Origin of the sequence: Agrococcus terreus, assembly GCF_014645235.1 — a bacterium.
Taxonomy (GTDB): Bacteria; Actinomycetota; Actinomycetes; order Actinomycetales; family Microbacteriaceae; genus Agrococcus; species Agrococcus terreus.
In genome coordinates, this window is record NZ_BMLM01000001.1 from 1955952 (window position 1) to 2010230 (window position 54279).

Genomic DNA, 54279 nt, shown 5'->3' on the forward strand with positions numbered 1-54279 from the left:
CGTGCCCGACGAGCTGCGGATGCCGCTCGACGCCGCCGACGCCCGGGTCGCGGCGCTCCTCGCCGTGCTCGCCGAGGAGCGCGGCCCGGCCGACGTCCTCGACCTCGTGGAGGGCGTGACGCTGCACGTCGCCTCCGCCCGCGCGGCCGACGCGTGGCGGCTCGAGGCGGAGGGCCGCGCCGAGGCCGCTGCCGCTGCGGCGGTCGCCGCGCAGCGCGCCCGCGACGCCGTCCGACAGGCTGCGCCGCGACCGATCACCGACCCCTCGCCGCTGCCGCCCGCCGGCCTCCTGCCGGCCCTCCCGCCCGAGGCGCCGTCGCTGCCGGGGACGACGGATCCCGGCCCGCCCGGGGAGTCCGGACAGGGGCCCGGCGACCCGCTGCCGGCGCCGCCCGAGGAGCCGGGCCAGGAGCCCGGCGACCCGCTGCCGGCGCCGCCCGAGGATCCCGACCCCACCGACCCCGGCACGACGGACCCCTCGCCGAGCGACCCCCCGCCCTCGCCGGAGCCGAGCCTCGAGCCGGCGCCTGCGCCGACGCCCACGCCCGATCCCTCGGCGCCGCCGGCGCCCACGCCGCTCCCGACGCCCTGAGGGCCGACCCGGCCGCGCCCTGAGGGCCGACCCGGCCGCCGCGCAGGGACGGCATCGCCCCTGCCGTAGCGTGGGGGCATGAGCGACACCACGATCCGCATGTACGGCGCCGACTGGTGCGGCGACTGCCGCCGCACCAAGCACCAGCTCGACGGCCTCGGCGTCGCGTACGAGTACATCGACGTCGCGGCGGACGAAGCCGCGGCGCAGGAGGCCCAGCGCATCGCGGGCCGCCAGAACATCCCGGTCGTCGTCTACCCCGACGGCTCGCACCACGTCGAGCCCTCGAACCCCGAGCTGCAGGCGAAGCTCGAGGAGCTCGCGCTCGTGTGAGCCCGCTCCCCCGACGACCACGGCGGCCCCGCGCGATGCGGGGCCGCCGTCGTTGTGCGTGGCCGGAGCCCGATGCGGGTCCCGGTCAGTGCGCCGGGTGCCGCCGCTCGAGCTTGGCGCCCTCGACGTCGACGTCGGGGATGATCCGGTCGAGCCATCGCGGCAGCCACCAGGCGCCGCGCCCCACGAGGTGCATGATCGCCGGCACGAGCAGCATCCGCACCAGGAAGGCGTCGAAGAGCACGCCGAGCGAGAGGCCGAGGCCCATCGCCTTGATGATGACGGAGTCCGAGGCGATGAAGCCGGCGAAGACGGCGATCATGATGAGCGCCGCGGCGATGACGACCGAGCGGCCCGCGCGGAAGCCCTGCGCGACCGCGAGCCGTGCCGGCGCCCCGTGCACGTACGCCTCGCGCATGCCGGTGGCGAGGAAGAGCTGGTAGTCCATCGCGAGTCCGAAGAGGATGCCCACGAGGAGCACCGGCAGGAAGCTGAGGATCGGGCCCGGCTGCGGCACGCCGAGCAGGTCGCCGAGCCATCCCCACTGGAACACGGCCGTGACGGCGCCGTAGGTGGCGAACAGCGAGAGCACGAAGCCCGCGGTCGCGATGAGCGGCACGAGCAACGAGCGGAACACCATCACCATGATGAGGAACGACAGGCCCACGACGACCGCGAGGTAGGTCGGGAGGACGTCGGCGAGGCCCTCCGAGATGTCGATGTTCGACGCGGCCTGGCCGGCGACGCCGAGCGTGACGTCGCCGTCGATGGGCGGCAGCGACCGCAGCTCGCGCACGAGCGCCTCGGTCGACTCGCTGTTCGGCCCCTCGGCGGGCACGACCTGGAACGCGGCGAGGCGGTGGTCGTCCGAGACCGCGACGGGCGCGACCGCGACGACGTCGTCCTGGGCGGCGAGCTCGCGCGCGACGGCGAGCTGCTGCTCGACCACCGCGTCGTCGTCGAGCCCGTCGGGCAGGTCGGCCGTGACGAGCAGCGGGCCGTTGGCGCCCGCGCCGAACGACTGCTCGGTGAGCGTGAACGCGCGGTAGGCGGTGGAGTCGGCGGCCTCGGAGCCGCCGTCGGGCAGGCCCAGGCGCATCGAGAGCGACGGGATCGCGATCGTGCCGAGCACGGCGACCGCGAGCAGCACCGAGACGACCGCGCGCGGCGTCGACATCGGGCGCACCGCCGTCGCGGCGCGCGTCGCGCCCTCCGACGCGGCGGCCGCCGCATCCGCCTTCGCCTGCGCGCGGCGGCCGATGATCCGGCGGCCCGCGAGGCCCAGCAGCGCCGGGGTCGCGGTGGTCGCGATGAGCACGGCGACGGCGACGCTCACCGCGCCCGCCACGCCCATGAGGGCGAGGAACGGGATGCCGGTGATCGCGAGCGCCAGCAGCGCGACGACGACGGTCGTGCCGGCGAAGACGACCGCGTTGCCGGCCGTGCCGTTGGCGAGGCCGATCGACTCGACGACGTCCATGCCGCGCAGCAGCTGCTTGCGGTGGCGGTAGATGATGAAGAGCGCGTAGTCGATGCCGACGGCGAGGCCGAGCATGACGCCGAGGATGGGCGTGACCGACGCCATCTGCACGAGCCCAGAGAACGAGAGCACCGCCATCGCGCCGATGCCGACGCCGAGCAGCGCCGTGACGATCGGGAACGCGGCGGCGAGCAGCGAGCCGAGCACGACGACGAGCACCACGGCGGCGAGCGCGACGCCCACCGCCTCGCCGACGCCGAGGATCTCCGGCACGCCCTGCGCGATGTCGGTCGAGAACGACGCCTCGATGCCGTCGATGGGCGACGCGAGCACGTGCTCCATCACCGCGTCCTTCGACTCCTGCGGGAGCTCGAGGCGGGTGAGGTCGAACGAGATGGTGGCGAGAGCGGTGGCGCCGTCCTCGGAGACGAGCCGGACGCCGTCGGCGAGCTCGAGCAGCTCGGCGCCCTGCTCGAGCTGCGCCTCGCCGTCCTCGAGCTCGGCGCGGCTCTCGTCGAGCTGCTGCTGGCCCGCCTCGAGCTGCTCGCGGCCCTCGTCGAGCTGCGCCTGCTGCGCGTCGAGCTGCGCCTGCTGCGCGTCGAGCTGCGCGGTGGGGAGGCCCGCGGCCTCGAGCTGCGCGCGGCCGGCGTCGAGCTGCTGCTGGCCCGCGTCGAGCTGCGCCTGGCCCGCCTCGAGCTGCTCGCGCTGGGCGTCGAGCTGCGCCTGGCCGGCCTCGAGCTGCGCCCGCCCGTCCTCGAGCTCGGTCCGCCCGTCCTCGATCTGCTGGGCCTGGTCCGCGCGCTCCGCCTCCGTGGCGAAGGGGTCGTTCGTGCCCGAGACGTCGGGGAGGCCCTCGGCGCCCGCGACGACCTCGGCGATCGCGGCCTGCTGCGCGCCGTCGATCGGCTGGCCGTCGGTGCGGTGGAACACGACCGTGCCGGTCGCGCCGGCGAAGTCGGGCAGCTCCTGCTCGAGCTCGGCGATCACCTCGCCGGAGGCGGTGCCCGGGATGTCGAAGCTCGACGAGAGGCCCTTGAAGCCGATGAGGAAGCCGCCGGCTGCGAGGCCGAGCACGACCATCCAGGCGACGAGCACCGTCCACGCCCGCCGCGCGGCGAACGTCCCGATGCGGTGCAGCAGCTCAGCCAATGTCGTCCCTCCGCTGTGGGCGCACCGCCGGACGGGCGCTCCCGTCCTCGACAAGCGCGACCAAGATAACACGCACCGTCTCGTCTAGGCTATGAGCATCCGCCCGCTCCTCCCCCACCCCGGAGGCACCATGCCGCTCCCCCGCACCGGCCCCGTGCGCAGCGAGGCCGCGCGCGCCGCGATCCTCGCCGCGACCGCCGAGCTCTTCGCCGAGCGCGGCTACGAGCACCTCACCATCGAGGGCGTCGCGCAGCGCGCCGGGGTCGGCAAGCAGACGATCTACCGCTGGTGGCGCTCGAAGGGCGCGCTCGTGGCGGAGTGCCTCATGGAGGGCCGGCTCTTCGGCGACCGACTCGCGGTGCCCGACACGGGCGACGTGCGCGCCGACCTCGAGGCGTGGCTGCGCACGGTGCTCACCCTCGTCGACGCCGAGCGGGGGCTCGTGCTCTCGCTCCTGGGCGCCGCGGCCGAGCACGCGGAGGTCGCCGAGCGGCTCGACGCGAGCCTCACGTTCTCGGCCTCGATCGCCGACCGCCTCGAGGCCGGCACCGGCACGACCGCCAACCTGCGGCCCGGGGTGGCGGCGCGCCTCGCCGACGCGCTCATCGGCGCGGTCGTGCTGCGGGCGCTCAGCCGACAGCCGTCGGCCGACGACGACGCGGCCGCCATGCTCGACGCGCTGCTCGGTCCCGCGACGCGCTGAGCCGCGTCAGCGCTCGCCGAGCGCCGCCGGCACCGCGGAGGCGAGCCGCAGCACCGCCGTCAGCCCGCCGTCGGCGTTGGCGCGGAGCGTCGCCGTGCCGGCGTTGCGCCGCACGAGCTCCGCGACGATCGCGAGGCCGAGGCCCGTGCCCGGCACGCTGTCGCGCTCGGCCTCGGGCGCGCGGTAGAAGCGCTCGAAGGCGTGCGCCATCGACGCCTCCGACATCCCCGGCCCCGTGTCGGCGACCGCGATGGCGACCTCGGCGCCCTCGTCGTGCGCCGACAGCGCGACGCGGCCGCCCGCGGGCGTGAACTTGAGGGCGTTCGCGAGCACGTTGCCGACCGCGCGCGCGAGGTCGGCGCGCACCGCGAGCACCGCCTCGTCGTCGGCGACGACCTCGATGCGGACGCCCTTGCCGCGGGCCAGGGCGGCGTGCGCGGCGACGGCCTCGTCGAGCACCTCGCGGCAGCGCACGGGCTCCCGTCGGCGCGTGCCGCCGGGCTCCGCGGAGGCGCTGCTGAGGGTCAGGAGGTCCTCGACGAGCTGCGAGAGGCGCGCGGCGTTGCGGTCGATCGCCTCGACCCATTCGCGCTCGCGGCCCGGCAGCTCGCCCGCGTCGGCGAGCAGCTCGGTGTAGCCGACGATGCTCGTGATGGGCGTTCGGAGCTCGTGGCTCGTGGTCGCCAGGAAGTCGTCGCGCTGCCGCTCGAGGTCGGCGCGGATGGAGCGGGCGGCGTCGTGCTCGATCTCGGCCTCGAGCCGCGCCTGCTGCGCGGCGAGCACCTCGGTGAGGTCGATCATCTGGATCGCGAAGCGCTCGGCCTCGCCGTCGATCCGGTTGGCGGCGAGCGTGATGGTGCGGCCGGCCGCGCGCACCGTGATCGGCTCGCCCGAGGCGAGCGCCGCCCGGGCGGCGCGCAGCACGGGACCGTCCCAGACGTCGGCGTCGTCGAGCTCGTCGGCGAGCAGCGATCGGGCGGAGGGGTTCGACCACGCGATCCGCGCCTCCCCCTCGACGCGCTGGACGATCGCGAGGCCGACCTGCGCGTCGACGAGGCTGCCGGTGAGCAGGCGCGTGGAGGCGTCGAGGCGGCGCGAGAGCGCGCGCAGCTCGTACTGGGCGGAGACGAGCACGATCGCGACCGACGAGAACGTGACGAGGAAGAGCTCGACGAGCGCCGCCCCCGTGAGCAGGTCGATGCCGTCGGCGGCGAAGGGGCCGCCGCCGCGGAGCGTCAGCACGAGGATGGCGAGCCCGCCGACGACCGACTCCGCGAGCACGACGCGGATCGGGAACCGGAAGGCCGCCCACGCGAGCGCGATGTAGGGCGCGAACGCGAGCGGCAGCGTCTGGCCCGGCCAGAACACGGCGAGCACCACGGCCGCCAGCACGACGACCTGCACGACCATCTCGACCGGCCCGGCGCGCACCGGCAGCGGCTTCGGCAGCAGCGCGACGGGCGCGAGCATGCTCACCGCGGCGGCATGCGAGGCGGCGACGAAGGCCGCCGTCGGCCACCAGGCCCCGCCCTCGAGCAGCGCGACGACGGCGGCCGCGAGCACGCCCGCCGCGACCGCCGCGGCCATGACCGCGACGGTGAACCGCACCGCGGGCCGGAGGCCGGAGAGCCGGAACGCGCGCACGGCCGTGCCGAGCACGGCGACGACGATCGCGACCTCGGCCGCGTTGATGAGGCCGAACAGGCCCGACACGGCGATCGAGCGCCCGGCCACGGCGTTGGCGGCGAACGTGGCCACGAGCACGAGCAGCAGCGCCCACGGCAGTCGGCGGCGGCCGTGCAGCACGCCCCACAGCACCGCGAGGCCCGCGGCCGGCCACCAGAGCGCCACGGGGCTCCCGACGGGCGCGAAGAGCACGCCGGAGAGCCCGGCCGCGAAGATCGACGCGAGCGCCACGACCCAGGCCCACCACGGAGGCTCCCACCGCGGCGGCGCGGCGGACGCGGCGTCGAGGATCGGCCCGTCAGGGATGGCGCTCACGTGAGAACGGTACGGCCTCCGGCGGCGCACCGCGCGCACTGCGAGCGCAGGGTCCGCCCAGCGCGACTACTGTCGGCTCGTGCGACTCGCGCTCGTCGGCCTCGGCCTCCTGCTCGTCGGCGGCGCGGCGGCGCTGACCGGCCTCCTGCCCGCGGCCGACGCCGAGGCGCTCGGCGAGCGGGTCTGGCCGATCCTGGCGTACGTGACCGCGGTGACGGTGGTGGCCGAGCTCGCGGCGGAGGCCGGCCTGTTCCGGGCGATCGCGGGCCGACTGAGCGGGCTCGCGCGCGGCCGCGCGCTCGTGCTGTGGCTGCTCGTCGCGGCCCTCGCGGTCGTCGCGACCGCGTTCCTGTCGCTCGACACCACCGCGGTGCTGCTCACGCCCGTCGTGGTGCTGCTCGCCGCCCACGCGGGCCTGCGGCCGCATCCGTTCGCGCTCGCGACCGTCTGGCTCGCGAACGCCGCGTCGCTCTGGCTACCCGTCTCGAACCTCACGAACCTGCTGGCGGCGCACCGGCTCGGGGTCGAGGGGCCGTGGGCGTTCCTCGCCCTGCTGTGGGCGCCGGCGCTCGTGGCGACGCTCGTGCCGATCGGCGTCATGCTCGTCGTGTTCCGCCGCGAGCTCGCGGCCCGGTTCGTGCCGGACGCGCCCGAGCCGGTGGAGGATCCGGTGCTGCTGCGGCTCTCGGCGGTCGTCGTCGCCGCGCTGCTGCCGCTGCTGGTCTCGGGGATCGACCCGTGGATCCCCGCCACGGGCGCCGCCGCGGTGCTCGTGGCGGCGTTCGCGGCGCGCCGGCGCGAGGCGCTCGGCATCGGCCTCGTGCCGCTGCCGCTGCTCGTGTTCGCCGCCGGCCTCTTCCTCGTCGTCGAGGCGGCCCATGCGATGGGGCTCACGGCCGCGCTCGCCGCGGTCGCGGGCGGCGGCGACGACCTCGGCTCGCTGCTGCGGCTGTCGATGGGCGGGGCCGTCGCGGCCAACGCCGTCGACAACCTGCCGGCCTACCTCGCGCTCGAGCCGCTCGCCGACTCCCCCGTCCGGATCGCCGCCCTGCTCGTGGGCGTGAACGCCGGTCCGCTCGTCACGCCGTGGGCATCGCTCGCGACGCTCCTGTGGCACGCCCGGCTCGTGCGGCTCGGCGTCGAGATCTCGTGGCGCCGGTACGCGCTGCTCGGCCTCGTCGCGGCGCCGCTGACCGTCGTGGCCGCGACCGTGGCGCTCTGGGCCGCGCACGGCGCCTAGGACGGCCTACGACCCCTTCGGCCAGTCGTCGGGCACCGGTGCGCCGTGCGGGGTCGCGGGATCGGCTCCGACGTCCGACCACGAGTCCTGCGGGCGGTAGCCGAGGTCGAGCATCGTGTTCGTGAGGTCCCAGCGCCGGTTGGGGTTGTCGGAGATCGCGTAGTACAGGCCGAAGCGCACGTCGGCCTCGATCGCGCAGCGGAACACCCGCTCCGCGTCGTCCTCGCTCAGCCACATCGCGTGCAGCAGGTCGAGGTCGGCCGAGGCGGGGTCGTCGGTCATCCAGCCGATCCGGAGCGCGACCACCGACAGCCCGTGCTCGTCGGCGTAGAAGCGCCCGAGGATCTCGCCGAACGCCTTCGAGACGCCGTAGAGCGAGTCGGGGCGCTGCAGGTGGTGCGGGTAGACGGGCCATTCCTCGAGCCGGTCGTACATGCCCATCGCGTGGTTCGACGAGGCGTACACGACGCGCTCGACGCCTGCCTCGCGCGCCGCCTCGAGCACGTTCCGCGCGCCGACGATGTTCGCGCCGAGCACATCCTCCCAGGTCGACTCGGGGCTCGCGCTGCCCGCGAGGTGCACGACGACGTCGACGCCCTCCATGAGCGCGCGGACGGCGTCGTAGTCGGTGAGGTCCGCCTCGCGGAGCTCGCGCTCCTGCTCGGGCGTCCGGGGCGTCCGGCCGTGCATGACGACGTCGTAGTCCTCGCGCAGCCGATCCGACAGCAGCAGGCCGATCCCGCCCGTCGCGCCGGTGATGAGCACGCGGCGGGCCACTACAGCTCCTCGTAGCGCGCCGGGTCCTGGTCGGCGAGCCGGCCGTCGGGGCGGCCGAGGGCGGTGATGGCGGCGAGCTCGTCGCCCGAGAGCAGCAGGTCGACGGCGCCGAGGTTCTCGGCCTGTCGCTCGGGCGAGGCGGCCTTGGGCAGCGGCACCGCGCCCCGGCCGATCGCCCAGGCGAGCACGACCTGCGCGGGCGTGGCGCCGCGCTCCTGCGCGATGCGCACGACCTCGGGGTGCTCGAGCAGGTCGTTGCCGCGCCCGATCGGGCTCCACGCCTGCGTGATGATGCCGTGCTCGCGGTCGTAGGCGAGCTGCTCCTCCTGCGGGAAGTACGGGTGCAGCTCGACCTGGTTGACCTCCGGCAGCACGCCGGTGGCCTCCCGGAGCCGGTCGAGGTGCTCCGGCAGGAAGTTGCAGACGCCGATCGCGCCGACGAGGCCGCGCTCCTTGGCCTCGATGAGCGCCTCCCACGCCTCGACGTACTGCCCGCGGCCGGGGTTCGGCCAGTGGATGAGGTAGAGGTCGAGCCGCTCGAGGCCCGTGCGGGCGACGCTCTCCTCGATCGTCGCGATCGCGGCGTCGTGGGCGTGGTGGCGGCCGGGCAGCTTCGACGTGACGACGAGCTCCTCGCGCGGCGTGCCCGCGGCGACGGCGGCGCGCACGGCGGCGCCGACGGTCCCCTCGTTCTCGTAGTTGAAGGCGGAGTCGATGAGGCGGTAGCCGCCCCGGATCGCCCCCTCGATCGCCTCGGCGCCCCCGGCGCCCTTGAGGCGGTAGGTGCCGAAGCCGACGACGGGGAGGCTGAGGCCGGCGTGGGCGGTGGTGGTGGGGATCATGGTGCTCCTTCCGCCCGCGACGCTACGCCCGCCGTCTGATCGGCTCGTGGACGCCGCCGTCCGCGCGCACGTGCTCGAGCAGGGCGCGCAGCGGCGCGGGCGCGCGCTCCGCGCCGAGCGCCTCGACGAGCAGCGGCGCGTAGCGCGCCTTGCGGCGGGCGCCGGCGCCGAAGAAGCGCCGCAGCACGCGCTCGCGCGTCCAGCCGCGCTGCGCGGGCATCTGCGCGAGCCGCGCGAGCGAGGCGCCGTCGCCCTCGGCGTCGACCACCGCCTCCCCGCCGTCGGCGCCGAGCGCGCGGACGAGCTCGTCCTCGAGGTCCGCGTCGCAGCCGAAGAACCCGATCCGCTCGAGGCCGTCGGGCGCGAGCGCGAGCGCCGCCTCGAGCCCCGCATCCGCGAGGCCGCGGCGCACGCGGGATGCCGCCGGTGCGTCGTACAGCCCCGCGAGCGCCAGCCCGCGACCGCGCGGGCCGAGGCGGAGGGCGTGGGTGCGCGTGTTCGTCACGCCCGCCATCGCCACGACCTCGACGCCCTCCGCCGCGAGGTCGCGCCCCTGCAGCCGCGCGAGCGCGAGGACCGCGAGCCGATCGCTCTCGCCTTCGACGAGCACGGCGACGCGCGGGTCCATGCCTCCATCACGCCGCATCCGCGCGCTGCGGTCAAGGCCACGGCTTGCGGATCGCGACCGCCTCTGGCAGTGTGTGGAAAGGTTTCCACATGGAAACGTTTCCACGGATGTGATGCACATGGAGGTGCTGGCGATGGCCACGATCAAGGACGTCGCCGCCCGAGCGGGCGTCTCGCTCGGCACCGCCTCCCGCGTGCTCTCCGGCAGCAGCCAGACCTCGCCCGACTCGCGCTCCCGCGTGCTCGCCGCCGCGGCCGAGCTGCAGTACGTCGCCAACGGTCCCGCCCGCGCGCTCCGCCGCGCCCGCACCGACGTGCTCGGCCTGCTGCTGCCCGACATCCGCAACCCGTTCTTCTCCGAGCTCGCGCACGCCGCCGAGCAGGAGGCGCGCCGCCTCGGCTACACGGTGCTGCTCGCGAACGCCGACGAGGACCGCGACCAGGAGGCCGCGTACCTGCGCACCTTCGCCTCGCAGCGGATCGACGGGCTGCTGCTCGCGCCGCAGCAGGGCGGCTCGCCCGAGCTCGAGTCGCTGCACGCCTCCGGGCTGCCGCTCGTGCTCGTCGACCGCGCCGTGCGCGGGCTCGACGCCCCGCTGCTGAGCACCGACAACGCGCAGGGCGTCGCGCAGGCGCTCGCCTGGCTGCAGGCCGGCGGCCACCGAGACGTCGCCTTCGTCGGCGGCCCCGCGGCCATCTCGACCGGCGTCGAGCGGCGCGACGCGTACCTCGCGGGGCGCGCCGCCCACGGCATCTCGACCGACGACGCGCTCGTCGACGCGGGCGACTTCCAGCTCGGCTCCGGCACCGACGCGATGCTGCGCATCCTCGACCGCGGCGTGCGGCCCACCGCCGTCTTCGGCGCCGACGGCCTCATGACCGCGGGCGCCATGCGCGCGCTGCGGCAGCGGCTCGGCGACGAGGCGCGCGCGGTGGAGGTGGTCTCGTTCGACGACCTCGACTGGTTCGACCTCCGCTCCCCCGGCATCAGCGCCGTCGTGAACGACGCCGCCGAGATCGGCCGGCTCGGCGTCGCCGCGCTCGCCGACGTCATCGCCGGCCGGCCCGTCGCGTCGCAGCGCATCGCCACGACCTTCGTCGACCGTCGACCCGCGGGAGGCACCGCATGAGCCGCATCCTCGTGGTCGGCTCGATCAACGCCGACGACGCGCTCCGCGTCGAGCGCCTGCCCGGCCCGGGCGAGACCGTCAGCGCCCGCTCTGCCGAGACGGCGCTCGGCGGCAAGGGCGCGAACCAGGCGATCGCCGCCGCGCGCGCCGGCGCCGAGGTGCGGATGGTCGGCGCGGTCGGCGCGGCCGACGGCGCCTGGCTCGTCGGCGCGCTCGCCGCCGACGGCGTCGACGCGAGCGGCGTCGTCGCGCTGCCCGGCGAGCGCTCGGGCCGCGCGACCGTGCTCATCGACGACGCGGGCGAGAACTCGATCGTCATCGCCGCCGGCGCCAACGCGCACGTGCCGCTCGACGCCGTCGATGCCGCGTGCGCGGCCCTCCGGCCCGGCGATGCGCTCCTGCTGCAGCACGAGGTGCCCGCCGCCGTCAGCCGGCGCGCCGCATCCGCCGCCCGCGCCGCCGGCGCCGCGGTCGTCTGGAACGCGGCCCCGGCGCCGACGCGCCGCGACGAGCTCGTGCCGGACGTCGACCTGCTCGTCGTGAACGAGCACGAGCTCGCCGCGGTCGCAGTGCTGCTCGGCGTCGGCGGCGCGGAGACTGCGGGCGCGAAGGCGATGGATGCGGAGGCGCCGGATGCGGTCGACCTCGCCTGCATCGACGGGCTCGTCGCCGCCGTCGCGAGCGCCGCGGACGCCGACGTCGTCTGCACCCTCGGCGCCGCCGGCGCCGCCTACCGCATCGGCGGCACCGCCGGCCGCGCACCGACGCGCGCCGTCCCGGCCGTCGACACCACGGCCGCCGGCGACACGTTCGTCGGCTACCTCGCGGCGCTCGGCGACCGCCCCTTCGACGAGCGGCTCCGCGCCGCGCTGGCTGCGGGCACGCTCGCGGTCACGCGCCCCGGCGCCGCCGCATCCATCCCCCACCTGGCGGAGGTCGAGCGCTCGCTCGAGCCCGCGACGCTCGGAAGGAGCACCCCATGAAGGTAGCGCTCGGCGCAGACCACGCCGGATTCCCGCTCAAGGACGCCGTCCGGGCCGCCATCGAGGCGCTCGGCCACGAGGTCATCGACCGCGGCACCCACAGCTCGGAGCCGGTCGACTTCCCCGACATCACGCAGGAGACCTGCGCGCCGATCCTCAGCGGCGACGCCGACCGCGCGATCCTCGTGTGCGGCACCGGCCAGGGCGCCATCATGGCCGCCAACAAGCTGCCCGGCATCCGCTGCGGCCTCGCCCACGAGCCCTACTCGGCGCACCAGGCCGTCGAGCACGACGACGCCAACGTCATCGCGATGGGCGCCTGGCTCGTGCCCCACGCCCTCGTGCCGGACATCGTGCGCGAGTTCCTCGGCGCGGCGTTCGACGACGACGAGGACACCCGTCGCCGGGTCGAGAAGCTCAACGCCCTCGACGACCTCACCCCCTAGCCCCCATCACGACACAGCACGCCGGCAGGCCTCCCGCCCGGCACCGATCGAAGGAGATCACCATGACCACGACGACCGAGAGCACGCGGCGCAGCCCGCTCGGCTCCAAGGATCGCGTCAAGACCGCCATCGCGGCCGCGGTCGGCACGAGCGTCGAGAACTACGACTTCATCGCCTACGGCACGGCGGCGGCGCTGTACTTCGGCACCGTGTTCTTCCCGTCGGACGACCCGCTGGTCTCGACCCTGCTCGCGTTCGCCACGCTCGCGGTCGGCTTCGTCATGCGTCCGCTGGGCGGCGCGATCGGCGGCTACCTGGGCGACCGCTTCGGCCGCAAGCCCGTGCTCGTCGGCGCGATGATCGTCATGGGAGCCGCGACGTTCGTTATCGGCCTGCTGCCGACGTACGACCAGATAGGCCTCGCCGCGCCCATCATCCTCACGGCCATCCGCATGATCCAAGGCCTCGCGTTCGGCGCCGAGTGGGGCGGCGCGATCACGATGGCCTACGAGCACGCCCCGTGGCACCGCCGTGGCATGTTCGCCGCGATCCCGCAGTCGGGCAACCCGCTCGGCATCGCCCTCGCGAGCGCCATGTTCGCCTTCTCGGCGACGCTCGACGGCGACTGGAAGTGGCGGCTGCCGTTCCTCGTGAGCGCCATCCTGGTGATCGCGGCGCTCATCGTGCGCTCGAAGCTGTCGGAGTCGCCCGAGTTCCAGGAGGCCGTGGCGACCGGCAAGACGGAGAAGAACCCGTTCCTCGCGACGCTCCGCGACGACTGGCGCGGCATCCTGCGGGTGATCGCGCTGCGCGTCGTCGAGTCGTTCACCTACTACTCGACCGCGACGTACCTGCTGAACTACCTCGCGGGGCGCGACGAGTCGCTCCGGCCGATCGCGCTCGGCGCGATCACGGCGGCGTCGATCATCGCCATCGGCATGACGTTCCTCGCAGGGTCGCTCACCGACCGCATCGGCCGCCGCCCGATCTACATCGGCGCGTGCATCGCCGCGATCGTCTTCGCCTTCCCGATGTACCTGCTGACGAACGACGGCGTCCCGGCGCTCGTCGTGGCCGTCTTCATCATCGCGATCGGCTTCATCCACGCGTCGCTCACGGGCGTGCAGGGCTCGCTGCTCACCGAGCAGTTCCGCACCGCCACGCGCACCTCGGGCGCCTCGCTCGGGTACCAGCTCGCCGCCGCGATCGGCGGCTTCGCGCCGCTGCTCGCCGCCGCGCTCGTCGGCGCGATCGGCTGGCCGGGCGCCTCGCTGCTGCTCGTGCTCGCCGGCACGATCGGCCTCGTCGGCATCCTCGTCACCAAGGAGACGTACGGTCCGGCCAAGCGCGCCGAGGTCGAGGCGCAGGTCGCCGAGGCGAAGGCCGCGCAGCAGCGCTGACGCCTGCACGCACGACGGAAGGCCGGATGCATCGCGCATCCGGCCCTCCGTCGTGCTGCGGCTACGGGCGCAGCTGCACCTTGCCGACCCGGCCGGGCGTCAGGCTCGCGCGCACCGCCTCCGCCACGTCCTCGAACGCGTGCGTGCTCGAGACGGGCAGCGTCAGGACGCCCTCGCCGATGCGCTGCGCGAGCTCGCCGAAGAGGCGCCGGCGGGTGTCGGCGTCGAGCGTGCGGCTGACCTTCGACCCCCAGAAGCCGCGCACGGTGGCCTGCTTGAAGATGAGGTCGCCGGACGAGAGCTCGAGCGTCGGCTGCGCCATCGCGCCGAAGACGACGAGCTCGCCGCCCTCGCCGAGCACCGAGAGCACGTCGCCTGCGGCCGAGCCGCCGACCGAGTCGACGCCCGCGACGATGGGCGCGTCGCCCGCGAGCTCGCGCACGCGGTCGGCCCAGCCCTCCTGGTCCGTGGCGACGATGTCGCCGATGCCCGCCTCCGCGAGCTCGTCGACCGCGGCGGCGCGCCGCACCAGACCGATGACGCGGATGCCGCGTGCCGGGGCGAGCTGCGCGACCATGCGCCCGACGGCGCCGTTCGCGGCGTTCTGCACGAGCACCCGACCGGGCTCGAGGCCGAGCTGGTCGATGAGGCTGATGGCGCTGAACGGCATCGCGACCAGCTGCGCGGCCGCCTCGTCGGGGAGCCCCTGGGGCGCGGGCGTGAGGGTCGCGGCGTCGGCGACGAACGCCTCCGCCCAGACCCCGAACACGCCGCCCGCGACGACGCGGTCGCCCACGGCGAAGCGGTCGACGCCCTCGCCGAGCGCGTCGACGACGCCCACGGCCTCGGTGCCGGATGCGGCGGGCAGCTCGGGCTTGAACCCGTAGGTGCCGCGCACCGTCCAGAGGTCGTGGTTGTGGATGGTGGCGAGCGTCGTGCGCACCCGGACCTGGCCGGGGCCGGGCTCGGGCGTGGGTCGCTCGGCGACGTGGAGGACGTCCTCGGGCTCGCCGAACTGGTCGTGGACGATGGCGCGCATGGTGCGCTCCCTTCGATCGGGGTCTGGTGGGTGTGTGCGTGGCGGCCGCGCTCAGCGGCGGCGGTCGCGGAGGCGGCGGCGGATGGCCGCCCATCCGCCCGTCGACCACAGCGCGACGACGACGAGCAGGGGCTGGAACAGGAGCCGGATGGCGCGGGCGGCGTCGGAGTCGAGGCCGAAGCCGTCGCGGCCCTCCGCCCACTGCGCGATGTTGCCGGGAAGGATCGCGACGAAGAACGCCGCGACGACGATGCCGACGATCGGCCGGACCCGCCGCGGCGCGAGCAGCAGGGCGAGGCCGAGCGCGAGCTCGACGATGCCGGAGGCGACCACCACGACGTCGGGGTCGAGCGGCAGCCACGGCGGCACCTGCGCCTGGAACTCCTCGCGGGCGAACGTCAGGTGGCCGATGCCGGCGAGCAGCAGGAACGCGCCGAGCAGCACGCGCACCGCGGTGCGCGCGGCGCCGGCCGCGCGCGAGCGCGGAGCGGCGGCGCCGCCGGGCGCGGCCACGTCAGTCGTCCGAGACGGCGACGGTGACCTCGATGTTGCCGCGCGTGGCGTTCGAGTACGGGCACACCTGGTGCGCCGCGTCCGCCAGCTCCTGCGCGAGGCCCTCCTCGACGCCGGGCAGCACGACCTCGAGGTGCACGCCGAGCTGGAAGCCGCCGTCGCCGTCGGGCATGATCTGCACGCGGCTGCCGACGCTCGAGCCGTCGAGCTTCGTCTTCTTCGAGCGGGCGACGGCCTGGAGCGCGGAGTGGAAGCAGGCGGCGTAGCCGGCCGCGAAGAGCAGCTCGGGGTTGGCGCCCTCGCCGGAGCCGCCCATCTCCTGCGGCACGGCCATGGCGAGGTCGAGCCGGCCGTCGCCGGTGATGACGCGGCCGTCGCGGCCGCCTCCGGTCGACAGGGCCTCTGCGGTGTAGAGCACGTCCATGGTCGTTCCTCTCCTCGTGGGGTCGGTGGTCGGATGGCCGGCTCGGTCGAGCGCGGCGGGTCGGCGCGGTGGCGCCGTCAGGCGGTGGGGGCGGATGCCGGGTCGGTCGTGCCCGAGCCCGTCGGAGCGGTGTCGGCGACCGCGTGCAGCGATGCGGCGACGCCGTGCAGGGAGGCGAGCAGCGCCTCCACGTCCGCGGCGCTGCCGAGGCCCATCGCCGCCGCGATGGCTGCCGGGATGTGGCGCAGCTCGCCGCGGAGCTCGAGCGCGCGGTCGGTGGGATGCACGGTGACGACCCGAGCATCCGCGCCGCCGCGCTCGCGGCGCACGAGGCCGGCGGCCTCCATGCGGGCGAGGAGCGGCGAGAGCGTGCCGCTGTCGAGCTGCATGCCCTCACCGAGGTCGCGCACGGTGCGCGGGCCCTCGACCCAGAGGGTCGCGAGCACGAGGTACTGCGGGTAGGTCAGGCCCCACGGCTCGAGCAGCGCGCGGTACGCCTGCGACGTGGCGCGCGAGGCCGAGTAGAGCGCGAAGCACACCATCTGGTCGGTGACGCGCACGGCGGGGTCGGCGGTGGGCATGCATCGATGGTTGCACACAACTCAGTTGTGCACAACTGAGATGGTCGACGCACCAGATCGCGCGCACGCGTCGAGCGCCCCGCGCACGCATGCGCGGGGCGCTCGACGGTAGCGTCAGCTCAGCCGCTCGACGGTGCAGGAGATGATGTGGCTGAGGTCCTTGCCCGTGGAGTGGGTGTACGCGACACCCGAGTCCGGCCACATGATGACGTCGCGCGCGCCGTCGCCGGAGCCGGCCTTGAGCACGAGCAGCGAGTAGTCGTTCGGCCACGTCAGCTCGGGCAGCGTGTAGCTGCTGACGCCGTCGGGCAGCTCCACCTTGGAGCAGTCGCCGTAGCCGAGCGCCTCCCAGTAGGCCTCCTGGTTCATGGCAGCCTTCTCCGGCGGCGCCGCCTGGGCTGGCGCGGCGACCGCGAGCACCGCGAACGCGGCGACGGCCGCGGCCGCGAGGACCTTCTTGTGCATGATCACTCCTTGCTGGTGGTGCGCGGCGCGATCGTGCCGCGCGACCGGCCGTCCACCTCGTCGTGGCGCCCGATCGGCGCAAGCGTAACGTCGTTCTGAAACTGCTGGCGCAGGGCGGGCGCAGGGTTGCCGCAAGGGCGGCGCACACGAGAGCGGCCCGGGCTCCCCGGGGCCGCTCGGTGTGCCGGCGATGCCGGCGGTGCGTCGGTCAGCGCGCGGTGCCGACGTACCGGTCGTCGATCCCCGTCGCCGTCGGCGTGCCGACGAGGGAACCGCTGCCGTGGACGCCGTCGTAGGCGCCCCACGCATCCACGATCCGCCAGGTCCCGGTGGAGTCGAGCTCCCCGAACCGAGCCGTCAGCCGCACGGCGAACCCGCCCCTCGGTCGCCGGCCAGAGGCGCAGGCTGGATCCTCCGCCGGGCCCGGCCGCTCGTGTGGGTGGTGCGAGGGATGGTGGCAGCACGGAACGCGAGGAGGACGACGATGACCCATATGCACGGACTCACGACCATGGTGCTGACCGCCGACGACGTCGACGCGGCCGCCGCCTGGTACGCCGAGGCGCTCGGCACGGCGCCGTACTTCCGGCGCCCCGAGGACGGGCCGGCCGCGTACGTCGAGTTCCGCCTCGGTCCCGACGAGGACGAGCTCGGCATCATGGACCGCTCGTACGCGCCTGGCGCGGGCGGCGCGGGGCCCTCGACCACCTACTGGCAGGTGGACGACGTCGCGGCCGCGGTCGACGAGCTGCTGTCGCGCGGCGCGACGCCGCACGAGCCGGTGACCGAGCGCGAAGCGGGCTTCAGCACGGGTTCCGTGGTCGATCCCTTCGGCAACGTGCTCGGGCTCATGCGCAGCCCGCACTGGGCCGAACGGCACTGACCGGGACGCACCCGGCGCCCGGGCGGCGCGCCGCGTCGGTCGCAGGGACCCGTCAGGCAGGCTCCCGGCGCGACCGCATCTGCGCGAGCGGGCGGGCGAGCCGGTGGTTGCCCTCGAGCACGGCCTCGTGGCGCTGTAGGAAGTCCCAGTAGCCGTCGGTCAACGCCGACTCCTTCGCCGCCTTCGGGCCCGACCACCAGCGGCCCATCCGCTGCAGGTAGGCGCCGCCCGAGACGTACGGCTTCGTCGCGACGATGCCGCCGTCGGCGTACTGGCTCATGCCGAAGACGTTCGGCACCATCACCCATTCGTACGCGTCGACGAAGAGCGAGAGGAACCAGCGGTTGACGCTCGCGGGCGCGTAGCCCTGCTGCAGGAACCAGTTGCCGAGCACCATGAGCCGCTCGATGTGGTGCGCGTAGCCGTGCTGGACGACCCGCTCGAGCACGACGCGGACAGGGATCGGCAGATCATCGGGCACGCCCTCCCCGGTGTACCACCAGGCCTCGAGCTCGCGCGTGAGCCCGAGCGCGTTCGCGTCCTGCAGCTCGGGATGCGCGCGGTACATGCCGCGCATGTACTCGCGCCAGCCGATCACCTGCCGCAGGAACCCCTCGAGCGACGGCAGCGGCACATCGCCGGTCGCCTCGAGCACCGCGTCGACGACGTCCCACGGCGTCAGGAGGCCCGTGTTGAGCGCGGGCGTCAGCACGGAGTGGAACAGGAACGGCTCCTCGGCCGCCATCGCGTCCTCGTAGCGGCCGAAGTCGTGGAGGCGCTCGTCGACGAACGCCGCGAGCCAGCCCCGCGCATCCGCGTGCGTGACCGGCAGCCAGAAGTCGCGCGCGTCGCCCGGGTGATCGGGCCACCGCTCGCGCACCTCGTCGATCACCTCGCGCGTGATCTCGTCCGGCTCGATCGTCGGCAGGGGTGGGATGGCGATGCCGCCCTTCGGCAGCGGCTCGCGGTTGTCGTGGTCGTAGTTCCACTGCCCGCCCGCGGGGCCCTCCCCCTCCATGAGGATGCCGGTGCGCTGCCGCTGCCAGCGGTAGAAGTCCTCCATGCGGGCCTTCGGGTGGTCGCGGAACCAGGCGTCGAGCTCGGGCTCGGGCGTGACGAACGCGCGGTCGGCGTACTGCTTCGTCTGCACGTCGGCGCGCCCGGCGATCCGGTCGATGCGGCGGTCGACGCCGCGATCGGCGGCGCGCATCCACGCGAGGCCCTCGGCGCCGTGCGCGTCGAGCAGGTGCGCGACGCCGTCGGCGAAGGAGCGGCCCTCGGTGTGCCGCACGTACCTGACCGTGCGGCCCTCGGCCTCGCGCGCGGCCGCCCAGTGCCGCATGGCCGAGAGCACGAGCACGACCTTGTGCTGGTGGTACGGCAGCCGGTCGAAGAGCGCCGCCGACTCCACGAGCAGCAGCTCGTCGATGTCGCCGTCGGCGAGCGCGGGATGCCGCTCGAGCAGCTGGGTGCCGAGGACGAGCGCGGCCCTCACGACGCCCGCCGCTCGCGCCGTCGCTGCGCGGCGGCTGCCGAGCGGCACGCGCGCGAGCAGTAGCGCACCTCGTCCCACTGGTCGCGGCCCGCCCAGCGCTTGCGGTCCTGGAACGGACGCCCGCAGTGCTCGCAGGGCTTCTGCTCGCGTGTGGCCTGATGCTCGGTGCCGCGCGCCATGCGCTCCAGTGTGCGCGGGGCGGCTGACAGCGCGTTGGGCGGGGCCTTCGTGGACCCCATCCTGCGCCGTAGACCCGAACCTTCGGGTCCACGGATCAGGATCGGGTCCACGAGCGGCGCGGATGTCGCGCCGTGCAGGGCCGCGGCTCAGGCGGCGCGCTCGGCGCGGATGCGCCCGAGGCGCGCGACGCCGACCGCCAGCAGGACGACACCGACCGCCAGCATCGCGAAGTACGGGATCGATGAGCCCGTGGCGCCCTGCTCGTCCGCCGCGATGCCGGCGAGCGTGCCGCCGACCACCGCGGCCGCGCCGAGCAGCAGGCCGCCGACGACCAGCGCGATGCCGGCCTTCATCGGCCCGCGTCCGCGAGCGCCAGCCGCTCGGCCACCGCGGCGCGCAGCAGCTCGAACGGCACCGAGCGGCGGTCGTCCCCGGCATCCGCGGATGCCGGCCGCGCGACCTCTGGGTGCCACTGCACGCCCAGCAGCCAACTGCCCTCGGTGGCGCGCACGGCCTCCACGAGCCCGTCGTCGCTGGTCGCGACGACCTCGAGCCCGCGGCCGAGGTCGCGCAGCCCCTGGTGGTGGGCGGAGGCGACCACGGGCCGGTCGGTGCCGTAGGCGTCGGCGAGCGGGTCGCCCGGCGCGACCGCCACCTCGTGCCACGCGAACAGGCCCTCCTCCCCCGCGCCGTCGCCCGCGGCGATGCGGTGGGCGTCGTCGGTCGCGGCGAGGTCCTCGTGCAGCGTGCCGCCGAGCGCGACGTTCACCACCTGCAGGCCGCGGCAGACCGCGAGCACGGGCGCCTCGGCGGCGCGGGCGTGCTCGAGCACACGGAGGTCGAAGGCGTCCTGCTCGGGGTTCACGTCGTAGACGGGCGCGTCCTGGTCGCCGCCGTAGAGCGCCGGGTCGACGTCGCCGCCGCCGGGCAGCACGAAGCCGTCGAACCGGGCGAGGTCGGCGTCGTCGGGCCCGATCACCTCGACGGCCACGCCGTCGGCCTCGGTGAGCGCGACGATCGCCTGCAGCAGCCCGTCCGCGAGCGCCACGCGCGGGTCGGCGCCCTCGAGCGCGGAGAGGCGGGCGGGGATGCCGATGCGGGCGACAGCGGTCACGGGACTCCTCGGGTGCTGGCGGACGGATGCTCCTGGATGCAACCTATGCGACGCGGGCGCCCCTCATCGCATCCGGCCACGCCGATGCCTCGCAAGCTCGATTCCGGGTACCGATCTGCGGGTGCGCGGCCCGCCCGCCCGCAGATCGGTACCTGCTTCGCAGGGCCGCGCGCCGCGACCTCAGCGGTCGGTGACCGGCGCCATCGTGTGGCCGAGCTCGCCGAGCCGGCTCCCGCGCGCCCGCCGCGCATCCGCGGCGTCGATCGCGCCCGTCTGCTCGAGCAGGTCGATCGCTGCCGCGCGGTCGGCGAGCATGGCCGCGCGCCGCGGCTCGGGCAGGCGCTCGACGCGGGCGAGCAGCGCAGCCCGGTGCTCGTCGACGTGCGCCGGCCGCGTGGCGCGCCGGTACGTCAGCGCGAGCACCCCGCCGCTCACCAGCAGATCGGCGACCATCGCCCAGCCCCAGACGCCCGATCCGTCCTCCGGCGGCGCGAGCCAGAGCACGATCACCAGGCCGAGGACGCCGAGCACCGTCGGCACGAACCGCACGAGCTGGGCGACGCGATCCTTCGAGCCGGCGCGCTCGCCGCGCAGCTCCGTGAGCAGCCACCAGAGCCCGAGCACGGCCGAGACCGCGGCGACGACGCCGAAGAGCTCCAGCGTGTCGAGCTCGTCGCGCCGCACGAGCGCGCCGAACAGGAGCGGCAGCCCCCAGACGATCGGCAGCGTCAACGATCCGATGATCGCCGCGAGCCGCGGGACGACGAGGATGCGGTCCACGACGGGGCTCGCCTCCCGCCGCTCGCTGCGCAGCCGCAGGGCGATCGCGCGAGGCGCGGCGCGCACCAGGTGGTCGCGGAGCCCGTGGTCGTCGCGGAACGACGCGGCTTCGATGCGCCACCAGTCGTGCGGCTCGAAGTCGACGATGCGGGCCGTGTACTCGGCCGCGCCCATGCTCGAGGGGATCAGGTCGCGCTGCTCCATCAGGGCCGATCCTGCCACCGGCAGCCCGCGGACGTCCCGAGCACGGCTCAGATCGCGCGGCCGGGCGTCAGGATCCCCCGCGGGTCCAGCGCCGCCTTGATCGCGCGCTGCACGTCGAGCGCGGCCTCGTCGAGCTGCCAGGGCAGCTCGTGCCGCTTCACCGAGCCGATGCCGTGCTCGCCGCTGATGGTGCCGCCGAGCGAGAGCGCGAGCCGCGTGATGTCGTCGATGACGCGCTCGGCGGCGGCGATCTCGTCGGCCGACTCCCCCGCCTCGACCGTCGGATGCAGGTTGCCGTCGCCCGCGTGCGCGACGACCGCGACCCGGCGGCCGTGGGCGGCACCGATATCGTCGATGCCGCGGAACACGGCGGCGAGCTGCGAGATCGGGACGCCCACGTCGCACGAGACGCGGAGCCCCTTGGCGGTGAGCGCCGGGTTCGCGAGCCGCCGCGCCTCGAGCAGGTCGTCGCCCTCGGAGACGTGCCCGTCGGTGGCGCCGAGCGCGCGGCACAGCTCGAGGATCGACTCCGCCCGCTCGATCGCGCCCGGCCCTGCGGTCTGGCCGACGAGCAGCGCCGCGCCTTCGGCCGGCAGGCCGGTGGGCTGGAACGACTGGATGATCTCGACGCTGAGCGCGTCGAGCAGCTCGAGGACCTCGGGCTGCTCCGGCCCCGCGACGATCGCGGCCACGGCATCCGCCGCCTGCTCGATCGTGGGGAAGCTCGCGCGGAAGGTCGGTTGCGGCCCCTCGGGCACGGGCTTGAGCCGCACCGTGGCCTCGGTGATGACGCCGAGCGTGCCCTCCGAGCCGACGAAGAGGCTCGTGAGGTCGAGTCCGACCACGTCCTTGCGGGTGAGCGAGCCGGTGCGCATGACGCGCCCGTCGGCGAGCACGACCTCCAGGGCCATGACGGCGTCGGCGGTGACCCCGTGGGCGACGCAGCGCAGGCCTCCGGCGTTCGTGGCGATGTTGCCGCCGACTGTCGACCAGCGCGCGCTCGCCGGGTCCGGCGGGAAGAACAGCCCGTGCTCGCGGGCGGCGGCGTCGAGGTCGGCGGTGACGACGCCCGGCTCGACGACCGCGGTGCGGTTCGCGACGTCGATGTCCCGGATGCGGCGCATCGCATCGAGCGCGACGACGAGCCCGCCCTCGTAGGCGACCGCGCCGCCGGAGAGCCCGCTGCCGGCGCCGCGCACCGAGACGGGCACGCCGTGCTCGTGCGCCCACGCGAGCGCGGCGGACACGTGCGAGGTGCCGGTGGCACGCACGAGCCCCGCCGGCATGCCCTCGCTCGGCGCGCGGGAGCTGTCGTGGGCGTGCGCCGCCAGGACGGCGGGATCGGTGACGAGCGCGTCACCGACGCGGACGCGGAGGTCCTGAAGGAGGGCGGGGTCGACGGGTGCCATGGGGCGACCTTCCTGAGCTGACGACATCGGCAGTCTCGGTCTCACCCGCGCGGGCTTCGCGTCCCTTTTCCGAACGCCAGCGGGCCGTGCCCGCCTGACGATCGCCACGATAGCCCAGGATGGGCGCCATCGGGATGGTCGATGGGCGTTGCTGTCCTGCGCCGCATCGGTGAGGATGACTCCATGACGAGTGCCGCTCAGCCCCGGCCCGCCGCGCGCGCACGGCGACCGCGGCCGCGCGCGGCCCAGCGCTCGTCCCGCCTCGGCCTCCTCGTCGGCGGCCTGCTCGCCTGCTGGCTGCTCAGCGGCCCGAAGGGCAGCTCCGGCCGCGGCTTCGGCGAGGAGGGTGCCGAGGGCGGCTTCCATGCCGTCATCGTCGTGATGCCGGAGGTGCGGACCGCGGTGCTCCTGCTCGTGCTGCTCGGCTGGGCGACGGCGGTGTGGCACCACGACCGGTTCATGGGTGACCGGCTGTCGTCGGTCGTGCTGTCGGTGGCGTGGTGCACCGTCATCGCGTCGTTCGTCATCGCGCACGCGTCGCTCGGCATCGGCCTCTTCGCGTTCTCGGGCGACGATCTGCGCGACACGCCCCCGCAGGTGTTCTTCCCGCTGGAGCTGCAGGTCACGGAGTGGTGATGGCCGTCGCCGGCCGTCCGCGCCTCAACGACGCCGCAGCGTGCGCCTCACCAGGCACGCCGGGACGCGCCTGTCGCACGAGCGCGTTGAGGCGCGCGACGAGGTGCTCCACCGGGCGGCGGAGGCCGGTGATCTGCGTGAACGCGACGCTCTCGCCGCTCGCCAGGTCGAGGCGGAGGTGGTGCAGGTCAGGGAGGCCCAGCGGACGAAGGTGGAACGCCTCCGAGACGTGGTCGCCTCCGAGCTCCCGCCCGATGCGGTCGATCTCGCGCAGCGGGATCGCCGTGCGGCGCCACAGCCCGATGAAGACGAGCTCGTCCGCGCGAGCCTCCACCCGAACGCACGCGGAGCGCACGAGGAACGTCGCCGCCGCGAGCAGCAGCGCGCCGCCCAGCGCTGCGACGGCGACCCCGAGGATGCTCTGGAGCGAGGTGCCGAAGCCCACTGCGACCGTGGCGATCGCACCCCACGTCAGCATCGCGATCGGGGCGAACCAGTTGCGCAGCCCCAGCCTTGATCCGCGGACGACGCTCGACGGCGCTACGCAGCTCGCGGATACCGGCGACGCGCTCACTGCTCGAGCATGGCGCGGCTGCAGCCCGTCGCGCAACGAGAAGACGGCCCCCGCCCGCACCATGTGCGGAGCGGAGACCATCTCGTGGTCGACCTTGAGTACCTCTTGTCAAACAATTCAGCGACCCCCGTTACAGCGGACAAGGCTAGGCAGATCCTGGCAGCGGCGGAGGCCGGTGAAGCGCCGCCAGTAGCGCAGACCAGCCGGACCAGGCCGTGGACCCGCGTATCGCCAGACGCCCGGTAGAGGTCGTCCGCCGCTACTCCAGCGGCGAGACGTCGACGGCCCTGGCCGAAGACTTCAAAGTAGCGAAGTCAACCATCGTCCGGATCTTGCGAGAGAACAGCGTGGTCGTGCGTCGTCAACCACTGACCGGCAAGCAGGTGACCATGGCGAAGCGTCTCTGCGAATCCGGCCTGTCGCTCTCGGAGGTCGCGGACCAGATGTTCGTGAACCAGGAGACGATGCGCGTCGCCATCATCGGCGCCGATGTCGAACTGCGGCCGCCGAGCGGTGGGCGAACGGAGCCGAATGGAGAGCCCAAGTGACTATCGCAACGGGCTGGTCGACTTCAGGATCGTCACACTGCTGTAGCCATTCGCATCCAGGAGACCGCGGAGCCGAGCGTCCTCGGTCGGGAAGTCGTTCCGTGGCCCGACGCGGATCGAAACGATCGGGAGGTTGCTTGGCGCTCCTTGGTAGTACTCCGGATCGTGCGCGTCCCAGTCTGTCGAGAACGGATTGACAGCCGCTCCAGTGATCCGAACGTGAGTATGACCGCCGGACGGATTGGGATGGATCGCAGTCGGATTCTCCGGGCGGGTAACCGCATATCGAACCTCACGCTCGCGTCGGAAGTCCTTGTGCTTGATCGAGGCAACGGCATCTACGTAGCTACTACTCCCCTGGTCCCGGAAGATCGAGCCGAAGTTGTCGCCGACGTCATGGCGAGAGTCGATGCGGGCCCCTTCGACCTGGCCCTCCTTGATGTGCCAGATCGCGCGCGTCGCCAGGTCACGCTGCGTCGACTTGTCATAGGCGAGGTCGAGCCAGCGAAACGGAAACTCCTCGATGTAGGGAGCGCGAGATAGCCCGCCGGAGTGGGTTCCTATGACCGGCAGGTAGACACCTCGCGGGATCGCAACTGCGAAGCCATCCGCGAGTGCGTACTTCTGCCACTGCTCGGTGTCGTCTGGTTCCGGGCTGAAGCAGGTGACAAACGCGCTGCCATGGAAGAGGTCACCGCCTGCTCCCTCGAGCGACTCCTTTAACTCGTCGAAGTCGATTTCGGGCGCGGTGTCGTCGTGGTAATCCCACTCGCGCTTCAGCTTCTTGAAGGCCTGGCGAACCCTCTTGTTGCCGAGCTTCAGCTCCGTCGCATCGTTGAGCCCTGCGAAGTCTGCAGCCCACAGCTCGTGGTTCGTGATGATCTTCTCGACCACGTCGTGCTTCGTGTAATGCCAGACGAGATCCGAGGTGCTCATAAGTATCAGGATATCGAGCGCACCTCCGCCAATTGAAGAGCCCGCACATCCGGTAACGATTGGCTCTACGACGGAACTTCCCGTCGAGGCTCTTCCGTACCGCGATGACGCGGGCTAGTTCGGCGCGGGGTAGCTGATCTTGTCTGGATCGGCGCTGGTCGTTCAACGAGGTGCGCCAGGAGGCGGTCTACTGCTGTCTGCGCCTCTGCGACAGCTTCCCGAGCGCGACCGGCGTATCCGGGTTGCACGATCCTGCCCTCGGCGACCTCGTAGATCGCAATACGGATCAGTTCCGCGATGGGCTTCTTCGACGAATGAGATCATGCGGAGCACACTCAGGTCTCGATACCTCACCCTCACCGAGGTGAGCAACTCGAGCTCGTCATCGTCAGCGCGGTCAGTCACCGAGGGGTCGGTGGGCACGTCGTCGCGCATGCCTGGATTGTCCTTCATGAGCGTTCCTCTCAGGACTCCATTCCGGGAGCAAGCGCGACCACCTCATGCAGTTCAGGTAGCCGCTGCGCGCTCAATCGCATGCAGTGGGTGAGCGCGCAGCGGCTTCCTGGACAACCAACGACGCCGTTTCCGCCGACGTCGTCAGCTGCACATACTGATGCGCTCATCGGCGTGAAATTGCAAGCATGAGCGCAGCGCGCGGCGCACATGTGCCTGCTCGGAGGCGGCGGGCGCAGCGAGCTGCTCACTGAGTTGACCCGCGAGTGGATGTCGGATCACCCGAAGCAGCCTTGGTTACTGTTCCTCGCCGACCGAGCCGACGATTTCCTATCTCTCTGTTGCCTCGAACACGAGCGCACCTGGATCGAGCGCATGTTCGCGAGCCTTAGCGATCACGCCATCTACAACGCGCTCCTGGCGGAGTGCGCCGCAGAGGGAGCCATTCTCGACGCCCGTCGACGTCGGGCGCGTATCGCGCTCGTTCACGGCAAGCCGGTCGCCGTCGCGGTAGTGGAGTCGGTTCAGGGATACGCCGAGTTCACCAGCGGTACTGCGCTCTACATCGCGCTGGAGGCGTTCGTCGATGGCACCGACCCGAAAGCTGCTCTCGCGGAACGGATCGATGAGTTCAACGCTCTGCAGGCTGGGAAGGACGCCGCGACGTATTGGCGTGAGCGCATCGCAGCCGAGGGTTGGCCACTGCCGTAGCCGGTCGGTGCCGGTGCGATGTCAGAACCCACTGTCAATCTGAGAGGGTGACTGAGCTTGCTTACATGGTGCGCGAAGACTGGGGACAGCACGGCACCGCGATGATTCCGCAGAGCGCCGTAATCCGAGACTGGATCGGCGATCCGCCGTACCTCTTTGCGGTCACGGATGTGAAGAAGTTCGATCACGACGACCGCGGCGCAGACGTCGAAGCCGCGCAGTTCATCGCACCCGAGGAGCCCGATCGGATCGTCTTCAACATCCGAGAACTCGGCGGCCTAGAACGCGACGATAAGGTCGTCGACCACGCGGTCGTCGTCCTGCATCCGTTCGGGCAGCACGAGCTTGAGACGATTCGCCGTGCGGTCGAGGCCGATTCAATCGGCAAGCTCTTCGTCCTGATCTGGTCCCCCTACGACACGGTGCGCACCTGGCTCGACGGCCTCGGGGCGCTCAACCTCCACACCCGAGAAGCCGTCCCGGCCAGCGACCCGCTTCTGCTCGCAGCCGCCGAAATGATTCAAAACGAGGACTACAACGGTCTGGGCTCGGGACGCGGTAAAGACGCCGTGGTGCAGCTCGTCCGCGCATTCGCCGCCGAGGGGTATCCCGTCGCGCCGGATACCTGGCTGCGCGCCTACTTCGCGGTCGGCGGCAGCTTTCACCACGCCGAGTCGATCGAGAAGCTGGTCAAGGAGATGAAGGCGGGGACGCGCCACCGCGTGAAGCCGCGTTACCGCGACAACATCGTCGAGATCATGCGCGAGCAGCTCGCCGCGAAAAACTAGACGAGCCTGACCACGAGTGCGCGCGAAAGACGGCACGATCGACTCCTGGCTCTGACTCTCGGCCCGCTCCTCATCGACGCCGGTATCGACCCCACACAGGCGCTCGTCATCCGCCACGCCTTCGTGACCGAGCCGGAAGAGAGCGGGCTGCAGGGACTGCACGCGGACTCCACCGACGCCGAGATCATGTCCTATACGGCGACACAATCCTCGGACACGAGACGGTTCCCTGCGGCGCCGCCGCGATTCTGGGTGGTGTTCATCAAGGAGGGCGGAGACCAGGCGCGGTTCTGGTCTGTGGTGGAGAACCGCGGCCAGATCGCTTACGACGACATCCGGCGTGCCTTCGACGTCGTCGAGTCCGATCACATGGCCGACCTTCGCAAGCAGCTCGTGATTGGGTGGAAGTCGCCACGAACCTGGCGGATGAACGCCAGCACGGCGGCGAGCTATCCGGTGATCGGCATTGCAGACGCCGAGCCGATTGCGTTCCCCGGCTTCGATCGCCTCGTCCTAAGCCATGTCCAGCTACAGGCGGTGATGCGCGAGCATCGCTACGCCTCGTGGCGTACCGCGCTCTCCTCGGTGGTCGGGATCTGCCTAATCACCGACACATCCGACGGCAGGCACTATGTCGGCAAGGCCGACGGCGCCGAGAGTGTTCGACAGCGCTGGAACGCCTACGCGACCAACGGGCACGGCGGCAACGTCGAGCTTCGTCGCGTCGACCCCAAGAACTTCCGGTTCTCGCTACTCCAAGTCTTCGATCCATCCACGCCGACGCGAGACCTCGACGCGGCCGAGGGCCACTTCAAGGACGCGCTCGACAGCCGCCGTGACGGGCTGAATCGGAATTGAGCCCGGATTCGCCTCTCTCTACTATGCGGTGTTGCCGGGCTCGTCCTCGGTGGCCAGACCTTCCGGAATCATCTCGGCATACTGCTCCCGAATGAAGGCCAAGCCCTCGGCGAGTGACGGGTCGAACTCGAGCGAGTTCGTCACGAACTCCAAGCGACGCTTGTTCTCGTCGATGATGTCCCGCCAACGTCGCACGTAGGCGCGAACCGCTGGACGCCCCGGCTTCTTGTCGGGCTCAAACACCAACCCAAGTTCTCGGTCGGATCCGATGATCGAGTTGTCCATGACCCCGTCGTAGTCCGTGACGACAAGGATGAATTCCCACACGGAGCGATCGCTCGCAAACGCTGCGTTGTCGACGACGACATTGATGTAGTCCTCGATCTGGTTGCGCTCAACGCGGCCTGCGGTGATGTCAGGTGCCTTCAGCTCGACCACGAGGTGGCGGATCCGGTCGTGCTCCTTCGCCTTCACTGCGAGATGGAGATCGATGCGGCCCGTCTTGCCGTCCCAGCGCTTGACCGGCTCAACCTTGCCGTCCGGGAGCCCTTCGAGCTTGAGGTGGGTACGCAGCATCTGCGTCAGCCCTCGCTCGCTGTTCATGAAGTGGTACTCCTCGCCAAAGATCCAGAGCTCGTGCTCCAGGAACTTGTGGAGGTGGTCGCGTTCGCCGACCTTCTTCGAGTCCTCGGGATCGAACAGCAAGTGCTCAAGGCCGGCGAGGAACTTGCTGCGGCTAGTGACGAGGTTGGCGCTTCGGATCACACCCGCGAGCGACGTCTCGCTCAGCAGCTTGGTAAGCGCCTTTCGGTCCTGCTCGCTGAGGGCCACGAACTCGCTGACGAGGACCGCCAGGTTCTCGGGATCGGTCTTCAACGCATCGCGCAACAGGTTGAGGGTGAGTTGCGCCCCGTCCTTGCGCTTCGGAATCTGGGGTACCAGCGCACTCGACACGATGTCGAAGACGGCGCGCTCCGCCTTGTCGGCCTCGGTCGCAGGCTCATCCTTGTAGGGATAGATGCCCTTGTTCTTCCACTCGTCGATCTGGTCTCGTCGACGAGCGCGACGACGCGCGGCGAAGTGGTCTTTCACCGCCGTTCGAGTCGCGCGCCAGACCGCACCGGCCGGGTCGGGAGCCATGTCGCCAAGACCGAGGTCGGCGAGCGATTCCGTGTCGAAACCGGGCCAGGTGACATAAGCCGAGTACGCCGCCTGCGCTTCGATCTCCGATCCGGAGGCCTCCACCACGAACCTCTCGGCGTCCTCGCCGAAGTAGATCGCTCGGTGCTTGCCGGTGCGCCATTCAATGATGCGGATCGACACGACAGCATCACTGTCGCTGTCGAGCACCGCGGTCACGGTCGTGTCGTCGAGGATCTCGTCGGCGGGGTCCAGCTTGGCGCCATCGACGATGACGGTGAGGGAGTCATCGTTGAGCAGGACAGGCGCGAAGTGCGAGGTGAGCACCGTCAGCGTCGAGTCGCTGATGAGCGAATTCAGGCTGCGGTCCTGCTCGTTCAGCGCGGTGACGATCGTGCCCGTAGTGGTGGCGGCTGACGGCTGGGCGTCCCAGCTGAATGGCTCTGCGCGTTCCTTCGCACCCTCGATGACCACGCGCTCACGTTCGCCCGCGGTGTTGACGCTTTCGCTCGCCCACGTCACGCGGGATCCAAGCGCGAACGCACGAAGACGGCCTTCACCGAGCTTGCCGTGGAGTCCGCGCTTATCGTTCTTCGACCGTGCAGCGAGTGCCTTCCATGAGCCACCGATACGACCGAATGTCGCCTGCACTTCGTCGGAGGTAATGCCATGGCCGTCGTCCTCAACCGTCACGCTCTCGATGGCGTCCATGTTGGAGCGGGCCAGCGCGACACGGACGGTATTCGCCTCGGCATCAATCGCATTCCAGACGAGCTCGACGACAGCGCGAACGGGGTCGCGCTCGCGCGCCAGACGAGTGACGAGGTCACCGCCGGCGGAAAGTGGAAGGTCCCTCACCAGACTCACTGTAGGGCCCGTGTTCATCTCGAGCCCATCGACTCAGTCCGGAAACGGGGGCTCGTCGCCCCACATGCCGGAGGCGCCGCGGTTGCCTGCACCGCTCCCTCCACGGTTCACCGAGACAGAAGGACTAGAGATTCGAGCGGAGTGCGTCGAACGGTAGACGACCCGCTCCCCCACGATGGTGCCGGCGTAGCGACCCGACGGATCGAAGACGTAGTCGCCCTTGATCTTGCCCACGTACGTTCCCGAGCGCGCAAACAACTTGTCACCGCTGCGCCGAAGCGGGCGGCCATTCTTCGTGTAGAGGTCTGCCACGTCATCAGTGTGAGGGGGGCCTCCGACATCGAGAGGAGCGCCGGATGCCGAAGCTGACGAACGAGCAGAAGGCAGCGACAACCTCGGCAACTGGCCAGGCACGATGTACCTCACGCCGGAGCAGAAGGTCGAGTACGAGGCCGACCAGGCGAAGTACAAGGAGATGCATCCGAACTGCGACGCCCACCGCTGGAGCAAGTCGCGATCTCGCGCCACCCACTGCGGCTACTGCTGTCCGCCCATCCCGATGTCGCCGGAGCAGTACGAGAAGATCAGCAAGTTCCTCCTGGGCAGCCCCCGCCGTGAGGAAGAGCTCGACATCTGGGAGCACCCTCACCTGCGGGCACACCGTGGAGCAGAGCGTCCACCGCACAAATCAGCACCCGAGCTTCTCGACCGCCTGGTGTCCGGAGTGTGAGCTGAACCGTGGTGTCGTCAGTTCCGCGAAGACCGTCGAGGCCGCAGCGCGCAGCCGAGGCGAAACGCAAGCTCGAGGACCAGGTCGCTCGTGCCGAGCGCGAGCTCCGGGCAGAGAAGGCTGCTACGAACGCGCGAAAGAAGCTCAACGAACTGTGCGGGCGGGCCAGTAACGTCGAGAGCGGACGAACGCAGACCGCCAGATGGAGAACGATGACGCTCGACAACGAAAACGCAGTCGCGAAGGCGATCGGCGCGGAGACGCTCGACAACCTCACTGACGCGCAGGTGGTCGCGCTGGCTGAGCATCTGAGCGAGGCCACTCCCGAACTCCAGCTCCACCTGATCAAGACCAATCCGCAGCTCCAGGCATACGCCCTGCGGGCAGTGACCGCGGTCGAGGATGATCTCCGCACCACGCTCTCGGCGATAAACGAGAACAGTAAGCAGGCGTTCGAGGCGCTCGGCGAGACCCGCGACATCATTGCAGGGGAGCTAAACAAGCCCGACCTCAGTGACGACCGTTGGCGCTATCTCATCGACAAGCTGACGGACAACGAGGACAAGGCAAAAGCAGTCGCGGAGGAGACCAACCAACTGATCGCTGAGCAGTCCAACGCCGCACGCGGCGCGAAGCTGGCGATCGCGGCGATGCCTTACGTCGAGGTCGTGCTCCAGGTAGGCATCCGTCTCCTGATCAGCCGAGGCCGACTCTAGAGCGGTCGATCAGGACGTGACGAAGTGACCCCGACGCCGCCTGAGCTGCTCACTGACGGGTCGTTTCGCCCGGCCAGCGCTATTGACGAGGAAGTGCCGAATGAGTTCGGCATCTACGCGATTCGCCTTCGCGTGGGATCGTCGTTGTCCGAGCCGTTCGAGTCGCACCTGGCGTCGCGCCAATCCCGGCTCATCTACATCGGGAAGGCGACGTCGCTGTCGAAGCGAATGCTCGGCAACGAGCTTCGCGGCCGTGGCCACGGGACCTTCTTCCGCAGCATCGGCGCCGTGCTTGGCTACCGACCAGCAGGGGGATCTCTCGTCGGCAAGGCGAACCCGTACAACTTCAGCTTCGTGGCTGAGGACCGCGCGCGGATCGTGGCCTGGATCAACGAGCATCTCGAAGTGAGCTGGGCCGCACTCCCCCAGGCCGATGTTCGCGCGACGGAGAAGGCGCTCATCCTCGAGCACACGCCCTTGCTCAACCTGGAGAGCAACCCCGCAGCGCTCACCGAGCTCGACGCCCTCCGTGTCGAATGCCGCGCCATCGCCACAGGGTTGTCCACTCCCGCGTTGTGATTTCTACGTCGGCGAGCGTCTTGTCAGCATCGCGCTCATGGTTCATAGTCATGCGCAGATATGGCGCGAAAGGCATCACGCACCAGTTATGAACTATCGACCAACTCCTTCGACGAGTTGGAACTGACGTCGAAGCGCCGCGTCCTCCATCGTTGAGTTGCTCATCGTGATTGGGGTGATCGCGATCCTGGCGGCGATCACTGCGGTGGCCTACACGGGCATCCGTGATCGTGCTGCGCTCGCAGCGCTGCAGTCCGAGCTCTCCGGCCAAGCTCGTCAGCTCGCTGCTTACCGCACCCAGAACAACGACCAGTACCCTGCAACGCTTGCTGCCGCACGAACCGCTGGCACTGCGACGCGACCTACTCCTCGCGTTCTTCAGCAAGCTTCGGTCTACGACGACATCGAAGGAGTTCGGATCGATAGCGAGCGCACCGAGTTCAGCCGAACCCTCCACGAGTGGATTGCACAGCGCCGCCTCGCTGAAGCCGGCCACATCACCGGCAAAAAGAAGAGAGCCTCCCGCATTTCTGCGGAAGGCTCCCTTCCTTCGACCTCCATTGGCCTCAACGAGTCCAATGGTTTGAGCAACTCAATTTCGGTCGGGCTGACAGGATTTGAACCTGCGACCCCTTGACCCCCAGTCAAGTGCGCTACCAAGCTGCGCCACAGCCCGTCGACCTCGCGGCCCTGCTGCCCGGAGGCAACTAGAAGAGACTAGCGCATCCTGTGAGGGGTTCGGGCCGTGGCGGGGTGGTCTCGAGACGCGTGCCGACTGCGTCGGCGCGCTCCTCGACCAGCGAAGGGCGGGGTGGTCTCGAGACGCAGGTCGCCTGCGGCGGCCTGCTCATCGACCAGCGGAGAAGTCAGGACCGCCGGCGCACGAAGTCGGCCAGGTCGGCCGACTGCGCCACGCGCGAGGCTTCGTGCACGTACATCATGTGGCCGGCCTCGTAGTAGCGGTGCTCGAGGTTCGAGCGCAGCGACTCCGGGATCTGCAGGTGCGCCACAGAGTCCTCCGCGGCCGAGAACGGCGTCGCGCCGTCGAACCATCCGTAGGCCAGGTGCACCGCGAGGTGCGGGTTCTGCCGCATCGCGCGCGAGAGCCGGTCGATGACGTAGACGGGCGCGTTCTCGAACTCCTTGTAGCTCCAGTGCTCGATGACGCCCTTGCCGAACACGTGGTACGGCCCGGTGTCGCGCACGCCGAGGTCGTGGTGCAGGTAGTGCTGGTACGCCGCCGAGTACGGGCCGAGGATGGCGTCCATGGACGGGTCGGCGTCCATGTGCTCGGCGATGCCGCTCGCCGCGGGCCCCGTGAAGCGCGAGTCGAGGCGGCCGACGGTGAGTCCTTGGTCGCGCAGCAGCTCGCCGAAGTAGCGCCAGTGCTCGATGCGGAGGTCGGCGCGCGAGACGTAGTCCTCCGACAGGCCCGTCAGGCGCGCGACCGTCGCCACCGCCTCCGACCGCTCCTCGGCCGTCAAGCGTGCGCCGCGGGTCAGCGCGTAGGCGTAGTCGCGGGCGGCGTAGTCGCGCGCCTCGTCGACGACCTCCTCGAGCGAGCGCCCCTCGTGGAAGCCGTGCCGCCACGCGGTCGCCGCGTAGAACGGCAGGTACATCGCGTGCGCGCGGTCGCCGCTGCGCTCGAAGTTCGCGGTCGAGAAGTCGAGCACGCTCGAGATGAGCAGCAGCCCGTTGAGGTACATGCCCAGCTCCTCCTGCAGGTGCTGGGCGAGGCCGGCCGCGCGCGTCGTGCCGTATGACTCCCCCGCCAGGAACTTCGGGCTGAGCCACCGCCCCTCGGTGGTCGTCCACTGGCGGATGATCTCGGCGACCGACTCGATATCGGCGGTGAAGCCGTGGAAGTCCTTCGCCTTGCGGCCCTCGACGGGGCGCGAGCGGCCGGTCGAGACCGGGTCGATGAAGACGAGGTCCGAGACCGCGAGCAGCGACTCCGGGTTGTCCTCGACGCCGTACGGCGGCGGCAGCAGCTCGCCCGCGTCGCCCATGATGACGCGCTTCGGCCCGAGCGCGCCCATGTGCAGCCAGACGGATGCGGATCCGGGGCCGCCGTTGAAGGCGAAGGTCACGGGCCGCTCGCGCGGGTCGGCGCCGTCGAGCGTGTACGCCGTGAGCGCCACCTGCGCCCGAGCCTTCCGGCCGCGGTAGACGTGGTCCTCGACCTGCTCCTCCCACAGCACCACGCGGCCCGAGCGGGCCGTGTAGACGAGCTCGCCGTCGGGCGTCGCGAGCGTGTGGTGGGTCGTCACGAGCTCGTCGGCGACGTGCACCTCCTTCGCGGGCTCGGTGCTGTCGGGCTTCGGGCTGTCGTCGCTGCGCTGCGTCTCGGTCACCCGACCGACCCTAGCGATCCGGAACAGCGGATGGGTCCGGATGCTCCCTGAGCGTCAGACCCGCTCGAGCACCATCGCCGATGCCATGCCGCCGCCGACGCACAGCGTGACGAGCGCGTAGCGGCCGCCGCGCTCCTCGAGCGCGTCGAGCGCGGTGCCGACGAGCATGGCACCGGTCGCGCCGAGCGGGTGCCCGAGCGCGATGGCGCCGCCGTGCACGTTCGTGCGCGCAGGGTCCGCGCCCGTCTCGCGCAGCCAGTGGAGCACCACGGCGGCGAAGGCCTCGTTCACCTCGAAGACCTCGATGTCCGAGAGCGCGAGGCCCGCGCGCAGCAGTACGCGCTGCGTCGCGGCGACGGGCCCCGTGAGCATGAGCGCCGGGTCGGAGCCGACGGAGGTGGCGGCGACGATGCGGGCGCGCGGCGCGAGGCCGAGCGAGCGTGCCGCCGCGCCGGAGCCGACGACCACGAGTCCGGCGCCGTCGACGATGCCCGACGAGTTGCCGGCCGTGTGCACGTGCTCGATGCGGCCGATGCCCTGATGCCGGCGCAGCACCTCGGCGTCGAAGCCGGCCTCCCCGAACGCCGCGAAGGCCGGCTTCAGGCCCGCGAGCGCCTCGAGCGTCGTACCGGGCCGCAGGTGCTCGTCGCGCTCGAGCAGCACCGCCTCGTCGGCCCCGACGACCGGCACGATCGAGCGCGTGAACGCACCGGCCTCCCACGCCGCGGCCGCCCGCGCCTGCGACTCGACGGCGTACGCGTCGACGTCTCGGCCCGTCAGCCCGTGCATCGACGCGATCGCGTCGGCGCTCACGCCCTGCGGGATGAGGCTCCACGGCTCGAGCGCTGTCGGGTCGGTGGCGTACGGCCCGCCGTCCGAGCCGAGCGGCACGCGCGACATCGACTCCACGCCGCCCGCGACCACGAGGTCGTCGAAGCCGGCCGCGACGCGCGCCGCGGCCGTCGTCACGGCCTCGAGCCCGGAGGCGCAGTACCGGTTCACCTGCATGCCCGGCACCGCATCCGGCACCCCCGCCGCCTGCGCCGCGGCGCGCGCGAGCACGCCGCCCTGCTCCCCCACGGCCGAGACGGTGCCGAGCACGACGTCGTCGACGCGGCCGGGATCGACGCCGCGCGCCGGCAGCGCCTCGAGCAGCCCCGCGGCGAGCCGCACCGGGTGCACCTCGGCGAGCGAGCCCCCGCGGCGGCCGCGCGGGGTGCGCAGCGCGTCGAGCACGAAGGCGTCGGCCACGGTTCAGCCCTCGCGGCCGGATCGCGCCGTCAGGGCATGCGCCTCGTGCAGCAGCCGCCCGCCGCCGACCACCGCGAGCCGCGGCGGCACGCGCACGAGCGCGTCCATCGCGTGCTCGGCGTCGACGAGCACGATGTCGGCGCGCGCGCCGGGCACGAGGTCGTGCACCTCGCGGCCGACGAGCGGCGCCGCCGAGCGCGTCGCGACCTCCATCACCCGGTGCAGGTCGTCGTCGCGCACGATCGACGAGGCGCGCGCGAACTGCCACGCGATGCCGAGCGTGTCGCCCGTGCCGTAGGGGCTCCAGAGGTCGCGGATGCCGTCGGTGCCGAAGCCGAGGCCCACGCCCGCGGCGTCCAGCTCGGCGAGCGGCAGCTGCGGCAGCCGCAGCGGCGCGACGGTCGTCATGGTGATGCCGAGCTCGCCCATCGACTGCAGCAGGTCGCGCCTGCGTGCATCCGGCAGCTGCGCCACGGCGAAGCCGTGCGCCACGTTCACGCGGCCGGCGAGGCCGAGCCGCGCCGTGCGCTCGACGATGAGCTCGATCTGGAAGGCGCCGAGGTCGGCGGCGTCGTGCAGGTGGATGTCGATGCCGACCCCGTGCCGCTCGGCGATGGCGAAGATGCCGTCGAGCTGGCCGACGGGGTCCCGGTCGATGGAGGCGGGGTCGAGCCCGCCCACGTGGTCGGCGCCCGCGGCCGCCGCCTGGTCGAGCAGGTCGAGCACGCCCGGCCGGCGCAGCACGCCGTCCTGCGGGAACGCGACGATCGTCGCCTCGACCGCGCCGTCGTACGCGCCCACCGCCTCCCGCACCGCCTCGATGCCCGAGAGCCCGATGCCGAGGTCGACGTCGACGTGCGTGCGCAGTGCCGTCGTGCCCTGGCGCACGTGCGCGTCGAGCACGGCGGCCGTGCGCTCCACGCTCGGGATGCCCAGCTCGTCGCGCCGCGCGCGCTCGTGGCGGATGCGGCCGTCGGTGCCGCCCTCGCCGCCGTACGACTGCCACGGCAGGCCCATCCACGACTTGTCGACGTGGGCGTGCGCGTTCACGATCGACGGCAGCGCGAGCAGGCCGCGGCCGTCGAGCGAGCGCCCGCGCGGGTGCCCGTCGGGCGCAGGCTCCTCGAGCGCCGGCGCGCCGTGCACCTCGTGCGGCACGATCGCGGCGATGCGGTCGCCGTCGAGCACGATGTCGCTGCGCTCGCCGCCCCAGGGGCGGACGTCGCGGATGCGCGAGAGGCGCTCGAGCGCGCTCATGCGTCGCGCGCCGCGCGCTCGACGCGGGCCGTGAACGCGGCGACGCGCGCCTCGAGGCCCTCCGCACGCCATGCGACCCGCTCCGGGCTCACGAGGTGCGCGGGACCCGAACGGATGATGTGCGAGCACGCGAGGTCCTCGCAGATGTACGTGCCGACGCTGCTGCCGTCCTCGAGCCGGGCGCTGAACATCCGCACCTGCGTCGCCGGCTGCGTCGAGTGGCAGAGCGTGCACATCGCCGCGATGCCGGGGCGCAGCCCGCCGGGCGCGGAGCGCACGACGACGCCGACGAGCTCGTCGCCGCGCCAGTGCACGAGGTAGCCGAGCCGCGCTGCGCGCGCGTCGCGCCAGCCGAGGTACTCGCGCTCGGCCCAGATCGTCTCGTGGAGGCCCGGGATCGGCAGCTGCTCGAGCTCCCGGTCGGTCGCGTTCACGAAGCAGGCCCGCAGCTGCTCCTCGGTCACCTCGCGCATGCCGCCCCTCCCGTCGTGCCCTCGAGGCTAGCGGAGGCGCCCCGGGAAGAGGTCTGCCGCGGTCGGGCCTCCACCCAGGAGAGTCCCGACCGCGGCAAGCGGGGATCCGGCGATCGCCGGACGGGGATCTGCCGCCGTCGGGCCTCCACCCAGGAGAGTCCCGACGGCGGCAAGCTTTCAGACGGCCTGCAGCTGGCGCTGCTCCACGAGCTGGTCGGCCATGTGCTCGAGCACGCGCACCACCTGCGAGCTGTAGCCGTACTCGTTGTCGTACCAGACGTACAGCACGAGGTGGCGGCCGCTGGCGATCGTCGCGAGGCCGTCGACGATGCCGGCGCGGTTGTTGCCGACGAAGTCCGTCGAGACGACCTCGGCGGAGTCGGTGAAGTCGATCTGCGCGCGCAGGTCGCCGGTGAGCGAGGTGCGGCGGAGCAGCTCGTTGACCTCGTCGCGGTCGACGGCGCGGTCGAGCGAGAGGTTGAGGATGGCCATCGACACGTCGGGCGTGGGCACGCGGATCGCGTTGCCCGTCAGGCGGCCCTCGAGCTCGGGCAGCGCCTTCGAGACGGCCTTCGCGGCGCCGGTCTCGGTGAGCACCATGTTGAGCGCGGCGGAGCGGCCGCGGCGCGAGCCCTTGTGGAAGTTGTCGATGAGGTTCTGGTCGTTCGTGTACGAGTGGACCGTCTCGACGTGGCCGTGCTCGATGCCGTAGGCGTCGTTGACGACCTTCAGCACGGGCGTGATCGCGTTCGTCGTGCAGGAGGCGGCGGTGACGATGCGGTCGTCGGCCGCGATCGACTCGTGGTTGACGCCGAACACGACGTTCTTCAGCGGGCTCTTGCCGGGCGCCGTGAGCACGACGCGCGCGACGCCCGGGCACTGGAGGTGCTGGCCGAGGCCGGCCTCGTCGCGCCAGCGGCCCGTGTTGTCGACGACGATCGCGCGGTCGATGCCGTACGCGGTGTAGTCGATCGAGCTCGGGTCGTCGGAGTAGATGACCTGCACGAGCGTGCCGTTGGCGAGCAGCGTCGAGGCCTCGCGGTCGATCTCGATCGTGCCCTGGAACGCGCCGTGCACCGAGTCGCGGCGCAGCAGGCTCGCGCGCTTCTCGAGGTCGTCGTCGCCGCCGCGGCGGACGACGATGGCTCGCAGGCGGAGGCCCAGGCCGCTGCCCGCGTGGCCGATGAGGATGCGGGCGAGCAGGCGCCCGATGCGGCCGAAGCCGTAGAGCACGACGTCGGTCGGCTCGTCGCGCTGCCACGACGGGAGCTGCGCCACGTGCTCGCGCGCCCACGCCTCGAGGCCGGCCTCGGGCTCCTCCGACTGCGCGGCGCCGAGGATGCGGCCGAGGTCGAGCGAGATGCCGCGCACGTCGAGCGCGTCGACGACCCGGAGCACCTGGATGGAGTCCTCGATGCGCAGCGGCTGCTCGCCGACGCGGCGGGCCCAGCGGTGCGCCTTGAGGATCTCGATCGGCGACTGGTTCACGAGCTTCTTGCCGTGCACGTGCGTCACGACGTTCCGCTCGCGGTACAGCCTCCCGATGATCGGGATGGCGGACTCGGCGAGGGCGACGCGGTCGAGCCAGGCCTGGTGGGCGCTCTCGACGGCGGGAGACGATGCGTGGGGCACGTCTTCACCGTAGGCAGGTCTGGGAGCCTCCGGAGCCGGATCCGGCCGTCAGGAAGCGGCGCGGATCACGTGCGGGAAAGTTCGCCCGATCTTTCGATCGGGCGTCGCCGTCCCGATCAGGACACGTAGGCCTTGCCGAGCTTCCAGTAGCCGGTGAAGGTGATGCGGCGCTTGTCGATGCCGCGGTCGCGCACGAGGTGGCGGCGGGCGCCCGTCGCGAGCGACTGCTCGCCGGCGTTGTAGGCGTAGCCGAGCTCCCCTGGCAGCGTCAGGCCGCGGAGCTCCTCGAGCGCCGCCTGGCCCTCGCGCACCTCGCCGCGCTCGACCCAGCGGACGTCGACGCCGGCGGGGCGGCGGAAGTCCTGGATGTCGTCGCGGTGGCCGACCTCGATGACGGCGACGCCGCGCGCGTGCTCGTCGAGCGAGCCGCAGACGCCCGCGATCGCGGGGATGACCGACTCGTCGCCGACCATGAGCACGTCGCCCTCGAGGCCGTCGTCGTTGTAGAGCAGGCCCTCGTCGAGCAGCACGGCGCGCTCGCCGGCCTCGGCGCGGATGGCCCACGCGGCGCCGGGGCCCGGGTCCTCGTGGCAGACGAAGTCGATGTCGAGCTCGCCGTCGGCGATGCGGAAGTCGCGCACGGTGTAGTTGCGGATCCACGGGCGCTGGCTCTCGCGCATGGCGAGGTACTGCGGGAACCACGTCGCGGGGCTCTTCGGCACGCGCAGCTGCTCCTGGCCCTCGCGGCGCATGAAGAAGCGGAACCACTGGTCGTAGCCCTGCGGCGTCATGCCGACCACGTCCTCGCCGCCGAGGGTGACGCGGCGGATGTGCGGGGAGACCTGCTGGTTGCCCAGCACCTCGAGCTCGACGAATCGCGGGGCGACCGCCGCCTTGCGCTCGGGTCCGGCCATGCTCGCTCCTCCTGTGTCCTGGGGATGCGGCCCGCCGGTCGCCCGCGCGTCGCGCCGGTCAGGTGAGGCAAGCCTTACCTGACGAGCGTAGCAAGCGGAGCGGCCGACGCGCGACCCGAGGCTCGCCGCTCGAGCAGACCGGCCCCGACAGGGCCTGCCACGACCTGGCCCGATTCGCTCTGTACCGGTATTGTCTGATAGCGATGCAGCACCTCTCCCCGTCGCGACGCATGCTCGCGCTCTTCACGCTCGCGCTCGGCGGCTTCGGCATCGGCACCACCGAGTTCGCCACCATGGGCATCCTGCCCCTCGCCGCCGCCGACCTCGTGCCCGGCTACGCCGCGGATCCCGCCGTCGGGATCGCCCAGGCCGGCCACCTCATCACGGCCTACGCGCTCGGCGTCGTCGTCGGCGCGCCGACCGTCGCCGCGCTCGCGGCGCGCATGTCGCAGCGCACGCTCGTGCTGCTGCTCGTCGCCGCCTTCACGGTCGCCAACCTCGCATCCGGCCTCATGCCCTCGTTCGAGCTCACCGTCGCCGCGCGCTTCGTCGCCGCGATCCCGCACGGCGCCTACTTCGGCGTCGCCTCGCTGCTCGCCGCGCGCATCATGGGCCCGGGGCGCCAGGGCGCGGGCGTCGCGCTCGCCCTCTCGGGCCTCACGATCGCGAACGTCATCGGCGTGCCGCTCGGCACCTGGCTCGGCCAGGTCGCCGGCTGGCGCTGGACCTATGCGGCCGTCGCCGTCATCTTCGCCGTCACGCTGCTGCTCGCGTGGCTCGTGCTCCCGCGCGTGCAGGGCGACCCCACGCGCAGCGCCGCCAAGGAGCTGCTCGCCTTCCGCAACCCGCGGCTCTGGCTCATGATCGCCGTCGCCTGCATCGGCTTCGGCGGCTTCTTCGCCGTCTACTCGTACGCCGCCGAGCTGGTCACGCGCGCGGCGCTGCTGCCGGAGTCGGCGATCGCGTGGCTGCTCGCCACCATCGGCGTCGGCATGACGATCGGCAACGTCATCGGCGGCTGGGCCGCCGACCGGAGCCTGCGCCGCACGATCGTCGCCGGCTTCTCGGGCTTCCTCGTGGTGCTCGTGCTGTTCGCGCTGCTCGCCTCGAACCCGGTCGCGCTCTTCGCGCTCGCCTTCTTCGTGGGTCTCACGAGCTCGGTGCTCATCCCCACCATCCAGGCGCGCATCATCGGCATCGCGGGCGACGCCGAGCTGCTGGGCGCGGCCACGAACCACGCGGCGTTCAACGTGGGCAACGCGCTCGGCGCGGCGCTGGGCGGGGCCGTGATCGCCGGCGGCCTCGGCTACCTCGCGCCGGCGTGGGTCGGCGCGGCGATGGCCGGCATCGGCTTCGCCCTCGCCCTGTGGTCGATCGCCTCCGACCGCCGCGGCGCGCCCGACACCGCCTCCGTGCCCGTCGTCGCGACGGTCGCGGGCCCGACGACGGCGGGCATCCGGATCGTCGAGCGCTAGGCCGCGCCGACCCGGGTCCTGCTCGCCGCCGGCGCGCCGCGATGGGATGATCGACGGATGAGATTCCTGTCGATCCAGTCGCACGTCGCCTACGGCCACGTCGGCAACTCCGCCGCCGTCTTCCCGCTGCAGCGCATCGGGCACGAGGTCTGGCCGGTGCTCACCGTCAACTTCTCGAACCACACGGGCTACGGCTCGTGGGGCGGCCCGCTGATCCCCGCCGACGACGTGCGCGCGGTCGTGACGGGCATCGAGGACCGCGGCGTGCTCGGCACCGTCGACGGCGTGCTCTCTGGCTACCTCGGCGGCGAGGAGATCGTCGACGTCGTCATCGATGCCGTCTCGCGCGTCAAGGCCGCGAACCCGGGCGCGACGTACACGTGCGACCCCGTGATGGGCAACGCGAAGTCCGGCTGCTTCGTCTCGCCGGCCATCCCGCCGCTCATCAAGGAGCGCGCGCTCCCCCACGCCGACATCCTCACCCCGAACCAGTTCGAGCTCGGCTTCATGACCGACACCGAGCCTGACACCGTAGCCTCCACGCTCGACTCGGCCGACCGCGTCCGCGACCTCGGCCCTCGCACCGTCCTCGTCACGAGCGTGCTGCGACCCGACCGCGAGGCCGACACCATCGAGATGCTCGCCGTCGACGACGAGGGCGCGTGGATCGTGCAGACCCCGCTCCTGCCGTTCAAGGCCAACGGCTCGGGCGACGTGACGAGCGCCCTGTTCACGGCGCACTACCGCGAGACGGGATCCGCCGCCACGGCGCTCGAGCGCACCGCCTCCAGCGTCTACGACCTGCTCGAGGCGACCCTCGACTCCGGCGAGCGCGAGCTGCGGCTCGTGCAGGCGCAGGACGCGTTCGCGGACCCGCGGATGCAGTTCCAGGCGCGCCAGGTGCGCTGAGGCCCCGGAGCAGCGCGTGACCGCCACGAGCGCCGACCAGGGTGCGCGGCTCGAGGCCGCCGTCGCCGGCAGCTACGCGGCCCGACAGCCGCTGTGGGATGAGGCGCAGCGGCTCGTCGAGGCGTGGCTCCGGGCGCTCTGCGCGGAGGCGCTGCTCGGCCGCGACGAGGCGCGCCTCGACGTCGTGCCCGGCCGCATCAAGGAGCAGGACCGCACGACCGCCAAGCTGCGGCGGCTCATCGACGCGGGCGAGCCGTGGCCGCCGCCGGACGTGCCGCAGGAGCTCGCGGTCGAGGCCGCGGTCCGCGACGTCGTGGGCCTCAAGGTGCTCTGCAAGTCGGCCCGGGACCAGACGCTCTTCGACGAGCACCTCGCGACCCGGGACCGCCGCGCCGGCATCGCCGTGCTGCTGCGCAAGGACTACGTCACGACGCCCAAGCCGAGCGGCTACCGCGCGCTCCACTACGAGCTCGCGGTCGACGTGCCGGGCGCCGAGGAGCCCGTCGTCGTCGAGGTGCAGGTGAAGACGCGGCTGCAGGACGCGTGGAGCGAGCTGACCCACGAGGACCTCTACAAGCCCGGCGGCGCGCTGCGGGCCGGCGAGTTCCACCAGTCGATCGCCGAGACCATGGCGAACCTCCTCAGCGAGGTCGACCGGCTCGCGGGCACGCTCGCGAGCGAGATCGAGGCGACGCTCGAGACCCCCGCGCCGATCGAGGCCGCCGCCGCGGGCCAGGTCGCGTGGCAGACGCCGACCACCGTGCAGATCGTCTCGACGGGGCCGCGGTTCGCGCTCGCCGTCGACGAGACCGGTCAGCGCGGCCTCATCCGCGGCCAGAACGTGCGCTCGAGCGCCGGCGCCGAGGGCTTCGTCTCGGTGCAGGACTACCTCGAGGTCGGCATGACGCTCCGCGTGCAGGCGATCGAGGAGCGCGCGGGCGTCTTCTTCGTGCCGGCGGAGTCGCTCGTGCGGCTCGCGGACCGCGGCCGCGCGGACGGGGACGCCTAGCGGCGCTGCCGCTTCTCTCGCCCTCGGCCGAGACGGCCTCGGCGTGTGCGGGCAGGAGGTCCGAAAGGACCTCCTGCGGCAGCGGCTATCGCCGCTGCCTCTTCTCCCGCACACGCATGTTGACCTGGATGGGCGTGCCCTCGAAGCCGTAGTCCTCGCGCAGGCGGCGCGTGATGAAGCGGCGGTACTGCGGGTCGAGGAAGCCGGTCGTGAACAGCACGAAGGTCGGCGGTCGCGTGCCGGCCTGCGTCGCGAACAGGATGCGCGGCTGCTTGCCCGAGCGCAGCGGGTGCGGGTGCGCGGCCACGATCTCGGCGATGAACGCGTTGAGCTTGCCGGTGGGGATGCGGGTGTCCCACGACTCGAGGGCCAGCTCGAGCGCGGGCACGAGCTTCTCGAGGTGGCGGCCCGTACGGGCCGAGATGTTCACGCGCGGCGCCCAGTCGACGTGACCGAGGTCCTGCTCGATCTCGCGCTCCAGGTAGCGGCGGCGCTCGTCGTCCAGCAGGTCCCACTTGTTGAACGCGAGCACGAGCGCGCGCCCCGACTCGAGGACGAGGTCGACGATCCGCACGTCCTGCTCGGAGATCGGCTCCGTCACGTCGATGAGCACGACCGCGACCTCCGCCTTCTCGAGCGCGGCCTGCGTGCGCAGCGTCGCGTAGAAGTCGGCACCCTGCTGCAGGTGCACGCGGCGGCGGATGCCGGCCGTGTCGACGAAGCGCCAGATGCGGCCCGCGAGCTCGATCTGCTCGTCGACCGGGTCGCGCGTCGTGCCGGCGAGCTCGTTGACGACCACGCGCTCCTCGCCCGCGGCCTTGTTGAGCAGGCTCGACTTGCCGACGTTCGGGCGGCCGAGGATGGCGACGCGGCGGGGGCCGCCGATCTCCTCCTTCGCCACCTTCGAGACCTCGGGCAGCATCTCCATCGCCGCGTCGAGCAGGTCGGCGACGCCGCGGCCGTGGAGGGCGGAGACGGGGTGGGGCTCGCCGAGCCCGAGGCTCCACAGCGCAGCCGCCTCGAGGTCGTGGCGCGAGTCGTCCGACTTGTTGGCCACGAGGATCACCGGGCGGTCCGACTGGCGGAGCATGCGCACGACGTGCTCGTCGGTGGAGGTCGGGCCGACGTTCACGTCGACGACGAAGAGCACGGCGTCGGCGAGGTCGACGGCGATCTCGGCCTGCTGCGCGACCGAGCGGTCGATGCCGCGCGCATCCGGCTCCCAGCCGCCCGTGTCGACGAGCGTGAAGCGGCGGCCGAGCCACTCCGCCTTGTACGAGACGCGGTCGCGCGTGACGCCCGGCGTGTCCTCGACGACGGCCTCGCGGCGGCCGAGGATGCGGTTCACGAGCGCCGACTTGCCCACGTTCGGGCGGCCGACGATCGCGAGCACGGGCAGCGCCGGGAGCACCTGGTAGCCGCCCTCGTCGCCCTCGACCCCGTCGAGCAGGGCCGCGTCCTCGTCGTCGAGCTCGTAGTCGGCGAGGCCCGCGCGGAGCGCCGTGACGCGCGCCTCGTCGGTCTCGTCGTCCTCGAGCTGCTCGCGCGGCTCGGCGGGCAGCGCCTCGGCGGCGTCGAGCTCGTCGAGCTCGTCGAAGCCCTCGTCGGTGCGGTCGTTCTGGTCAGTCATGGTCCCTCGCTTCGGTGACGAGGCGCACGATGGCCTCGACCGTCTCGTCGAACGTCAGGTCGGTCGAGTCGACGACCGTCACGCCGGCGGCGGCGCTCAGGAAGTCGACGACCTTCGAGTCTGCCGCATCCCGCGCCGACAGGCGCGCGCCCACCGCGACCTCGTCGCCGCCGACGTCGCCGAAGCGGCGGCGGATGCGCACCTCCTCGGAGGCGGTGAGCAGCACGCGCACGTCGGCGTCGGGCGCGACGACGGTGGTGATGTCGCGGCCCTCGGCCACGATGCCGGGCTCCGCGTCGCGGATGAGCTCGCGGAAGCGCACGTTCACGGCCTCGCGGACGGCCGCGACGCGCGCGACGCCCGAGACGGCGCCCGAGACGGCCTCCGTGCGGATCGCCCGCGTGACGTCGTGCCCCGCGATCGCGACCCGCTCGCCCGAGGCGTCGACCGACAGCTCGAGCGTCGCGAGCGCGTCGAGCGCGCCGACGACGGTCGCCTCGTCGTCGGTCGAGCCGCCCCGCTCCCCCACGAGCCACGCGAGCGCGCGGTAGGCGGCGCCGGTGTCGAGGAAGCGGAACCCGAGCGCGCGAGCGACGGCGCGCGCGACGGACGACTTGCCGCTGCCCGCGGGGCCGTCGATGGCGACGACGGTGCTCACGCGACCACCTGCCAGCCCCGCTCCTCGAGCGCGTCGTGCAGCGGCCGCACGGCCTCGGGCAGCACCGTGATCTCGGCGACGCCGAACTGCGCGCCCTCGGCGTGGTCGAGGCGCACGTCCTCCAGGTTGACCTCGGCGTCGCCGATGTCGGCGAGCAGCCGCGCGAGCTGGCCGGGCCGGTCGTCGACGCGGATCTGCACGGGCACGTAGCGCGCGTGCGTGCCGTGCTTGCCGGGCAGGCGGCCGACGCCCTCGTTGCCGGCGGCGAGCGCGTCGGCGATCGCGCGGCGGCTGCCGGAGGCGTCCACGTCGTCGAGCGCGTCGACGACCGCCGCGAGGTCGCCCTGCAGGGCGCGGAGCTGCTCGACGACGGCGGGCGCGTTCGCGCCGAGGATCTGGATCCACAGGGCAGGGTCGGAGGCGGCGACGCGCGTGACGTCGCGCACGCCGCCGCCCGCGAGGCGCAGCGCCTCGTCGGGCGCGTCGGCGAGGCGCGCGGCCATGAGGCTCGAGACGAGCTGCGGCACGTGGCTCACGATGGCGACGGCGCGGTCGTGGTCCTCGGGGCTCGACTCGATCGGCACGGCGCCGAGGTCGAGGATGAGGTCGTCGACGAGGCTGCCGCGCGCGTACGAGATGCCGTCGTGGCCGGCGATGACCCACGGGCGGCCGACGAACAGGTCGCCGGAGCCCGCGAGCGCGCCGGAGCGCTCGCGGCCGGCCATCGGGTGCGAGCCGAGGTAGCGCGAGACGTCGGCGCCCATGGCGCGCAGCTCCTGGAGGGGCACGGCCTTCACCGACGCGACGTCGGTGACCACGGCCTCCGGGAAGGCGGCGAGCTCGGCGGCGACGACCTGCGCGGTGACGTCCGGCGGCACGGCGACGACGATGAGCTCGGGCGCGTCGCCGGGCTCGGCGGGCCGGCCGGCGCCGTAGTCGGCGGCGAGGCGCATCGCGGTGGGGCTCGCGTCGGCGAGCTGGACCTCCACGCCGCGGGCGGCGAGCCCGAGGCCGATGGAGGTGCCGAGGAGTCCGGTGCCGACGATCCGCACCGGACCGCGGAGTCGGTGGGTCACGGACGGCTCCTCATCTGCTGTCGGCGTCCGACCTCGCGAGGGTGAGGATGGCGCCGCGCTCCATCGTAGTGAGTTCGCGCATCGCACCCGACCGCAGGGTGCCCAGGTGCAGGGGGCCGAAGCTGCGGCGCACGAGCTCGACGACGGGGTGCCCGACGTGGTCGAGCATCCGTCGCACGATCCGGTTGCGGCCAGAGTGGAGCGTCAGCTCGACCATCGAGTGGCCCTGCGAGGGGCGGCCCACCAGCTTCGCGGCGTCGGCCCGGATCGGTCCGTCCTCGAGCTCGAAGCCGTCCAGCAGCCGCCGGATGGTGCGCTGCTCGACAGCGCCGCGCACCTTCGCGACGTACGTCTTCTCGACCCCGAACGAGGGGTGGGCGAGCACGTGCGCGAGCTCGCCGTCGTTCGTGAGCACGAGGAGGCCGGAGGTGTCGGCGTCGAGGCGACCGACGTTGTAGACCCGCTCCTCGATCTCGTCGGTGAAGCGGCGGAGGTCGGGCCGGCCCTGCTCGTCGGCCATCGTCGAGACGACGCCCGTCGGCTTGTTGAGCATGAGGTAGCGCTTCGTGGCGTCGAGCTGGATCGCGGTGCCGTCGACGCGCACGCGCGCCTCGGGGGTGATGCGGGTGCCGAGCTCGGTGACGATGCGGCCGTCGACCTCGATGCGGCCCTCGACGATCATCTGCTCGACGACGCGGCGGCTGGCGACGCCGGCGGCGGCGAGCACCTTCTGGAGGCGCTCGCCCTCGGCTGCAGCGGGGTTGGTCACAGTGCGGTCTCCTCCTCGCCGTCGGGCAGCAGCGGCGAGATCGGCGGCAGCTCGTCGAGCGAGTTCAGGCCCAGCTGCGTCAGCAGCAGCTCGGTCGTCTCGTAGTGGATGGCGCCGGTCTCGGCGTCGGCGAACGCCTCGCGCACGAGCCCGCGGCCGAGCAGCGTGCGCACGACGGAGTCGACGTTCACGGCGCGGATGGCCGCGACGGCGCCGCGCGTGATGGGCTGCTTGTAGGCGATGACGGCGAGCGTCTCGAGCGCCGCCTGCGACAGGCGCGTGGGCGTCTGCGTCAGCACGAAGTCGGCGGCGTCGACGTCGTAGGCCTCGCGCACGTAGATGCGCCAGCCTCCGCCGACCTCCCGCAGCTCGAAGCCGCGCTCGGGTCCGCCGCCCTCGCCGTCGTAGTCGCGGCGGAGCGCCTCGATCGCGGCCTTGACCTCCTTGACGGGCGCGCGCAGCGACGTCGCCAGGTGCACGGCGCCCTGCGGCTCGTCGGCGACCATGAGGATCGCCTCGATGCGCCGCTCGAGCTGCAGGTGCGAGCGGTCGGCGACGGGCGCCTCCTGCTCGGCCTCGGCGGTCTCATGCATGGTCATAGTCTGCCCCCAGCGCGACGAGGTCCTCGTCGCGGAACTCGTGGCCGGTCCAGCTGATCGAGAGCTCGCCGAGCGGCTCCACCTGCTCGAACGCGATCGCCGCGTGGCGGTAGAGCTCGAGCACGGCGAGGAAGCGCGCGACGATCACGCCGCGCGTCGCCTCGCCCGCGATGAGCTCGCGGAAGGTCGTCGTGCCCTTCGACCGCAGCGCCGCGACGATGTGCGCGGCCTGCTCGCGGATCGACACGAGCGGTGCGTGCAGGTGGCCGAGGCCGACGGTCGGGATCTCCTTCGGCGTGAGCGCGAGCAGCGCGAGCGCGGCGAAGTCGTCGGCCGAGAGCGTCCAGCGCAGCTCGGGCGTGCGCTGCCGGAAGCGGTCCTCGAGCCGCACCGAGCGCGGGTGGCGGCTCGTCTCGGCGCCGATCCGCTCGGCCATCCACTGCGCCGCCTGCTTGAAGGCGCGGTACTGCAGCAGCCGCGCGAAGAGCAGGTCACGGGCCTCGAGCAGCGCGACGTCCTCGCTGTCGACGACGTCGCCGGCCGGCAGCAGGGAGGCGATCTTGAGGTCGAGGAGGGTCGCGGCGACGACGATGAACTCGCTCGCCTGCTCGAGCTCCTGCTCGGTGTCGAGCGTGCGCACGTACGCGATGAACTCGTTCGTGACGCGGCCGAGCGCGATCTCGGTGACGTCCATCGAGCGGTTGCCGATGAGCGTCAGCAGCAGGTCGAAGGGGCCGTCGAAGTTGTCGAGCGCGAGGCGGAAGCCCCGCTGCTCCTCCCCCGCGCCCTCGGCGGCGGGCTCGGCCGGCGAGGGTGCCGCCCCGGCGTCAGGCGATGGCGCCACGGGCGATGAGCTCGCGCGCGAGCTGCCGGTACGTGTGCGCGGCCGCGTGCTCGGGCGCGAACTGCGTCACGGGCACGCCCGCGACCGAGGCGTCGGGGAACTTCACCGTGCGGCGGATGACCGTCTCGAGCACCGTCTCGCCGAACGCGTCGACGACGCGCTCCATCACCTCGCGCGCGTGGAGCGTGCGGGCGTCGTACATGGTCACGAGGATGCCGTCGAGCTCGAGCGCGGGGTTGAGGCGGTCCTGCACCTTGTCGATCGTCTCCTTGAGGAGCGCGACGCCGCGGAGGGCGAAGAACTCGCTCTCGAGCGGGATGAGCACGCCGTGCGCGGCCGTGAGCGCGTTCACGGTGAGGAGGCCGAGCGAGGGCTGGCAGTCGACGAGGATGAGGTCGTAGTCGTCGGCGACCTTGCGGAGCACGCGCGCGAGGATCTGCTCGCGGGCGACCTCGTTGACGAGGTGCACCTCGGCGGCCGAGAGATCGATGTTCGCGGGGATGACGTGGAGGCCCTCGACCGAGGTCTCCTGGATCGCGTCGCGCGGGTCGAGGCGCGGGTTCAGCAGCAGGTCGTAGATCGTCGTCGCGTCGTGGTTGTCGACGCCGAGGCCGGCCGAGAGCGCGCCCTGCGGGTCGAAGTCGACGGCGAGCACGCGGCGGCCGTACTCGGCCACTGCGGCGCCGAGGTTGATGGAGGTCGTCGTCTTGCCGACGCCGCCCTTCTGGTTGCACATCGTCACGATGCGCGCCGGGCCGTGGCTGCGCAGTGGCTTCGGCTCCGGGAAGTCGCGCAGGGGGCGACCGGTCGGCCCGAGGGTGGGCGCCTCCATGCCTGCCAGGGTGTCGTCGCGCGTGCTCACGTGCACGAGTCTAGGAACCCCCTCCGACGCCTCGCGGGAGGCGGGGCGGCGTGTATCTCAACCTCTGCTCGAGGGTCAGGGTTGCGCGTGCCCCGCTCAAGAGGCCTGCATCAGAGCGAGGCGTACAGGTCGACGCCGCTGCCGTCGGGATCGACGACGGTGGCGTAGTGCTGGCCCCAGGCCGCGTCCCACGGCTCCCGCTGCACGGCGTGGCCGAGCCCGCGCAGGCGCTCGACGAGCGCGTCGACCTCGGCCGGGCTGTCGCAGCGGAGCGCGAGCGTGTGGCTCTGCCCGGGCTGCCGCTGCCAGTCGGGGTCGAACGAGCGGATGGTCGCCTCGGTGTCCCACATGAGGCGCATGCCGCCGGCGAGCTCGACCTCGGCGTGCGGCGCGGCGTCGGCCTCGGCGGGGATCGCGAGCCCGAGCGCGCGGTAGAAGGCGAGCGTGGCCGGCAGGTCGCGCGCGACCATGCCGATGGCGTCGATCGAGGGCATGCCCCGACGCTAGCGCCGCCCGCCGACGGACGCGACGGAGGTGCGAGCATGGCGGCATGGCGGTCGAGGTGCGGCGGGCGGCGGATGCGGAGCTCGAGGCGGTCGCGCTGCTGCGCTGGCGCATGACGCGCGAGGGCGGCGGCGCGCTCGCGGCGGAGACGTCGGCGGAGGCCACGGCGTACGCCGACGAGGCCGCCGCCTGGGCGCGCGCCCACTCGGACAGCCACGTGCCGATCGTCGCGGTCGCCGACGGCGTGGTCGTGGGCATGGCCTGGCTCGCGATCCAGGCGCGCGTGCCGTTCGTCGTGCCGGGGCGGCGGGGCGCGGGCATCGGCCGGCGGCTCGCCGAGGCGGTGCTCGCCGAGGCGCGCGAGCGCGGCCTCGAGCACGTCACCGTGCACGCGAGCCGCGCGTCGATCCCCGTCTACGAGCGCGCGGGCTTCCGCGCGAACGACCGCGCCCTGTACGCCGACGGCGCGATCCCCGAAGGCTGAGCGACGAGCGTTGAGCTCCGAGGCGGCGGATCAGCGGGCCCGCGGGTGCGCGCTCGTGTACATGTCGCGGAGCGTGTCCGCCGTGACGTGCGTGTACAGCTGCGTCGTCGCGACCGAGGCGTGGCCGAGCAGCTCCTGCACCACGCGCACGTCGGCGCCGCCCTCGAGCAGGTGCGTCGCGAACGAGTGGCGGAACGTGTGCGGCGAGACGTGCGGCACCTCGGCCGCCTCAGCAACCCTCTGCACGACGTCCCACGCCGCCTGGCGCGTCAGCCGGCCGCCGCGCGCGCCGAGGAGCAGCGCCGGCCCTCCCCTGCCCTTCGCCGCGAGCCCGGGCCGGCCGCGCACGAGCCACACCTCGAGCGCCGCGCGGGCGTAGGAGCCGACGGGCACGAGCCGCTGCTTCGCGCCCTTGCCGGTGACGCGCACGAGGCCGAGCTCCTCGTCGCCCGTCGGCACGTCGTCGACGTCGAGGGCGACGAGCTCCGAGATGCGCGCGCCCGTCGCGTAGAGCAGCTCGAGCAGCGCCCGATCGCGCAGGCCCTGCGGGTCGTCGCCGCCCGCGCGCTCGAGCATCGCCTGCACCTGCGAGACCGAGATCGCCTTCGGCAGCCGCATCGGCTGCTTCGGGGGCCGCTGGTCGCGGGCCGGGTCGTCGGCGGCGATCCGCTCCTCGACGAGCCACCGGTGCAGCGCCTTCACGGCCGACAGGTGCCGGGCGACGGAGGATGCGGCGAGGCCTCGGTCGGCGAGCGCGGCCCGGTAGGCGGCGACGTCCTCGGGCGCGATCGCCACCGCATCCGCCACGCCCCGCGCCTCGAGCACCGCGACGTAGCCGGCCAGGTCGCGCCGGTACGCGGCGACGGTGTGGGGCGAGAGACCGCGCTCGATCGCGAGCTGGCGCAGCAGCCGCTCGACCGCGCGCGCCGGGGTGAGGGCCATGCTCAGCCCGCCGCCATCAGCGGTGCGCCGGGTGCCAGTCGAACGGCACGTCGACGGGATGCGCGGCGCGGCCCTCGGCGCGCATCGCGCGCAGCGCGAGCGCCGCCGCGAGCAGCGTCGCGTTGTGGAGTCGCATCGAGAGCGCCGCGTCGACGACGTCGGCGAGCGGCACCCAGCGGCGCTCCATCTCGGCCTCCTCGTCGGTGCGCGCGAACGCCTCCGGCGCATCCCGCACGCCGTCGGCGAGGTAGACGCGGATGACCTCGGTGGAGCCGCCGCCGGTGGTCGAGAGGTCGAGCAGCACCGACCAGCCGTCGGCGACGAGGTCGGCCTCCTCGGCGAGCTCGCGCTGCGCCGCCAGGAGCGGCTCCTCGCCCTCGACGTCGAGCAGGCCCGCAGGCAGCTCCCACAGGGTGCCGCCCGCCGGGTGGCGGTACTGGTGCACGAGCATGACCTCGTCGCGCTCGTTCACCGCGAGCACCGCGACGGCGCCCGGGTGCACGATGACCTCGCGCCGGATGCGGCTGCCGCCGAGCTCGAACTCCTGCGCCTCGACGTCCCAGATGCGCCCGTCGAACAGCCGCTCGCGCGCGAGCACGGGCCGCGCGCCGAGGTCGTCGGCGAACGCCGCGGGCATCAGGCGTCCTCGTCCTCGGTCTCGTCGAAGAGCTTCGAGGCGTTCTGGCGCTCGAGCGAGGCCTCGACGAGGCCGCGGAAGAGCGGGTGCGCGCGGTTCGGGCGGCTGCGGAGCTCGGGGTGCGCCTGCGTCGCGATGTAGAACGGGTGCGAGGGCAGCTCGACGTACTCGACGAGCGTGCCGTCGGGCGACGTGCCGCTGAACGCGAGGCCCGCCGCGGCGATCTGGTCGCGGTACTGGTTGTTCACCTCGTAGCGGTGGCGGTGGCGCTCGAACGAGACCGGCTCGCCGTAGAGCCGCTCGGCGAGCGACCCCTCGGCCAGCTTCGCCTCGTAGAGGCCCAGGCGCATCGTGCCGCCGAGGTCGCCGCCGTGGATGTGCTGCATCTGCTCGGCCATCGTCGCGATGACCGGCGCGGGCGTGCCCTCGTCGAACTCCGTCGACGACGCGCCCTCGATGCCGGCGAGGTTCCGCGCAGCCTCGATCACCATGCACTGGAGGCCGAGGCAGATGCCGAGCGTGGGGATCTCGTTCTCGCGCGTGAAGCGCAGGGCGCCGAGCTTGCCCTCGATCCCGCGGATGCCGAAGCCGCCGGGCACGATGACGCCGTCGAGGTCGCCGAGCGCCGACGCCGCGCCCTCGGGCGTCTGGCAGTCGTCGCTGGGCACCCAGCGGATCTCGACCTTGGTCTGGTTCGCGAAGCCGCCGGCCTTGAGCGCCTCCGTGACCGAGAGGTAGGCGTCGGGCAGGTCGATGTACTTGCCGACGAGGCCGATCGTCACCGTGTGCTTCGGGTGGTGCACGGCGTCGAGCACCGGCTGCCAGCGCGCCCACTCGACCTCGCCCGCGTCGAGGCGCAGCTGCTCGATGATGACCTCGTCGAGCCCCTGGCGGGTGAGCATCGAGGGGATGTCGTAGATCGAGGGCACGTCGATCGCGTTGACGACCGCGCGCTCCTCGACGTCGCACATGAGCGCGATCTTGCGGCGGTTCGACTCCGACACGGGGCGGTCGGAGCGCAGCACGAGCGCGTCGGGCTGGATGCCGATCGAGCGGAGCGTCGCGACCGAGTGCTGCGTGGGCTTCGTCTTCTGCTCGCCCGAGGCGCCGAGGAACGGCACGAGCGAGACGTGCACGAAGAACACGTTGCCGCGGCCGAGCTCGTGGCGCACCTGCCGGGCGGCCTCGATGAACGGCTGCGACTCGATGTCGCCGACGGTGCCGCCGATCTCGGTGATGATGACGTCGGGCTGCGGGTCCTGCTGCGACTGCAGGCGCATGCGGCGCTTGATCTCGTCGGAGATGTGCGGGATCACCTGCACGGTGTCGCCGAGGTACTCGCCGCGGCGCTCGCGCTCGATGACGCGCGAGTAGATCTGGCCGGTGGTGACGTTCGCGGCCTGCGAGAGGTTCACGTCGAGGAAGCGCTCGTAGTGGCCGATGTCGAGGTCCGTCTCGGCGCCGTCGTCGGTCACGAAGACCTCGCCGTGCTGGAACGGGTTCATCGTGCCCGGGTCGACGTTGAGGTACGGGTCGAGCTTCTGCATCACCACGTGCAGGCCGCGCGCGGTCAGCAGGTTGCCGAGCGAGGCGGCGGTGAGGCCCTTGCCGAGCGACGAGACGACGCCGCCGGTGACGAAGATCTGCTTGGTCACCTTCGCGGGGGCCGCGGGC

Annotated in this window: 60 protein-coding genes and 1 tRNA gene (1 of these 61 cut by a window edge); 22 read left to right on the plus strand and 39 right to left on the minus strand. The window is 72.6% G+C overall.

The genetic code is table 11. The features are described from left to right. Both IEW90_RS09465 and IEW90_RS09470 read left to right on the plus strand, forming a co-directional pair. Positions 1-592, plus strand: partial view of a hypothetical protein gene (locus IEW90_RS09465; RefSeq protein WP_188717887.1) — the 3' portion only. It extends 695 nt beyond the left edge of the window; the window shows 592 of its 1287 coding nt (coding positions 696-1287); its start codon lies off the left edge, out of view; its stop codon occupies positions 590-592. Between the two features lie 78 nt (positions 593-670). Further along, entirely contained in the window at positions 671-925 is a 255-nt protein-coding gene (locus IEW90_RS09470) for a glutaredoxin family protein (RefSeq protein WP_188717888.1), read from the plus strand. An 85-nt stretch (positions 926-1010) separates the two neighbouring features. Here the strand turns inward: IEW90_RS09470 and IEW90_RS09475 are convergent, their stop codons facing one another. After that, positions 1011-3554: an MMPL family transporter gene (locus IEW90_RS09475; RefSeq protein ID WP_188717889.1), complete on the minus strand. Its 2544-nt coding sequence runs from the start codon at positions 3552-3554 to the stop codon at positions 1011-1013. Between the two features lie 130 nt (positions 3555-3684). On the opposite strand from IEW90_RS09475, the gene IEW90_RS09480 reads away from it, so the two are divergent. Next, positions 3685-4257 (plus strand): TetR/AcrR family transcriptional regulator, encoded by a 573-nt coding sequence (locus tag IEW90_RS09480; RefSeq protein ID WP_188717890.1) that lies wholly within the window; start codon positions 3685-3687, stop codon positions 4255-4257. 6 nt (positions 4258-4263) lie between these two features. Here the strand turns inward: IEW90_RS09480 and IEW90_RS09485 are convergent, their stop codons facing one another. Next, positions 4264-6258 (minus strand): ATP-binding protein, encoded by a 1995-nt coding sequence (locus tag IEW90_RS09485; protein WP_188717891.1) that lies wholly within the window; start codon positions 6256-6258, stop codon positions 4264-4266. A 79-nt stretch (positions 6259-6337) separates the two neighbouring features. Here IEW90_RS09485 and IEW90_RS09490 point away from each other — a divergent pair, with 79 nt between their 5' ends. Beyond that, positions 6338-7498: an SLC13 family permease gene (locus IEW90_RS09490; RefSeq protein ID WP_188717892.1), complete on the plus strand. Its 1161-nt coding sequence runs from the start codon at positions 6338-6340 to the stop codon at positions 7496-7498. A 6-nt stretch (positions 7499-7504) separates the two neighbouring features. On the opposite strand, the gene IEW90_RS09495 is transcribed toward IEW90_RS09490, so the two are convergent. From IEW90_RS09495 to IEW90_RS09505, 3 genes are read right to left on the minus strand one after another with little or no spacing between them, the layout of a single operon-like run. Next, positions 7505-8275, minus strand: a complete 771-nt coding sequence (locus IEW90_RS09495) for an NAD-dependent epimerase/dehydratase family protein (protein WP_188717893.1) — start codon at positions 8273-8275, stop codon at positions 7505-7507. Further along, complete coding sequence (locus tag IEW90_RS09500) at positions 8275-9117, minus strand: aldo/keto reductase (RefSeq protein ID WP_188717894.1); 843 nt, start codon at positions 9115-9117, stop codon at positions 8275-8277. The genes IEW90_RS09495 and IEW90_RS09500 overlap by 1 nt, the downstream gene beginning before the upstream one ends. A gap of 22 nt (positions 9118-9139) precedes the next feature. Further along, positions 9140-9745, minus strand: coding sequence for a TOPRIM nucleotidyl transferase/hydrolase domain-containing protein (locus IEW90_RS09505; RefSeq protein WP_229679581.1), 606 nt, complete (start codon positions 9743-9745; stop codon positions 9140-9142). Between the two features lie 133 nt (positions 9746-9878). Between IEW90_RS09505 and IEW90_RS09510 the strand changes: the two genes are divergently transcribed. The 4 genes from IEW90_RS09510 (at position 9879) to IEW90_RS09525 (ending at position 13703) form a co-directional block, all read left to right on the plus strand. Further along, complete coding sequence (locus IEW90_RS09510; RefSeq protein ID WP_188717896.1) at positions 9879-10874, plus strand: LacI family DNA-binding transcriptional regulator; 996 nt, start codon at positions 9879-9881, stop codon at positions 10872-10874. Beyond that, positions 10871-11857 carry a PfkB family carbohydrate kinase gene (locus IEW90_RS09515; RefSeq protein WP_188717897.1) on the plus strand — a complete coding sequence of 329 codons (987 nt, stop codon included), beginning with the start codon at positions 10871-10873 and terminating at the stop codon, positions 11855-11857. The genes IEW90_RS09510 and IEW90_RS09515 overlap by 4 nt, the downstream gene beginning before the upstream one ends. After that, positions 11854-12303, plus strand: a complete 450-nt coding sequence (locus IEW90_RS09520; RefSeq protein WP_188717898.1) for an RpiB/LacA/LacB family sugar-phosphate isomerase — start codon at positions 11854-11856, stop codon at positions 12301-12303. The genes IEW90_RS09515 and IEW90_RS09520 overlap by 4 nt, the downstream gene beginning before the upstream one ends. 62 nt (positions 12304-12365) lie before the next feature. Beyond that, positions 12366-13703 carry an MFS transporter gene (locus IEW90_RS09525; RefSeq protein WP_188717899.1) on the plus strand — a complete coding sequence of 446 codons (1338 nt, stop codon included), beginning with the start codon at positions 12366-12368 and terminating at the stop codon, positions 13701-13703. Between the two features lie 61 nt (positions 13704-13764). On the opposite strand, the gene IEW90_RS09530 is transcribed toward IEW90_RS09525, so the two are convergent. From IEW90_RS09530 to IEW90_RS09555, 6 genes are all read right to left on the minus strand, one after another. Next, positions 13765-14742 carry a zinc-binding dehydrogenase gene (locus IEW90_RS09530; RefSeq protein ID WP_188717900.1) on the minus strand — a complete coding sequence of 326 codons (978 nt, stop codon included), beginning with the start codon at positions 14740-14742 and terminating at the stop codon, positions 13765-13767. Positions 14743-14793: 51 nt separating this feature from the next. Next, positions 14794-15255, minus strand: a complete 462-nt coding sequence (locus IEW90_RS09535) for a DoxX family protein (protein ID WP_188717901.1) — start codon at positions 15253-15255, stop codon at positions 14794-14796. Position 15256: 1 nt separating this feature from the next. Continuing rightward, positions 15257-15679: an organic hydroperoxide resistance protein gene (locus IEW90_RS09540; protein ID WP_188717902.1), complete on the minus strand. Its 423-nt coding sequence runs from the start codon at positions 15677-15679 to the stop codon at positions 15257-15259. Between the two features lie 77 nt (positions 15680-15756). Beyond that, on the minus strand, positions 15757-16260 hold the full coding sequence (locus IEW90_RS09545; protein ID WP_229679582.1) for a MarR family winged helix-turn-helix transcriptional regulator: 504 nt from the start codon (positions 16258-16260) through the stop codon (positions 15757-15759). Between the two features lie 114 nt (positions 16261-16374). Beyond that, positions 16375-16725, minus strand: a complete 351-nt coding sequence (locus IEW90_RS09550) for a hypothetical protein (protein ID WP_188717903.1) — start codon at positions 16723-16725, stop codon at positions 16375-16377. Between the two features lie 208 nt (positions 16726-16933). After that, positions 16934-17092 carry a hypothetical protein gene (locus IEW90_RS09555; RefSeq protein ID WP_188717904.1) on the minus strand — a complete coding sequence of 53 codons (159 nt, stop codon included), beginning with the start codon at positions 17090-17092 and terminating at the stop codon, positions 16934-16936. Positions 17093-17209: 117 nt separating this feature from the next. Between IEW90_RS09555 and IEW90_RS09560 the strand changes: the two genes are divergently transcribed. Beyond that, a complete protein-coding gene (locus IEW90_RS09560) occupies positions 17210-17608 on the plus strand; it encodes a VOC family protein (protein ID WP_188717905.1) in 399 nt (132 codons plus the stop codon). A gap of 52 nt (positions 17609-17660) precedes the next feature. On the opposite strand, the gene IEW90_RS09565 is transcribed toward IEW90_RS09560, so the two are convergent. The 6 genes from IEW90_RS09565 to IEW90_RS09590 all read right to left on the minus strand — a co-directional run bounded on the left by IEW90_RS09565 (position 17661) and on the right by IEW90_RS09590 (position 22790). After that, positions 17661-19103: a cryptochrome/photolyase family protein gene (locus tag IEW90_RS09565; protein ID WP_188717906.1), complete on the minus strand. Its 1443-nt coding sequence runs from the start codon at positions 19101-19103 to the stop codon at positions 17661-17663. Next, positions 19100-19282 (minus strand): DUF2256 domain-containing protein, encoded by a 183-nt coding sequence (locus IEW90_RS09570; protein ID WP_188717907.1) that lies wholly within the window; start codon positions 19280-19282, stop codon positions 19100-19102. Before IEW90_RS09570 ends, IEW90_RS09565 begins: the two co-directional genes overlap by 4 nt. 147 nt (positions 19283-19429) lie before the next feature. Then, complete coding sequence (locus tag IEW90_RS09575) at positions 19430-19636, minus strand: hypothetical protein (protein ID WP_188717908.1); 207 nt, start codon at positions 19634-19636, stop codon at positions 19430-19432. Continuing rightward, positions 19633-20397 (minus strand): gamma-glutamyl-gamma-aminobutyrate hydrolase family protein, encoded by a 765-nt coding sequence (locus IEW90_RS09580; protein ID WP_188717909.1) that lies wholly within the window; start codon positions 20395-20397, stop codon positions 19633-19635. Before IEW90_RS09580 ends, IEW90_RS09575 begins: the two co-directional genes overlap by 4 nt. Positions 20398-20577: 180 nt before the next feature. Beyond that, a complete protein-coding gene (locus IEW90_RS09585) occupies positions 20578-21381 on the minus strand; it encodes a hypothetical protein (protein WP_188717910.1) in 804 nt (267 codons plus the stop codon). 47 nt (positions 21382-21428) lie between these two features. Beyond that, positions 21429-22790, minus strand: coding sequence for an FAD-binding oxidoreductase (locus tag IEW90_RS09590; protein WP_188717911.1), 1362 nt, complete (start codon positions 22788-22790; stop codon positions 21429-21431). 183 nt (positions 22791-22973) lie between these two features. On the opposite strand from IEW90_RS09590, the gene IEW90_RS09595 reads away from it, so the two are divergent. Further along, positions 22974-23426 carry a hypothetical protein gene (locus IEW90_RS09595; protein WP_188717912.1) on the plus strand — a complete coding sequence of 151 codons (453 nt, stop codon included), beginning with the start codon at positions 22974-22976 and terminating at the stop codon, positions 23424-23426. On the opposite strand, the gene IEW90_RS09600 is transcribed toward IEW90_RS09595, so the two are convergent. After that, positions 23413-23904 (minus strand): hypothetical protein, encoded by a 492-nt coding sequence (locus IEW90_RS09600; RefSeq protein WP_188717913.1) that lies wholly within the window; start codon positions 23902-23904, stop codon positions 23413-23415. The genes IEW90_RS09595 and IEW90_RS09600 overlap by 14 nt on opposite strands. A gap of 311 nt (positions 23905-24215) precedes the next feature. Here IEW90_RS09600 and IEW90_RS09605 point away from each other — a divergent pair, with 311 nt between their 5' ends. Beyond that, entirely contained in the window at positions 24216-24548 is a 333-nt protein-coding gene (locus IEW90_RS09605) for a helix-turn-helix domain-containing protein (RefSeq protein ID WP_188717914.1), read from the plus strand. Here the strand turns inward: IEW90_RS09605 and IEW90_RS09610 are convergent, their stop codons facing one another. Further along, a complete protein-coding gene (locus tag IEW90_RS09610; RefSeq protein ID WP_188717915.1) occupies positions 24549-25484 on the minus strand; it encodes a hypothetical protein in 936 nt (311 codons plus the stop codon). Positions 25485-26147: 663 nt separating this feature from the next. Between IEW90_RS09610 and IEW90_RS09615 the strand changes: the two genes are divergently transcribed. The 3 genes from IEW90_RS09615 to IEW90_RS09625 all read left to right on the plus strand — a co-directional run bounded on the left by IEW90_RS09615 (position 26148) and on the right by IEW90_RS09625 (position 28294). Then, positions 26148-26648 (plus strand): hypothetical protein, encoded by a 501-nt coding sequence (locus IEW90_RS09615; RefSeq protein WP_188717916.1) that lies wholly within the window; start codon positions 26148-26150, stop codon positions 26646-26648. Between the two features lie 65 nt (positions 26649-26713). Continuing rightward, complete coding sequence (locus tag IEW90_RS09620; RefSeq protein ID WP_229679583.1) at positions 26714-27436, plus strand: hypothetical protein; 723 nt, start codon at positions 26714-26716, stop codon at positions 27434-27436. Positions 27437-27559: 123 nt separating this feature from the next. Further along, on the plus strand, positions 27560-28294 hold the full coding sequence (locus tag IEW90_RS09625; protein WP_229679584.1) for a GIY-YIG nuclease family protein: 735 nt from the start codon (positions 27560-27562) through the stop codon (positions 28292-28294). 21 nt (positions 28295-28315) lie between these two features. On the opposite strand, the gene IEW90_RS09630 is transcribed toward IEW90_RS09625, so the two are convergent. After that, positions 28316-30292 carry an ATP-binding protein gene (locus IEW90_RS09630; RefSeq protein WP_188717918.1) on the minus strand — a complete coding sequence of 659 codons (1977 nt, stop codon included), beginning with the start codon at positions 30290-30292 and terminating at the stop codon, positions 28316-28318. A gap of 42 nt (positions 30293-30334) precedes the next feature. Further along, positions 30335-30613: a hypothetical protein gene (locus IEW90_RS09635; protein WP_188717919.1), complete on the minus strand. Its 279-nt coding sequence runs from the start codon at positions 30611-30613 to the stop codon at positions 30335-30337. Between the two features lie 103 nt (positions 30614-30716). Between IEW90_RS09635 and IEW90_RS09640 the strand changes: the two genes are divergently transcribed. The 4 genes from IEW90_RS09640 to IEW90_RS09655 all read left to right on the plus strand — a co-directional run bounded on the left by IEW90_RS09640 (position 30717) and on the right by IEW90_RS09655 (position 32963). Beyond that, positions 30717-31031 carry a hypothetical protein gene (locus tag IEW90_RS09640; RefSeq protein WP_188717920.1) on the plus strand — a complete coding sequence of 105 codons (315 nt, stop codon included), beginning with the start codon at positions 30717-30719 and terminating at the stop codon, positions 31029-31031. Positions 31032-31243: 212 nt separating this feature from the next. Then, positions 31244-31747: a hypothetical protein gene (locus IEW90_RS09645; protein ID WP_188717921.1), complete on the plus strand. Its 504-nt coding sequence runs from the start codon at positions 31244-31246 to the stop codon at positions 31745-31747. Positions 31748-31771: 24 nt separating this feature from the next. After that, entirely contained in the window at positions 31772-32326 is a 555-nt protein-coding gene (locus IEW90_RS09650) for a GIY-YIG nuclease family protein (protein WP_188717922.1), read from the plus strand. A 175-nt stretch (positions 32327-32501) separates the two neighbouring features. Beyond that, on the plus strand, positions 32502-32963 hold the full coding sequence (locus IEW90_RS09655) for a hypothetical protein (protein ID WP_188717923.1): 462 nt from the start codon (positions 32502-32504) through the stop codon (positions 32961-32963). Here IEW90_RS09655 and IEW90_RS09660 read toward each other — a convergent pair. From IEW90_RS09660 to IEW90_RS09690, 7 genes are all read right to left on the minus strand, one after another. After that, a tRNA-Pro gene (locus tag IEW90_RS09660) sits at positions 32929-33002 on the minus strand. The two genes, IEW90_RS09655 and IEW90_RS09660, sit on opposite strands and share 35 nt — an antisense overlap. A 190-nt stretch (positions 33003-33192) precedes the next feature. Beyond that, a complete protein-coding gene (locus tag IEW90_RS09665; protein ID WP_229679585.1) occupies positions 33193-34680 on the minus strand; it encodes a S10 family peptidase in 1488 nt (495 codons plus the stop codon). 54 nt (positions 34681-34734) lie between these two features. Next, entirely contained in the window at positions 34735-35931 is a 1197-nt protein-coding gene (locus IEW90_RS09670) for an acetyl-CoA C-acetyltransferase (RefSeq protein ID WP_188717924.1), read from the minus strand. Between the two features lie 3 nt (positions 35932-35934). Continuing rightward, the gene (locus IEW90_RS09675) at positions 35935-37188 is read right to left on the minus strand and encodes an amidohydrolase family protein (RefSeq protein ID WP_188717925.1); all 1254 of its coding nucleotides are present in this window, start codon (positions 37186-37188) and stop codon (positions 35935-35937) included. Next, a complete protein-coding gene (locus IEW90_RS09680) occupies positions 37185-37661 on the minus strand; it encodes an FBP domain-containing protein (RefSeq protein ID WP_188717926.1) in 477 nt (158 codons plus the stop codon). Before IEW90_RS09680 ends, IEW90_RS09675 begins: the two co-directional genes overlap by 4 nt. 177 nt (positions 37662-37838) lie before the next feature. After that, the gene (locus IEW90_RS09685; RefSeq protein ID WP_188717927.1) at positions 37839-39293 is read right to left on the minus strand and encodes a glyceraldehyde-3-phosphate dehydrogenase; all 1455 of its coding nucleotides are present in this window, start codon (positions 39291-39293) and stop codon (positions 37839-37841) included. 116 nt (positions 39294-39409) lie between these two features. Further along, positions 39410-40207, minus strand: coding sequence for a siderophore-interacting protein (locus IEW90_RS09690; RefSeq protein ID WP_188717928.1), 798 nt, complete (start codon positions 40205-40207; stop codon positions 39410-39412). A 203-nt stretch (positions 40208-40410) separates the two neighbouring features. Between IEW90_RS09690 and IEW90_RS09695 the strand changes: the two genes are divergently transcribed. Genes IEW90_RS09695 through IEW90_RS09705 form a run of 3 tightly spaced genes read left to right on the plus strand, consistent with a single transcriptional unit; the run spans position 40411 to position 43600 of the window. Next, positions 40411-41682 (plus strand): MFS transporter, encoded by a 1272-nt coding sequence (locus IEW90_RS09695; protein ID WP_188717929.1) that lies wholly within the window; start codon positions 40411-40413, stop codon positions 41680-41682. A 57-nt stretch (positions 41683-41739) separates the two neighbouring features. Next, positions 41740-42591, plus strand: coding sequence for a pyridoxal kinase PdxY (gene pdxY, locus IEW90_RS09700; protein WP_188717930.1), 852 nt, complete (start codon positions 41740-41742; stop codon positions 42589-42591). Between the two features lie 16 nt (positions 42592-42607). After that, positions 42608-43600, plus strand: coding sequence for a RelA/SpoT-related domain-containing protein (locus IEW90_RS09705; RefSeq protein ID WP_188717931.1), 993 nt, complete (start codon positions 42608-42610; stop codon positions 43598-43600). Between the two features lie 85 nt (positions 43601-43685). On the opposite strand, the gene der is transcribed toward IEW90_RS09705, so the two are convergent. The 8 genes from der to IEW90_RS09745 form a co-directional block, all read right to left on the minus strand. After that, complete coding sequence (gene der / locus IEW90_RS09710) at positions 43686-45230, minus strand: ribosome biogenesis GTPase Der (protein WP_188717932.1); 1545 nt, start codon at positions 45228-45230, stop codon at positions 43686-43688. Next, the gene (gene cmk, locus IEW90_RS09715) at positions 45223-45888 is read right to left on the minus strand and encodes a (d)CMP kinase (RefSeq protein WP_188717933.1); all 666 of its coding nucleotides are present in this window, start codon (positions 45886-45888) and stop codon (positions 45223-45225) included. The genes der and cmk overlap by 8 nt, the downstream gene beginning before the upstream one ends. Further along, complete coding sequence (locus IEW90_RS09720) at positions 45885-46964, minus strand: prephenate dehydrogenase (protein ID WP_188717934.1); 1080 nt, start codon at positions 46962-46964, stop codon at positions 45885-45887. The genes cmk and IEW90_RS09720 overlap by 4 nt, the downstream gene beginning before the upstream one ends. Before the next feature lie 10 nt (positions 46965-46974). Further along, positions 46975-47733, minus strand: coding sequence for a pseudouridine synthase (locus IEW90_RS09725; protein WP_188717935.1), 759 nt, complete (start codon positions 47731-47733; stop codon positions 46975-46977). Beyond that, entirely contained in the window at positions 47730-48332 is a 603-nt protein-coding gene (gene scpB, locus IEW90_RS09730) for an SMC-Scp complex subunit ScpB (RefSeq protein WP_373284747.1), read from the minus strand. Before scpB ends, IEW90_RS09725 begins: the two co-directional genes overlap by 4 nt. Continuing rightward, the gene (locus IEW90_RS09735) at positions 48319-49176 is read right to left on the minus strand and encodes a segregation and condensation protein A (protein ID WP_188717937.1); all 858 of its coding nucleotides are present in this window, start codon (positions 49174-49176) and stop codon (positions 48319-48321) included. Before IEW90_RS09735 ends, scpB begins: the two co-directional genes overlap by 14 nt. After that, complete coding sequence (locus IEW90_RS09740) at positions 49160-50008, minus strand: ParA family protein (protein ID WP_188718115.1); 849 nt, start codon at positions 50006-50008, stop codon at positions 49160-49162. Before IEW90_RS09740 ends, IEW90_RS09735 begins: the two co-directional genes overlap by 17 nt. Positions 50009-50148: 140 nt before the next feature. Then, positions 50149-50532 (minus strand): VOC family protein, encoded by a 384-nt coding sequence (locus IEW90_RS09745; protein ID WP_188717938.1) that lies wholly within the window; start codon positions 50530-50532, stop codon positions 50149-50151. A gap of 56 nt (positions 50533-50588) precedes the next feature. On the opposite strand from IEW90_RS09745, the gene IEW90_RS09750 reads away from it, so the two are divergent. Further along, a complete protein-coding gene (locus IEW90_RS09750; RefSeq protein ID WP_188717939.1) occupies positions 50589-51026 on the plus strand; it encodes a GNAT family N-acetyltransferase in 438 nt (145 codons plus the stop codon). 30 nt (positions 51027-51056) lie between these two features. Here the strand turns inward: IEW90_RS09750 and xerD are convergent, their stop codons facing one another. Genes xerD through pyrG form a run of 3 tightly spaced genes read right to left on the minus strand, consistent with a single transcriptional unit; the run spans position 51057 to position 54260 of the window. Then, on the minus strand, positions 51057-51968 hold the full coding sequence (gene xerD / locus IEW90_RS09755) for a site-specific tyrosine recombinase XerD (protein ID WP_188717940.1): 912 nt from the start codon (positions 51966-51968) through the stop codon (positions 51057-51059). A 16-nt stretch (positions 51969-51984) separates the two neighbouring features. After that, positions 51985-52605 (minus strand): NUDIX domain-containing protein, encoded by a 621-nt coding sequence (locus IEW90_RS09760; protein WP_188717941.1) that lies wholly within the window; start codon positions 52603-52605, stop codon positions 51985-51987. After that, positions 52605-54260, minus strand: coding sequence for a CTP synthase (pyrG, locus tag IEW90_RS09765; protein ID WP_188718116.1), 1656 nt, complete (start codon positions 54258-54260; stop codon positions 52605-52607). The genes IEW90_RS09760 and pyrG overlap by 1 nt, the downstream gene beginning before the upstream one ends. Between the last annotated feature and the right edge of the window lie 19 nt (positions 54261-54279).

Coding starts and splice junctions, on each gene's coding strand:
- IEW90_RS09470 (WP_188717888.1), top strand. CDS start 671: ATGAGCGACACCACGATCCGCATGTACGGCGCCGACTGGTGCGGCGAC.
- IEW90_RS09480 (WP_188717890.1), top strand. CDS start 3,685: ATGCCGCTCCCCCGCACCGGCCCCGTGCGCAGCGAGGCCGCGCGCGCC.
- IEW90_RS09500 (WP_188717894.1), bottom strand. CDS start 9,117: ATGATCCCCACCACCACCGCCCACGCCGGCCTCAGCCTCCCCGTCGTC.
- IEW90_RS09505 (WP_229679581.1), bottom strand. CDS start 9,745: ATGGACCCGCGCGTCGCCGTGCTCGTCGAAGGCGAGAGCGATCGGCTC.
- IEW90_RS09510 (WP_188717896.1), top strand. CDS start 9,879: ATGGCCACGATCAAGGACGTCGCCGCCCGAGCGGGCGTCTCGCTCGGC.
- IEW90_RS09515 (WP_188717897.1), top strand. CDS start 10,871: ATGAGCCGCATCCTCGTGGTCGGCTCGATCAACGCCGACGACGCGCTC.
- IEW90_RS09520 (WP_188717898.1), top strand. CDS start 11,854: ATGAAGGTAGCGCTCGGCGCAGACCACGCCGGATTCCCGCTCAAGGAC.
- IEW90_RS09525 (WP_188717899.1), top strand. CDS start 12,366: ATGACCACGACGACCGAGAGCACGCGGCGCAGCCCGCTCGGCTCCAAG.
- IEW90_RS09530 (WP_188717900.1), bottom strand. CDS start 14,742: ATGCGCGCCATCGTCCACGACCAGTTCGGCGAGCCCGAGGACGTCCTC.
- IEW90_RS09540 (WP_188717902.1), bottom strand. CDS start 15,679: ATGGACGTGCTCTACACCGCAGAGGCCCTGTCGACCGGAGGCGGCCGC.
- IEW90_RS09545 (WP_229679582.1), bottom strand. CDS start 16,260: ATGCCCACCGCCGACCCCGCCGTGCGCGTCACCGACCAGATGGTGTGC.
- IEW90_RS09550 (WP_188717903.1), bottom strand. CDS start 16,725: ATGCACAAGAAGGTCCTCGCGGCCGCGGCCGTCGCCGCGTTCGCGGTG.
- IEW90_RS09560 (WP_188717905.1), top strand. CDS start 17,210: ATGACCCATATGCACGGACTCACGACCATGGTGCTGACCGCCGACGAC.
- IEW90_RS09570 (WP_188717907.1), bottom strand. CDS start 19,282: ATGGCGCGCGGCACCGAGCATCAGGCCACACGCGAGCAGAAGCCCTGC.
- IEW90_RS09575 (WP_188717908.1), bottom strand. CDS start 19,636: ATGAAGGCCGGCATCGCGCTGGTCGTCGGCGGCCTGCTGCTCGGCGCG.
- IEW90_RS09585 (WP_188717910.1), bottom strand. CDS start 21,381: ATGGAGCAGCGCGACCTGATCCCCTCGAGCATGGGCGCGGCCGAGTAC.
- IEW90_RS09590 (WP_188717911.1), bottom strand. CDS start 22,790: ATGGCACCCGTCGACCCCGCCCTCCTTCAGGACCTCCGCGTCCGCGTC.
- IEW90_RS09595 (WP_188717912.1), top strand. CDS start 22,974: ATGACGAGTGCCGCTCAGCCCCGGCCCGCCGCGCGCGCACGGCGACCG.
- IEW90_RS09600 (WP_188717913.1), bottom strand. CDS start 23,904: ATGCTGACGTGGGGTGCGATCGCCACGGTCGCAGTGGGCTTCGGCACC.
- IEW90_RS09610 (WP_188717915.1), bottom strand. CDS start 25,484: ATGAGCACCTCGGATCTCGTCTGGCATTACACGAAGCACGACGTGGTC.
- IEW90_RS09615 (WP_188717916.1), top strand. CDS start 26,148: ATGTGCCTGCTCGGAGGCGGCGGGCGCAGCGAGCTGCTCACTGAGTTG.
- IEW90_RS09620 (WP_229679583.1), top strand. CDS start 26,714: ATGGTGCGCGAAGACTGGGGACAGCACGGCACCGCGATGATTCCGCAG.
- IEW90_RS09640 (WP_188717920.1), top strand. CDS start 30,717: ATGTACCTCACGCCGGAGCAGAAGGTCGAGTACGAGGCCGACCAGGCG.
- IEW90_RS09645 (WP_188717921.1), top strand. CDS start 31,244: ATGACGCTCGACAACGAAAACGCAGTCGCGAAGGCGATCGGCGCGGAG.
- IEW90_RS09675 (WP_188717925.1), bottom strand. CDS start 37,188: ATGAGCGCGCTCGAGCGCCTCTCGCGCATCCGCGACGTCCGCCCCTGG.
- IEW90_RS09680 (WP_188717926.1), bottom strand. CDS start 37,661: ATGCGCGAGGTGACCGAGGAGCAGCTGCGGGCCTGCTTCGTGAACGCG.
- IEW90_RS09690 (WP_188717928.1), bottom strand. CDS start 40,207: ATGGCCGGACCCGAGCGCAAGGCGGCGGTCGCCCCGCGATTCGTCGAG.
- IEW90_RS09695 (WP_188717929.1), top strand. CDS start 40,411: ATGCAGCACCTCTCCCCGTCGCGACGCATGCTCGCGCTCTTCACGCTC.
- pdxY (WP_188717930.1), top strand. CDS start 41,740: ATGAGATTCCTGTCGATCCAGTCGCACGTCGCCTACGGCCACGTCGGC.
- der (WP_188717932.1), bottom strand. CDS start 45,230: ATGACTGACCAGAACGACCGCACCGACGAGGGCTTCGACGAGCTCGAC.
- scpB (WP_373284747.1), bottom strand. CDS start 48,332: ATGACCATGCATGAGACCGCCGAGGCCGAGCAGGAGGCGCCCGTCGCC.
- IEW90_RS09740 (WP_188718115.1), bottom strand. CDS start 50,008: ATGGAGGCGCCCACCCTCGGGCCGACCGGTCGCCCCCTGCGCGACTTC.
- IEW90_RS09745 (WP_188717938.1), bottom strand. CDS start 50,532: ATGCCCTCGATCGACGCCATCGGCATGGTCGCGCGCGACCTGCCGGCC.
- IEW90_RS09750 (WP_188717939.1), top strand. CDS start 50,589: ATGGCGGTCGAGGTGCGGCGGGCGGCGGATGCGGAGCTCGAGGCGGTC.
- xerD (WP_188717940.1), bottom strand. CDS start 51,968: ATGGCCCTCACCCCGGCGCGCGCGGTCGAGCGGCTGCTGCGCCAGCTC.
- IEW90_RS09760 (WP_188717941.1), bottom strand. CDS start 52,605: ATGCCCGCGGCGTTCGCCGACGACCTCGGCGCGCGGCCCGTGCTCGCG.